This window comes from Clostridium manihotivorum (assembly GCF_004015185.1).
In the GTDB taxonomy this organism is placed as follows: Bacteria; Bacillota; Clostridia; order Clostridiales; family Clostridiaceae; genus Clostridium_AR; species Clostridium_AR manihotivorum.
Genome location: NZ_CP025746.1, coordinates 922,336 through 980,006, shown reverse-complemented (window position 1 = coordinate 980,006; position 57,671 = coordinate 922,336). Strand labels below are relative to the sequence as shown.

Below are 57,671 nucleotides of genomic sequence, written 5' to 3'. Positions count from 1 at the left end.
CAACAAAAATTTAAATGGCTGGGGTGGCAGGATTCGAACCTACGACTGGCGGAGTCAGAGTCCACTGCCTTACCACTTGGCGACACCCCAACAAATACATACTAATATTATCACTTTATAATATATTTGTAAATATATTACTTGATTTACTTATACGTAAAGTTGTGTTTTATAAATTAATAAAAACAAACAGCACGGCATAGCGTGCTTTGGCTGGGATGGCAGGATTTGAACCTACGCATGATGGAGTCAAAGTCCATTGCCTTACCGCTTGGCGACATCCCAAAATATGGTGCGTCTTAAGGGATTCGAACCCCTGGCCCACGCCTTAGAAGGGCGTTGCTCTATCCAGCTGAGCTAAAGACGCATTTCAAACAAAAATTATTATATTATATATTATACCAATTGTCAACATATAATATTCAAATTAAACTATTTCTGTTAAATCTCTAGTTAATATCAATTTAAATTTTTCTGCTTTTTCGTTGTCCTTATGCACTTCATCGCACAACCTAAGCCAACTAGCCTCATCCATACCTATCTTTTTTTCAAAGTCATCTTCACTATCAGTTTGCAGATTAGTATTAATAACAAACTCTCCTAGTTCTGCTGCTGATGCAAACACCTTCATATATAAAAATGTATCTATATCACCTAACCAACTCATATTGAATTCTCTAGCAAATTTTTTTAGTTCCTTCATTATATTAGCGCTAGGTACATCCCACAAACTTCTTACAAACTCTACTTGCTTTTTCATAACATTTGCTTCTTCTTTAGTTAATTTTCCACTGACTAGTCCCTCTGATATAATCTTCATAACATTTAATTGAGAAAATTCAGAAATATTTTTGTATTTTCCTTCTATCCATTTATAAAACGCCTCTGGTAATAAACAATATTGTATATATCCTAACAACATCTTAACTTTAGGTATAGGAGTCCAAACGCTTTGGATTCCAGATTTTCTAGTAAAAATAACATAATGCATATATACAGTTTTCTCTGTTATCGGTTCATCCTCAAATATTCTAGACTTTAGAGTCTTATTACTTCTTATTAACTTATCCCAATAATCTATTGAATTATAAGTTACAATCATTTAATCACTCCCTCTATTTATTTGTAAACCTTTTCTAATTTTATTATATTCCACACTACTTTTTAATGCAATGTTTTAAAAAAATTAGTTAATATTTTTTTAATTTCCACCTATGCTATAGTAAGGCAACCTTTCAACAATTATGTGCTTGATTGTAATTATAGTTCATGATATTTTATAATTATAAAACATATAGGAGGAACTCTATGTATTGCTGTGAAGTATGTGGTAAATCAGCAGATATTCATCATATAGTCTACAAGAGTGAAGGTGGACTTGACATAAATCTAAACTATAAATATTTATGTCATAATCATCATCGAGGAAAAGATGGGCCCCATCGAAATAACATAATTAATCTAAAATATAAAGTCGAAATGCAAGAAAAATTAAGTTCTATTCTATATAAAGATTATTACACCTTTAATGAACTTATTAGGGTGTTAAATATAAATACTAATTGTCTTAAAAAACTTGTTAAGAATATAAAGTTATTTAAAGAAGGCTATAAAACTGACGATATTATCTTTAATATAATGGGTAAAAAAACATATAATTCAGAGATGATAGAAGATTGTTTATTAGAGAAAATGTTATCTAACTATTAAAATAAGTAGGATCATTTATTAAATGATTCTGCTTATTTTAAATTTTGGCGCTATTAGAGTACTGTGTTGAAATTAAGTTGTCAGTCATCCGATACTTAGATGAGCTTGCGCAAAGAATTAATATGATTTTGTCAAAGTACTTTATAGAAATTAATCATAGTTTAAATATCTTATAAAAAACAAAAAAGATAGTTGAATTATCAACTATCTTTTATGGAGCGGAAGACGGGACTCGAACCCGCGACCTTCACCTTGGCAAGGTGACACTCTACCATTGAGTCACTTCCGCAAGATTGGTGCAGATGAAGGGAGTCGAACCCCCACGCCGTAGGCGCTAGATCCTAAGTCTAGTGCGTCTGCCAATTCCGCCACATCTGCATTACTCACAAAACATATTATACACTATATAAAAATAAAGTCAACACCTTTTTTATATTTTGGAGCGGCAAACGGGATTTGAACCCTTATACAAATTGAAGAACTAACAAGGAAAGGAGTTTCAACGCATCAATATTCTTATGGACTCAATAAGGGACTCAAATCACCTAATACTATAAATAGACTACTCGCAACATTAGAAGAATACACTAAATAGTCTCCTACCATAAGTATAATAATTATGAAAGGAATAAATACCTTTTCGTATGCATTTAACATTATTAAACCTCTTGTGTGCATAAGTTTATAATTAAGCATACTATCACCTCCTTTCATAGTTATACATTTTAATCTATATCAATGTCGAGTAGTCAATAAATATTCTAAAAATACCCCTTATTTACTTATAATAAAAGAGTTGTATAGCTTGTATACAACTCTAAATTATTGTATTGAATGTGCTTAGTTTGGATTGGAAAGTGCGTTTCCGTTTAGTCCTGAAGGAACACCCTCATTATCCCACCATATATTACCTACCTTTACTACTTCCCAAGCATGCCCGTTTGCATATCTTACTGATGTTTCAAAGCCAGATGCATCATATACTGCAGACTTAACTTGTGAGTTAGCATCACAGTCTACTAAGCCATTATACAGTACATCATAAGCACTACTAGGTGAACCATCATAAGGATTTTTTGCATTAGCTGATCTTGCTAGTTTATTTGCAGCCATCTGTACCTTCATCCATTTTATTGTAGCATCTTTACCACATTTTAAGTTCATATAGCCTATGCTTCTCTCTGCACCCTTCAAAGCACGATACTTATCAGAATCTTCTGGATAATTTTCTGCTCTGTCTCCATTTAAATATGCCATATAATCCTCATCTATTTGTTGACTACCTACAGTAGATGCAGCTACTCTTACTTTGTTCATTACCTTGTTATATTCATCTTGATTTCTTACCCCATAAGTGTGGTCACCATACTGTGTTTGAATCCCTTGTTGAGTTGGTTTCTGTTCTTGTTGTGCTTGAGGTTGTGGAGTTGGTTTTGATTGTTGAGATTGTGATTGTTGCTGTGGTGCAGAACCATTGTTTGTCTTTATAGTCTGCTGATTACCCTCTCCCCCTACTCTGTTATCCTCAATTACATTTACCTTTGGAGTATCTTCCTCTTTGTTTTGTTGAGGTTGTGGTGTAGCCTGTGCTACTTGCTGAGGTTGTTGCTCCTGTGGTTGAGCTTGTGTTTGTTCCGTCCTTTTTTTATCAATCTTTGTTGCTACTTTTTCATTACTTGCTATATTGTTTTTTATTGTAGTTACAATTAAAGCAATTGCAATAATGCTTATAACGGAGATATATATACTAATTTTTTTCTTATTCTTAAACATTCAATTTCCACCTCATGCTTTTTATAAGCTTTATATATAATAATAACATAGTAAATTTAAATATTGTATTTAATTGTTTATTAGAATAGGCTTAATCCATAAAGTGCTTATGGGCCATATATATATAAATTTTAATAAGTTTTATTTATAAAAGTATTACATTAATAACGATATAATCAGTTATTTTATAAAGAGAATTAAATAGACCTTAGATACATTACACCCAACTTTAACCTTGTAGTGAGATATGTTTTTGAAAAATATCTATAACTATATTAAAACATCTACTCTCATTTATGTTTCTAACATCACAGCCACGCTCCGCAATGTTGATTACCAGTGCCATCACCATATGTATTATAGTCATAATATCCATAATTTTCACCTACATAATCTGCTATTGCATTTGCTATAAGCTCGTTCTTAGAAATCCCAATACCTTTTGCTATAACTTCAATTCTTTCCAACAAAATAGCAGAAAGATTTGGATGAATCTGTTTACTTAACACATCTTCATATTTCCCACTTGGTAATTCAGGTTTGATATTCAGTTCCATTGCAAGCATATTTCTTATAAGCAAGTCTAATTCTATTACATACACTTCTTTTTTTTTAAGGTACTTTCTTACTTCATCTCCTAACTCATTTTTAATTCTTATCAACTTTTCGTACAGTTCTTTTGATAAATATATAGAGAATTCCTCATTAAGACTTTCACTTACTCCATTTTCACTGTCTAAGCCTTCCATTTCCCTTGGTCTTAAATGGCACCAATTGGTTACAAAACTAGTCTTATCATGACAATATTTAATACATTGATTTGACAAAAGATATACTATGCATACTTCTTTTGATACTCCCACACAACTTGCATAAACTTCCGCCTTATTAATTAAAGATTGTGAAAAAACCTTACATTTCTTGTTAATACGAATTTCTTTTTTTATATTTGTTTTTTTGTATTTTTTACTTTCGCTATTCTTCTCCACAAAAAAACCTCCCTACTCAAATCTTTACAATATTATACCATAATATAAAAAAAAATAGTTGCAAAATATGTAAAAAATACGATTAGTATGCTTTTTTAGATGAACTTATACAAAAACAGGTTGAGAATTAACTCAAAAAGTAGGACATAAAAAATATGATGAACTTTGCTCTTTTGTATATAGTTTTTATATAATAGCATCAACCGGTAATTATTCAAAGTTGTAGGCGCGAATATAGCTTTAGAAAGGAGGTAATATTTTGATAAAACTTACAGATTTAAGGATACCACTAGAAATAATTTTCAAAAATGATACCTTTATACTTCTAAATGTAAAAGCCTTAAAGCAGTATTCAGAAGGAAAAATAACAGATAGATTAATAGGATACTCTTATGAAGTTGTAGATTTAGGTAGTTTTGAAAAGTTTCAAGTTAAAGTATTAGGTGAAAAAGAAGTTATAACTCAACAATATATTGATAATTCAGAGAATAGATTAAAAGTAACTTTTGGTAATGCTATAGCTAAGCCTTATCGAAGTTCAAACGGAAACTTTGATTTAAGTATAAGTGCTGACTCTATAAATGTATTGGAAAATTAGATTATTAAAGAGGCTTTAATTAGCCTCTTAAGGAGGAAATTAGAATGTTAGATATAGTAAAAATAGGTATATTACTACCTCTTATTTTCATAGCATCAGTTATAGCTGTAAAATTCAGTAAATGTGGTCGTAGTACTCAAGACGCAACAAAAATTTGTTTAGGCTTTCTAAAGGATGTATTTAAAGAGCTTTCCGCCCATTCACATCCAATAAAGCCCAACTATCCAGTAGCAATAGGGTTTGATGGTCGTGATATTAATTTTGATTTAGTTGACGCTTCGTTTCATGAAATTTCAAAATATTTCGAAGTATTATATTGCTGTAATTTCAGATTTTATTCAAATAGGATAGTTTATTACTTTAAGTTTGCTAATTTAAATACAGACTTAGAGTACCTTGACTTCCTAAAATTGATTGAGAGAATTTCCGAAAAAATACTTATTCAGCATTTACGTAACCAACAAAAATTTATTCCATGTGATAATTTTATTTGTTCAAATATCTATCAAGATACTTTGCAATTATCTATTGCATTGAATGATATAGGAATCAAAGAAACTAAGTATCTTCGTAATTGGGTAAAACATAATTACCATGCTTCTAAAGAAAAACAGGATGTGCAAGACATTGATATTGATTGGGATGATAAAAAAGATGAATAATTCAATGCGCTGGGGATTTCATATGGACTTGTTTACTAATTACAATCTTACCATAGCAATAAAACATGATATAAGCTCACATAATCATTGTCTTATAACTGGCTCTAGTGGTTCTGGAAAATCATATGCTTTACTATATCTACTAGGAATGTTACTGAAATCAGAACCTACTATAAAAGTGTATTTTTGTGATTTTAAAAATTCTAATGACTTCAACTTTCTAAAAGACTACGAACATTATTATAGTGGTAACAAATGTTATAAAGGCATTATGGACTACTATAAGGCCTTTACAGAAGCTCGTGTAAGTGGCAACTCAGATACAAGACACATCTTGATATGTGACGAATATCCTGCTTTTATTAATTATCTTCAAATGAAGGACAAGCAAGATAAAACTAAGTATGCCACTGACATATTAAGCGCTGTTTCAGAAATATTAATGCTAGGTCGTGGAATAGGCTTTGGTATCTGGATAATCACTCAGAGAGCAGATAACAGCCTATTTAATAATGGTGCTAGAGATAACTTTATGATTATAGTGGCATTAGGTAGATTAAGTAGAGAGCAAAAAAGTATGCTTTTCAGTGGTGAAGAATTGCCAGATAAAATTTATAGACAAGGGGAAGGTATACTATTAGCTGATGGATATGAATTAAAAGAAGTTAAGTATCCTAAAATCAATAATGTTAGTGATTGGAAAAGACATATACTATCAGTAATCAAGCAGTAATGGCGGTGCGAAGAACCTAGCCATTACTGCTTGGGATAAATGGTGGAGCGGTTAGTATTACCCGCTCCATATAAAACAAATACAAAACTACTCCTAAACCCTTACAGCATAAGGATTTCAAGCACTATATACTTGTGCAATCATAAATGCACAAAATGCACAATAAGAAAAGGAGGATATATGCAGAAAGATAAACAATCAGATATGTACCAAATAACCATTAACAATCCTATAAATTATGGATTTTCTCATAATGAGATTAAAGAAATTTTAATAAGTAACTTTAAAACCTTAGAATATTTTTGTATGGCCGACGAAGAAGGTTCAACCTTTCACACTCATATTTTTGTTTGTCTTACCTCCAGAGTACGTTTTTCTAAAATTAAAAAATATTTCCCTAAAGCACATATTGAAGCTGTAAAAGGAAATGTTTCTGAAAATATAGCTTATATTAAGAAATCTGGCAAATGGGAAAATGACACAAAGCATGGAACTTCTATAAAAGATAGTTATGAAGAATGGGGTGAAATCCCCTCTAACAATAAAGGCAAGTTAAGAGATATGGAGGAACTCTACCAAATGGTACTTGATGGTTGGAGTAATTCTGAAATAATAGCTAAAAATCAAGATTATATCTTACAGATTGATAAATTAGATAAATTAAGGACTATTATCCTTACAGAAAGATTTAAAGGAACAAGACGCTTAGATTTAGAGGTAACATATTGTTATGGTGTTACTGGCTCTGGTAAAACAAGAAGCGTTTTAGATGAATTTGGAGACTACAATGTATATAGAGTTACTGATTACTCACACCCATTCGATAGTTATAATTGTCAACCCGTAATCGTTTTTGATGAGTTTAGATCCAGTTTAACAATTAAAGATATGCTTAACTATTGTGATATATATCCATTAGAGCTTCCTGCAAGATTTTCAAATAAATATGCATGTTTTACTAAAGTATTCATTATTTCAAATTGGTCATTAGAGATGCAATATAAAGATTTACAGCAAATTGATAAAGAATCTTGGAATGCATTCTTACGAAGGATAAAAAAGGTAAAAGTCTACTACAAGGATAATGTTGTTTCTTATGACTCAATTACCACTTATCTTAATCGTGAAATGGAACTATAACCATTGACTGAGTCTGAACAGTTAAAAATATCTGAGCTTTTTAAAAATTCATAGTTCATTCATCCATTTTTGTTAAATACGTTCTTAAAGTTAATTGGCATAAGCTCATCAAATCTATATATAAAAAAGGAGGTGGTGACTAATATGAGTCATTATGATACTTCATTATTGAACGAAGCATTAAATGATAGTACAATGAACTTAGATGCGTTGAAAATAGTAAATATAATGAAAAAAGCAAAAGTAAATAAAGTACACTCATATGTAGTCACATCACCTAAGGACATATCTAGTAGATGGCAAACATATATAAAGTCAGAAGATGGTAAGCGTAAAAAAATATCAGCAATGAGTGAAGATGCTCTGTATGATAAATTATATGAACATTACTTTTTCACTGTCAAAGCTCTACAGGACTTATATCCTCAATGGCTTGAAAAACGTAGGCATGAGACTATTTCATCTAGAACAATTATAAGAAACCAACAGCACTGGAGAAAATATTATGAAAACACTTCCTTTGTAGCTATACCACTGGCAAAAATTGCACCAAATGATATTGAGAATTTTCTATATTCATGCATTAATAAACATCCTATGTCATATAAAACTCTAAATAACATGCGATTTATAGTTAAAGATATGCTTAAATTCGCATATAGAAAAGGTTTGATAAAGGATAATCCATTTAATGATGCTGAGGTAAAAACTTCTGCCTGTATTCCAGAAGTTCATAAAAATGATTCAAGTCGTGTATACAACAAAATAGAAGTTGATAAGTTATTTAATGCTATTAGTGTGGAATTATCAGTTCTTCCCCAAAATACAGATGCATATGCAATATTAATTCTATTCAAACTTGGTTTAAGAATAGGTGAAGTATCCGCCTTGAAGTTCTCAGATATAGACTATATTAACAAAGAAATACACATACATCGAATGGAAACATTGGATTTAGGAACTGATGGAAAACAACACCCTATAGTAGTCAATCACACTAAAAAACGCAGTCCTTACGGTGATAGGTATCTCCCTATTGGCGAATATGAATTAAAAATATTTGAAAAGGTAAAAGTTATAAATATCCAGCATGGCTATAAAGATGATGATTTTATATTCTGTGATTCTGATGGACGCACTCAAACGAATGAAATTGATAAGCGATTACGCAAATTATGTAGGAAAGCAAAAATAGAAGTAAAATCCGCTCATGATATAAGAAGAACTGTAGCTTCTGAAATGCATAAGAACGGTATACCCCTTGAGATGATACGTCAATATCTTGGACATTCCACCATTGAAACCACTATCGGATATATTTATAACAACAATACTAAAGATGAGAACAGAAGATTAATACAAAATGCTCTTAGTTCTCTAAATAGGACTAGTTAATAAATTAACGGACTCATAGTGGACTCAACTCTATAGAAATAAATAACTAGCTAAATCTATTTATTTATCAAACTTTATATGTCAAAAAGCTTGTCCAGATGACGGGATTTGAACCCGCAGCCTCCACCTTGGGAAGGTGACACTCTGCCGTTGAGTTATTGCCGCATAATATTCAAGTAACATTTTACCATTTATATCGTATTATGTAAATGTATTAGGTTTAATTTATTAATATTCTAAGTAAATAATTAATTTTAGCTATCATAGGTTATTCTTTTCAATTAATAGTAATATTATTGAATTTTACTTAATATAATTCATAAGAAATATAAATCGGAGGAACTTATAAATGAAAAATTTAGACGAAATTTTATTAGAAGAGGTAAAAAAAGCTATATCAGAGCTATACAATGATTATTCCGAAATAACCACCATTGGCATTATAGAGAAAATTACAGGTTCTCCCTACACACCTTCCTACAGCACCAACAATATAGGATTAACTAGCTTTATAAGTAACTACCAAAATGAATTAGGATTAGAATTCTTAAACTACGAAAGTTCTTATGGTAATGAATACAACTCACAAACAGCAGTATGGAGATTTAGATAGTTTATCACTTATCTACTTTGTACCTATTTCGTCTATAAGTTATGAAGGATCATCTTAGACATTAATAGAAATAAAAAAATTGTATTTTGATTTTTAAGCTCTAAAATAGAGATTAAAAGGGAAAATATACGTTAGCAATAACTTTACATAATTGAACTTTATTATGTAAATATAGTTATTTAAATGTAATCTATAATTTATTTTATAAAAACATTATACTACTACTGAACAGATTAGTATAAACGTATCTCCACCCAAATACTAAATTTTTAGCTTGAAATAATAAATATATACTAACTTTATATTTATGATTATTTTATTTTACTGTCATATATTAATTATTAAGCTTGTAACCACTTGACATTAAAATAAAATAAATTTATAATTTATAAAAAATAGTTAGTTTAATTCTATGAAGAGAAGAGTAAGCTTTGGTACATTTGCAGAGAGAAAATACATTTGGTGTAAGTATTTTTAAATGAAATTAGCTGAAAACCACCTCTGAGTGACTTTAATAAAGTTCGTCAAATCGCGTTAAGATTACTAAAGAGACTTGTTTTTTCAAGTAATTTGGGTGGAACCACGGGTATATTATTCTCCCGTCCCTTGCATATAGGGACGGGAGTTTTTTATTTTCATCAATTCTATATTAAAGTACTTTATACATCCTGACTTGTAGTTAAAGTTTGGATAATGCATCATAAATTGTGGCAACTTTAATTTAGATATAAAAAAAACATTTTATTACGAAGGGAGATTCACATATGTTAAAAATTACTCTTAAAGATGGATCAGTAAAAGAATTTGAAGCTGGTTTGTCAGTATATGAAATTGCTAAAGGAATAAGTGAAGGATTGGCAAGAATTGCTTGCTGCGGAATAGTTAACGATAAGGTTGTTGACTTAAGATTCAAAGTAGAGGAAGATTGCAATTTAAGTATTTGTACATTTGACTCTCAAGAAGGAAAAGATGCTTTTAGACACACAACTTCACACATACTAGCATATGCAGTAAAAAGACTTTTCCCTGAAACAAAGCTTGCTATAGGACCATCTATTACTAATGGATTCTATTATGATTTTGATAAGGAAAATTCATTCTCAGCTGCAGACCTTGGAAAACTTGAAGATGAAATGAAAAAAATAATAAAAGAAGAACCTGAGATAGAGAGATTTGAACTTCCAAGACAAGAAGCTCTAAAACTAATGGAAGAAAAGAACGAACCTTATAAGGTTGAACTTATAAACGATCTACCAGAAGACGAAATCATTTCATTCTACAAGCTTGGTGATTTTGTTGATTTATGTGCAGGCCCACATCTTATGTCAGTAAAAGTAATAAAAGCTATTAAGCTACTTAGAAGTGCTGGTGCATATTGGAGAGGCAACGAAAAAAATAAGATGCTTACTAGAATATATGGTACTGCGTTCACAAAAAAATCTGATTTGGAAGAGCATTTAGCTGCATTAGAAGAAGCTAAACAAAGAGATCATAACAAGCTTGGAAGAGAATTAAATCTATTTACTACTAATGAGACTATAGGTCAAGGACTTCCACTACTAATGCCTAAGGGAGCTAAGGTTATTCAAGTGCTTCAAAGATGGATAGAAGATGAAGAAGAGAGAAGAGGTTACCTTCTTACTAAAACTCCTTTTATGGCTAAAAGTGACTTATACAAGGTATCTGGCCACTGGCAACACTATAAGGATGGAATGTTCGTTCTAGGGGATGAAGAGCATGATAGCGAAGTATTTGGTTTAAGACCAATGACATGCCCATTCCAGTTCTCAATATACAATGCAGAACAGCATAGTTATAGAGATTTACCTTTAAGATACGCTGAGACTTCTACATTATTCAGAAACGAAGCTTCTGGTGAAATGCATGGCCTTACAAGAGTTAGACAATTTACTTTGGCAGATGGTCATATTGTTTGTACTCCAGAGCAAGTTGAGCAAGAATTTAAGGATGTAGTAGATTTAATTAAATATGTTATGACTACTTTAGGTATACAAGATGATATATCATACAGATTCTCAAAATGGGATCCTAATGATAAGGAAAAGTATATAGATAATCCTCAGGCTTGGGAAGATACTCAAAACTTAATGAGAGAAATCCTTAACCACCTTAATATAGACTATGTAGAAGCAGACGGAGAAGCAGCTTTCTATGGTCCTAAGCTTGATATACAAGCAAGAAATGTTCATGGTAAGGAAGATACTATAATAACAGTTCAAATAGACTTTGCTCTAGCTGGAAGATTTAACATGACTTATATAGATAAGGATGGAGAAAAGAAGCTTCCATATGTAATTCATAGAAGTTCTATAGGCTGCTATGAAAGAACACTTGCAATGCTTATTGAAAAGTATGCTGGTGCTCTACCAACTTGGTTAGCTCCAGTTCAAGCCAAAGTGCTTCCTATATCCGATAAGTACAATGACTATGCAGAATTAGTAGTTAAGGCATTAAGACTTAAAGGTGTAAGAGTTGAAGGTGATTACAGAGCTGAAAAAATAGGTTACAAGATAAGAGAAGCATCTGTTGATAAAACTCCATATATACTAATCGTTGGTGAAAAAGAAGCTGAAAGCAATTCAGTATCTGTTAGAAGCAGAAAAGCTGGTGACGAAGGTTCCCTAGACTTGACTGTATTAGTAGATAGATTAGCTAACGAAATAGCTACTAAGGAACATTAAAAAAAAGTAGAACTCCCACCGAGTTCTACTTTTTTAATTAGATATAATATTTTAAATTCAGCTTATATTACAGATTCTTGTCATCTACTGAATCTAACCACTGCTCTATTGAAGTTATAATTGATTCAACACATCCATCTTCAAAAGGAGACTTTAAGTTTGCATATTGAACTAGATCTAAGAAAGATTTTGTTCCTCCAACCTTGCATAAGTTAACATAGTCCTTCCAAGCCTCTTCTCTATTTTCATTTGCTCTCTTCCAGAATTGAAGAGCACAAATTTGAGCTAAGGTATAATCAATATAATAGAAAGGTGATTCGAATATATGTCCTTGTTGGAACCACCATCCTCCTCTTTCCAAGAAATCGCATCCTTCATAATTCTTATGAGGTAAATACTTCTTTTCTATATCTCTCCAAGCTTTCTTTCTTTCAGCAGGAGTTACATCAGGATTTTCATATATGAAATGCTGGAATTCATCAACAGTTATACCATAAGGAATAAACTTTATAGCACTTCCCAGATGAATAAACTTGTATTTATCCGTATCGTCTTGGAAAAATAAATTCATCCAAGGCCAAGTGAAGAATTCCATACTCATAGAATGAATTTCACAGCTTTCATAAGTTGGAAAGTTGCATTCCGGGATCTCAATCCATCTAGAAGAATAAACTTGGAATGCATGCCCTGCTTCATGAGTTAATACATCTACATCACCTGAAGTACCATTGAAGTTAGAGAATATAAATGGAGACTTATATTCAGGTATATAGGTGCAGTATCCACCACCTGCTTTCCCCTTCTTTGTAACCAAATCTAAAAGTTCTCCTTCAACCATAAAGTCGAAAAATTCTTTTGTTTCTGGAGACAATTCAGAGTACATCTTTACACCATTCTCTAATATCCATTCTGAAGTTCCTTTTGGAACTGCATTGCCACTAATAAATTCAAATTTTTCATCATAGTAAGTTAAGTCTTTTAAATTTAGCCTTTCAGCTTGTCTATCATATAATTTTGAAGCAGCTGGAACAATATATTCTTTAACCTGTTTTCTGAAGTTAGCAACCATTTCAGGATTATAATCGCTTCTCATCATTCTTATATATCCCAACTCTACAAAGTTGTTAAATCCTAATGTTTTTGCTATCCTAGTTCTTACTTTTACCAAGTCATCATATATTCTATCTATCTCAGCTTCATTCTCAACGAAAAACCTATATTTTGCATCAGATGCTTTCTTTCTTACATCTCTATCCTTACTTTGAATAAAAGGTACCAAACCTGAAAGATTTCTTTCCTGTCCTTCAAACGGAATCTTTGCCGATGCAATAAGTTTTGTATATTCTGAGCTTAATTTATTCTCAAGTTGTAAATCTTCTATTATTTCTGAAGAAAATGCTTTTAAAGAAAACTCTGCAAGAGTAAAAAACTGCTTACCTAGTTTTTCTTCAAGGCTTGGTCTAAACTTTGAATTAACAATTTCTTTATAGAAAATCGAATCCAGCTCATTATATAATGGTGAGTACTCATCCCAGTAATTTTGTTCTTCATCATAATAAGTATCAGTAGTATCAATAGTATGTCTTATTTGCACTAATGTTCCCATTGTTTGGATATGGTTTCTTATCTTATTTATTTCTTTAATACACTGATATTGTTTTTCTGAGTTATTAGCTCCCTTTAACTCAGCTACAATGGAAATAAACAACTCCTTGACCTCATCATAATTTGGTCTTTCATACTTGAAATCATTAAACTTCATTCTTTTGCCCCCTTTTAAATATATTATTAATTACTAATTTAAACCTATATAACAAAAGGTTAAATTTAGTAACTTTACTAATATTATAATATATAAAAATAATTTTTAATAATAAATTTTTTTATTTAAATTATTATTAACTCCTTTTCAGATATTAGAAAATTAATTTTTTCATCATGGACTTCAGTTGGTATAAAATCTAAAATTTGAAAGTCATAAGCAAGGGCAACCTTAACTATATCCTTATTTTCTTTAAAAAACTTATCATAATAACCAGCCCCGTACCCTAATCTATCTCCATTTCTAGAAAAGGCTAATCCTGGAGTTACTGCTAGATCTATTTTATCAACCTGATTTTCAATATGGCTAAATTCAGGTTCCAAGATACCAAATGGAGGAACTTTTATCAGTTCATTGATAGAATTTATTTGAACAGGTATCATAGTCTTTGAAACCCTATCTACTTTAGGAACAAATACCTTTTTACCTAAAGCAAGAGATAGATTTATTATTTCATGAGTATATATTTCGTCCTCCATAGATACATAAATAAACAAGTTCTTTGCTTTTTTATATTCAGTCATATTTAATAGTCTATGTTTAATTGCATTATCTGAGCTTAGTTTAACATCTTTATCCAAAAGTCTTCTTTTATTCTTTATTAAATTTCTACAATCCTTTTTATTCATATTTGTCTCCAATCAATATAGATATTATATAGGGATCCAACTTCAACTATTAATTTATACATGCTATAAAATCCCCAGAAGCCGCGATTTTGTAAAAAGTATAAATTAAGTTTTCATAAAGGTTCCCTATAGGTATCCAACTTTAACTATTAATTTATGCAGGTTCTATAATCCCCAGAAGGGCCGATTATCGAAAATGTGTAAATTAAGTTTTCGTAAATGATACATATATATAAATATATTAAATATATATATTCTATATTGCAATATGATTAAAAACTTTATCCACTATGCTTTTTAGTAACCACAATATCTTTATGCGGAGTATTTATTTCTAAGTAAATCTTATCTTCTTCATCAATGCTATATGTAATATTATGAATACTATCACCATAATATTTCTGTCGATATTTTTTACTGAAAAAATATTTAAAAAGCCCCATTTTTACTCTCTCCATTCTATTAGGAATATTATGGATTTATTTTGCATTAAATTACTAATTTTTATACACTATTTTAAAAATTAGTATTAAGGAGAATTATGGTAGGCTAATAAGATTTCTTTTTTATTGTTTAGTATAAATAGGTTTTCTAAAGCCTTGATATTGATAGCTTTAGATAATACTTATTTATATAATTAGTCTATACAATAAAAAAAAGGTGATAGATTGCTCTATCACACATGAAAGGGAAAAGTAAGGTTTTATATATGTTTTATTATGATTATTAAGAAATAGCACATTTAACTTCTTACAAATCGCTATTATAACTTTAGATAGAGATCTGTAAAATTACTTTTTTAAATACTAAAATCTAATTTATTGATATTTTTTAATCTGTCATAAAGTTTCAAATAATAATTTATTATTGATACTACTTTATGATAAAGAAAAAATAAAGGCACTTTTACTTTGTAGTAAAAGCGCCTTTGCTTTATATCTATATAATAACCACTTTATCAATATTTGTCAATACTTTTTTTCACTTTATTAAGTTTTTCATCTAAATATTAATCACTTGTTATTATAACCTCTCTTATACTACATTAATATCAATTTGCATTTATAATATTAACAACTTCTTTATCATCATTTAAAGTAAAGTCATTCTTAAATGAGTTAATATATTTACTATTCTGTTTTAACAAACTATTAATATCATCTAGAATATCTATTATACACCCATCTAAAGCCTTTAAATATCCAATTATATCAAAATCACTTATTTCATCCATAGCTTCTATAATAGTTCTTTCATTCCTAATGTAGTTATTTATATAGTTATTAAAATAATATGCTTTTTTAGATATCTCTATGTATTTATCATTTACAAGTTTAATAAAATCATTAAGTTGATCATATAATTTCTTATTTCTTACATGATAAAAGCTTTTCCTATTCAACTTAGTCATTTTAAAATCCATAATATTATAATATGTATCTTTATTGTTATTTTTCTTTGCTTCATTTATTTTGCAACAAGCTTTATTTATCTGAAATATTATACTATAAATATCTTTTGATATATTACACTGCAAAATAGTTTCTACTATTATTGAGCTTTTTGAATGATTTTCTATATGATACTCTTTATAACTACTCAAGCAATCATCTAGATTATTTATTTTTTCTATTAACTGCTTAGATGTTTTTTGGACATTATCGCAATAACCATATAGCAAGTCTACTTTTTTAGCTAAAAGCTTATCATAATTTGCGGATTTACTATTTTTATTTATATCTTCTATAATACTTTTTATAAGTTCATTTATTATTTTCATTGCCACCCCCCTCTCTACTTATAGGAATTAAACATACTTTCAAAAGTAGTCTTATTCACAGGAGGGCTAAATAAAAAACCTTGCACGTTATAAGACCCAGCTTTTCTTATGAATTTTAGTTGTTCATAATTCTCCACACCTTCGATTATAACTTTCTTATCAAACTGATTTATAAATTTAAAGAACTTATCTACACTTTTTCGTTTTTCTTCACTATACCCTATAGATTTTATAAAGGACTTGTCTAGCTTTACTATATCAAAAGGGATCTCAATAAAACTTAATACGGAAGAATATCCTATTCCAAAATCATCTAATACAACTGATACACCTAATTCTTTTACTTTATTAACTATATTTATAGCCTTTTCATGAGGCTCCATTAATATCCTTTCAGTTATCTCTATATGCAAATATTTGGTATCTAACTGCGTCTCATCTAGTATGCTGGTTAAATTAAATATAAAATTCTCATCATAAAACTGCTTCTGAGAAATATTTACGGATAGAGCAATTGGCTTATGACCGCTTTCTTGCCATAATTTATTCTGCTTACAAGCTTCTCTTAATATCCAGTAGTCAAACTCATTACTTAAATTACTATTCTCTAAAACATGTATAAACTGGTTAGGCATAAGTAATCCATTAGTTTCATGCTCCCATCTTACTAATACTTCCGCAGAATCAATACTGTCATTTCTTATATTTACTTGAGGTTGAAAATATAATTTAAACTTGTTCATGTAAAAAGCCTTCCTTAAATCAATCTCTAAGGATTTTCTTAAAAGCATTTCATCATATTGCTTTTTATTAAAAACACAATAACAATTTCCACCTCTAAGCTTAGCCTCTTCTAAAGCACTTTCACAATATCTCAATATTTGATTGTTATCTATAAGTTTATCCGCATTTGGCACAGCTCCTATACTAACTGTAATGTAGGTTTGTTTACTATCTATAAATAGTGGCTCCCTAAGCTTATTAATTAATCTTGTTAATACAAAGCTAAACTCATCTTCAGATGAATTCTCGCAGCTTATATATATAAATCTATCTCCACAAAATCTAAAAATCATATCATAACTGGAAGCTATATTTTTTATTATGCTCATAACTCTATTTAATAGTAAATCACCAAAATCATATCCATAAACCATATTTATAGATTTAAAATCATCGATATTAATAATTGCAACCCCTACATTTCTATAATTTCTAATATAATCTTCCAGTATCATATTTATTTCTTTAAAAGAGTAACTTAAATTATAAAAGTTAAGCTTAAAAATCTCTTTTTCTTTACTAATATTCAACTATTTCACTCCTTAATTGACTTCTAGTCAATAATAATTTATGTTACTATTACAAAATATTTATTTTGTATAACTTATTTCATAAGGAGGGTTCTAGTGAGAAACCAAAGCTCGAAAATCAAGTATTTTACTCAAAATGAAATGAAACGTATTTTTCTTGCAATTGAAAATTCACATAGTAAACATTCGTTAAGGGATCTTGTAATATTTAGAGTTGCATATCGTTGTGGATTAAGGGCATCTGAAATAGGCCTCATAAAAAAAGAGGATTATAATTCTGATAAAGGTGAAATATACTGCCAAAGGTTAAAGGGAAGTAAGAATAATACTATTAGGCTTGATGTAATATCTAAAGAAATATTGGACAAGTATATTGATCAGGAACATATACTTCTAGACTCAGAATTTATATTTAGAAGTCAAGAAATGAAACCAATTTCTAGACAAACCTTAGATTACTTAATAAAGAAATATTGTGCTATAGCTAACATAGAAGATAAGAGCAAACATCATTTTCATTCACTAAAGCATACTACTGCAGTTCATCTTGCAGAATCAGACATGGATATAAAAGAGCTTCAGTGGTGGTTAGGGCACAAGGTTGTATCAAATACAGAGATTTACTTTCAATTTACAACAAGACAACAAGAAAGAATGTATAGTAAGTTAAACGAAAAAAGTGAAATGGTATAAAAATAAAACTCTCACTAGCTTGTGAGAGTTTTGTTTTCTTAATTTTTAAATAAAATCTAAATTATTAAAAACATAATCAATATCCTTACATATGTTTTTATCTATAAGACCATTCTTACACATATCATTCAATATGGCCATAGCCTCTGAATGAGCCAGCGGTTCTCTATATGGCCTTTTTTCAGTAAGAGCCTGATATATGTCAAGACATCCCATTAATCTAGAATTGAAATCTAATTGTTCACTTTTCTTACCAAATGGATATCCACTTCCATCAAGTTTTTCATGATGATTAGATGCCCACTCTGTGATATCATTAAAGCCACTTATTTGCTCTAAAGCAACTCGTGTATAATATGTATGCTCTTTTATCAATGCAAATTCTTCTTCATTAAGTTTACCTGGATTATCTAGTATATTATTAGAAATGGCTAATTTGCCTAAGTCATGTAAATCAGCTGCTATCATTAGTTTAAATTTTTCTTCTTCGGTATAGTTGTAGTATTTAGCCATAACCTCAACTTTTTCTGATAATTCTTTAGAATGCCTTTGAGTATACTCTGACTTGGAATCTATTATCTTGGACAGTACTTGAGTAATAGTTCTTATTTCTTTAAAAGAAAGCTCCTTTGAGCATTTAGGTTCTATGTTTTTTAGAGCTGCCGATATAAAATTATCTTTAACATCAATCCAAAAACTAGTATGCATAGCTACTCTTTCAAACCCTCTAACTAATTCTGGTGAAAAAATTATTTTCTCATTATTTTTTACAAACTCATATATTTTTTTTCTCATGAGAAAATCATTATTTACTAAATCGAAATTAATTTCAATTTGATCTGCCATAGAAATTATCTGTGCCATTATTGGTATTTCATCACCCTTAAGATTAAAATAGCCTGTCCCATCATATTTCTCATGATGATATTTTATTATATTAGTTACATCCGTAATAAATGGATAAATCCTTATATTTCTTTCTCCAATAGTACAGTGAGCTATTGTACTTTCAGCAATTTTAATACTATAATTGTTTTCCTTGTCTAATTCATAAACTAGTTCTTTTGCTACAGCCCCATTATCGTGCAGAATACCAAGTGCTACTATATCGTGAAGCTCTTCAAATGTAAGCCCCATGGCCTCACCAATTCTCAATGATATGTATGCAGTTCTTTTTCCATGATTTGAACTGACACCAGAAATATCCATCTCAATAAAGTCTAATGCAAATGAAACAGCTTCTAAAAATTCATTCATATAAAATAGCATTTATATTTACCCCTCTATGTGAATAATTATACATCAGGTATATTAATATTATTTTATCACTTGTATCTTTTTTTGCACTGTATATATTTCCCTCATACTCCAACTCTATCATGCTACTCTGCAAAAATTTGCTGAGGCTACTTTCTTTAGTGAATTCAAAACAGCTACTAACCTTATTTTATTTAGTAGCTGCTTTATCTTGATAAAAATCTTTATTCAATTTAATATCTTCTATTAATCCTTAAGTTAAGCTCATTAAAGCATCTAATTATTAACCTGTTAATTTCAACAAGACGTTTAAGCAGTGGTTAATGCTTTAATTATTTTTTTATAGTATCAATTCCATCTTCACTTGCTACTATAACCTTAGTAACCTTGTCAACAAATAAAGAAGTTCCAATTACACCAAAGATAGAATTAAGCTTTTTATCTAGTTGTGCTATATCCTCCACATTTTCGAAGAAAGCATCTATTATAATATTCCCATCATCACTTATTAAAAAACCATCTTTATTACCAGATACTCTCACAATAGGATTTGCCTTGATCTCTTTTAAAACTCTCTCCACATACCCCAATGCTTCTAGTAGAACCTCAATTGCCACCGGATGCTTGAATTCAAGCTTCTCAACTACCTTATCTTTGTCTACAAGAAGAATATACTCTTTCGCCATAGATGCTATAAGCTTCTCCCTAGTATGTATAGCCCCACCACTCTTAAGAGCATTCAAACCTCTATCTACCTGATCACATCCATCAAAAGCCACATCTACTCTATCAATTGAATAAGTTGGTAGAACCTCAAGCCCATGCTTTATGCATAGAAGCTTAGTTTTTATTGATGGGGTTACTATTTTCACCTTAAGCTCAGGTTTTTCACTTAGCATTTCTATTAAGTAGGCTATACTCCTACCGCCTCCAAGACCTACTATATTTCCACACGAAATTAACTTTAAAGCTTCTTGTGCAGAAAGCTTTTTTAAATCTTCTGTATTCATAAAATTTTCCTCACTTTAATTAAGTATTTATTGTAGTTATTCTATACTATGATAGTTTTTATATTATTTTTTTCTAAAATAATAGTTTTGCTCTCATCTATACCATTATTAGTTATAACAATGCTTACTTTTGATAAATCTACTACAGAAGTCATGCCCACATTATTGAATTTTGATGCTTCTGCCAAAATTATAATATTTTCAGCTCTAAAGCACATTTCCTTAGCTACTTCAGCCCTCAAGAAATCTCCACAGGTAAATCCTAACTTTTCTGAAAATCCATCCATTCCAATAAAAGCCTTATTTACGGCCAACATACTTAAGCATAACTTGGTTAAAGGCCCCACCATAGTTTCGGCTTCTTCTTGTAATTCTCCTCCTAATAAAGTAACCTTTACGTTTCTATTACTTTTCAGAGTATTAGCAATATAAAGTGAGTTTGTTATAATGTGAACTCTATCTTTATTTGATAGTTCTTTAGCTAGTAAAGCATTAGTAGATCCAGCTTCAATAAGTACCGTTTCTCCTTCCTTTACTAGCTTAGCAGCTTGCTTGGCTATCTTAAGCTTCTCTTCATATTTAAACATAATCCTTTTCTCTATAGAATCAGATGACATTTGCACTGCACCGCCATGAGTTCTTTTAAGCAAGCCTTCATTTTCTAGAGAAGATAAATCTTTTCTTATGGTTACCTCAGAAACATTTAATTGTACAGAAAGTTCTTTTACACTAACTGCAGGACTTTTAGAAAGGATTTCGAATATCTTCATCTGCCTTTCATTCAAAATAAAATCACCTTCTATCTTAAAAGTAATATTGCACTATATTTTCAATATATCATCACTTTTGAATGAAATCAATTAAGTTTCATTTGAAATATCATTGAATCATATTAATAATAACCTCATAAAATAGCTATTGCTAGAATAATATACATTTAGACTCTGTTAAAGTACTTTGTTGAACATAGCCTAAATTTAAAATTCCACTTTCTTAAATATATCAAATCTCTTATATGAAAATAAAATAACTATCAAAGACTTAAAAAAGGAAGCAGTTATAACAAACTACTGCTTCCATTGTTAAAAATTATCTTACCCTAACTAAATAGAGCTACAAACACTAATGTTATTGTACTTATAAGCTTAATTAATACATGTAAAGATGGTCCTGCTGTATCCTTAAATGGATCTCCAACAGTATCTCCTACAACACCAGCTTTGTGAGCCTCTGAATTCTTTCCTCCTAAGTTGCCAAGTTCTATGAACTTCTTAGCATTGTCCCAAGCTCCACCACTATTATTCAAGAATAGTGCCATTACTACTCCTGCAATGGTACTTATCATCAAGAACCCTGCAGCAGCTTCTTTACCTAAAAGAACTCCAACTAGTATAGGTGTTATAATTACTATAAGCCCTGGTACTATCATTTCTTTCAAAGCACCCTTAGTTACTATATCAACACAGCTAGCATAGTCAGGCTTTGCCTTTCCCTCCATTATGCCAGGTATTTCTTTAAATTGTCTTCTTACTTCTATTATTATATACTGAGCTGCTCTTCCGACAGCTCTTATAGCTGTTGAGCTAAATAGATAAACCAACATAATCCCTACAAAACCAGCGATAAACACTTCAGGTTTTCCAATATCTACACTAAACCAAGAGTCTAGAGGTTTGCCTAATATTTTCTTTACTTCATCTAGATAAGCAGAGAACAATAGGAAAGAAGCAAGAGCTGCTGATCCAACTGCATATCCCTTTGTAAGAGCCTTTGTAGTGTTTCCACAAGCATCAAGTCTATCAGTTATAGTTCTAACCTTTTCAGGTGCACCAGACATTTCTGCTATTCCACCAGCATTATCAGTTATTGGTCCAAAGGTATCCATAGCTAGTACAAAAGCACAAGTAGAAAGCATTCCCATTGTAGCTATTGCAGTACCATAAAGACCTGAATTAGCTATTCCACCAAGGGCAGATTCACCTAGTTTATAGGATATAAATATAGCTAGAGAGATAAGTATTACTGGTAAAGCTGTAGATTCCATACCTATAGAAACTCCAGTAATTATATTAGTAGCTGGTCCAGTTTCACAAGATTTTGCTATTTCTTTTACAGGTCTATGATCGCAGGAAGTATAGTAATTAGTTATTATTACGAAAGCAAATCCTAGTACTATTCCTGTTACTGCACATCCGTAAAGTAACCAGTAATTTATATCATTGCCATTTGGAAGTTTTCCTCCTAGCATGTACTTAACATTAAACAATAGAAGTATTAATGCTATAATTGTGGTGATTCCATAGCCTTTATTTAGCTCATTCATTGGGTCTTTACTTTCATCCTTAACGTTTACAAAGAAAACACCTATAATTGATGCTATAATTCCTAAAGCTCTAGCAACCAGTGGAAATAATATTCCCTTTACTCCAAATACAGGGTACAATGCTACTCCAAGTATCATAGCACCTATATTTTCAGCAGCTGTTGATTCAAATAAATCAGCACCTCTTCCTGCACAGTCTCCAACGTTATCTCCAACTAAATCAGCTATTACTGCAGGGTTTCTTGGGTCATCTTCTGGAATACCAGCTTCCACTTTACCAACTAAGTCTGCTCCAACATCAGCTGCTTTTGTATAAATTCCGCCACCTAACTGTGCAAAGAGCGCAACTAGAGAGGCACCAAATCCAAAACCTACTATAAGTGATGGTGCTTCTTTTATTAGAGAATCATTTCCTGAGGCTCCTCCAAATATTAAAAATAATGTTGATACTCCTAAAAGTGATAAAGATGTGACTGCAAGACCTGTTATAGTACCACCTCTAAATGCTATTTGAAGAGCTTTATTTAAGCCTTTTCTAGCGCCTTCAGCAGTTCTTACATTACAATTTACTGTCATATACATTCCAATATATCCAGATATGGCTGAACAAAATGCTCCAGTTATAAATGCTACTCCAGTATGCCAAGCTATACTAACCGCATCTACACCTTCTTTAGATCTGTTAGCAAAATAATCTGCTCCAGTAATTATCACAAGTACAACTACAGCTATAATAGTTATAGTCTTATACTGTCTTTTTAAGAAAGCCATAGCTCCTTCTTTTATAGCCCCTGAGATTTCTTGCATCTTTTTATTTCCTTTATCCTGCTTAAATATGTATTTTGCAAGATAAAATATTACCAAAGCTGAAATCAAAACAACCCCATAAATTATGCAAAAATATGCTGTCACAAATAACATCTCCCTCTTAATTGTATTATTTAACCTATGATAGCGTAAAATATCATTACACTCATCAAAGTAAGTGTAACTTATCATATGTTCATAATAATAAACATAATTTCATATGTTCATATAATAAATACATTGATTTAAGAGATTTTTATTGAACTTATGTGACCTTTAATACATATATAATGTGGTTAATAGTTAAAAATATCAATAAAAACGTTTAAATGATATTCTTATGTTATCAGCCTCCTTGATAAAAAATTATTACTTTATCCTTTACTAATGAAAGTGGATAAACTTTAATCTACTTTCACATTATAAATCTTCTTACTTATTTTGGCAATTTTCAAAAAATTCTAATTTCATTTGATTTAGTCAAAAAAAGTCCTTCTAGACCTCTATACACAATAAAATATGCTTTTATTGTGTATATGGTTCATTTTTGTTTAGTTTTTAATTTGCTTTTATATGAAATAAAGATGTACCACTTCAATGCCAAATCTATTTTCAAATCTCCTCTGATTCCTGAGAAAATATTTGAAAATATAAAATTTATTATGAAGTGGTACATCTTTTATAGGTTTCCTAACTCAACTATTAATTTATACGTGCCCGAAAATCCCCAGAAGCCGCGATTTTATAATAAGTATAAATTTAGTTTTCATAAAGTTTCCTATAAACAGACTTATGCTAATTCTTTTAATCTTAGGATTCCCTTTGAATACTAAGTTGATATCTTATATCTTTATCATCAAATTCTCCATAGCTATCTGTAGGCTTATCACTTGATACTTTAAAGCCTAAGCTCTGGTGTAATTTTATAGATTCTGAATTTAAATTATATATATTCGAAATTACAATGCAATCATCTCTAAAATTATGCTTTATATAACTAATACCTTCTTTTATAACTTTCTTGCTTATGCCTAGCCTTCTAAAGCTTGGATGAGTCTCTACTGCTTCTACAAGCCACTGCCATTCCGTGAATTTATTTTTTATAAACCTAGCAGCACTTAGCTTCTTATCATCACTCATAGCTACAACAGCGAATTTTTCTTCATGATCATTTTTTATAAAAAACTCTGACCAAAAATTATTGTAGCCTTGCCTAGACTTCTCTAGCTGCTCATTATATTCTTCCTTAGTGTAATTATGTTTTCCTTTTTGCTTAAGCTCATACTTAGCTATTCCATCGAGACTTTCTTCGTATATAGATGTAAATTCACTTAGCTCTTCTTTAGTAAGTAAATTATAATCCTCGCAGGTATAAACCTTTATTTTCAACCTATTTATAATATCATTTTTACCTATCATAAAATCCAACCTACCATGCTGTAACGCTGATTTTTCCAATAAATTCTTAACTTCTTATATTCTTTTATTCTTAAATTCTTAACTTTTTATATTGTTAAGTTGTTTTCTTTTTGGTTATGTTCAATACTATTTTTAAGTCCAATATCATGCATAAGATACTATATGTGACAGATATTATAATCAAAATATAAGATCATTAACCACCTAATTGCATTATGTTACTGCACCATAATGCTATCTTATAATTATTTTCGCTTACTTTCTAAATGCCGCCATAACTATCTCATCATAATATTTTCCATCTTTAAACAGCTCTTTTTTAAGAACTCCTTCTACTACAAAACCACACTTTTCATAACTTTTTTTAGCTCTTGTATTAAAAGAAAAGACGCTTAGTTTTACCTTGTTTATATTCATATTGTTAAATATGAAATCCAAAAGCACCTTCATAGCATCAGTTCCATAACCCTTTCCCCAATAATTTTTATCTCCAATCATTATACCAACAGTAGCTGTACGAGCTAACCAATTGACCTTCTGAATACCACAGCCACCTATATACTTTTTAGTTTCAATATCTTCTATGGCAAAATTATACTCTCCAGTACTTGTAGCTTTTTGCGACTTTATCCATTCCTCTTCCTCCCATGGAGTAGAAGGGAATGGTATATCTGTAACTAGAAGCTTCTTTAACTCTCTATCGTTTATCATCTCTACAGCTACAGGTATATCTTCTTGCTTATAAGCTCTTAAACATATTTTTTCCCCATAATACATAATATATCTCCCCTTATCATATAGACTCTGTTAAAGTAAACTGTTGAAATTAAGCGTTCAGTCATTCGATGCTTAGATGAGCTCCCGCAAATAATTAACATAATTTTCCGCTACAATTCTTCACAAATAATTAAATGCCTTTATGCCCATAAATCATTCTATTTTATAGAGTATTAGCAATCATTTTCTTCTATAAGTATCTTAAGCATTTTCTCCGGATTCGTTAAAAAGGCTTTAGTTATGCTATAATGTTCGGTTTCTTTGTAATTTACCGACTTAATTCCGTCTTTTATTTCATAGATCAATGAATTAGGATAAGCCATTAAGATAGGTGAATGAGTAGCTATTATAAACTGTGAGTTTTGTTCTAATAGTTGATGCATTCTAGCTATCATAGAAAGCTGCCTTGCTGGAGAAAGTGCAGCTTCAGGCTCGTCTAATATATAAATTCCATTTCCTCCAAAGCGATTCATAAATACGGAAAAGAAAGATTCCCCATGTGATTGCTTGTGTAAGGACTTACCTCCGTAAGAATTAAAAAGTCCTGGTACTTCCCTGTTCAGTTCCTCAATATTGGTAGCAAGATTGTAAAAGCTCTCTGCTCTTAGAAAGAAGCCATCTTTGGGTTTCTTTATTCCTTTTACAAGTTTGATATTCTCATATAGCTCTGAGTGAGTATCATTTGTGGAAAAATTAAAGTTTATTGTACCACCTTCTGGATTAAAACCATAGGCTGTAGCAATAGCCTCTAATATAGTAGACTTACCTGAACCATTTTCTCCAACAAAGAATGTAACTTTGGGATGAAAACTTAATCTCCCCATACCTTTTATCGCTTCTAAGCAATATGGATATTCATAAAAGCTTTCAATTCTATCTCGTTTTAGCTCAATGCTTCGCAAATATTGATTAAGCTCAGACGTATTCATGATTTTTCTCCAGTGAGTATATAGACTATTTAAAAGCTTACATCTAAATGCCAAATTTATTTTATAAGAGGTATAAATCAAATTACGACATATTAACGTTTTATAGGGCTCCAACTTTAACTATTAAGCTAAACATGGCTAATTATCCCCAGAAGCCGAGATAATCTAATCGCCAGAAGCCTGTATCATCAACCGTGTATAAATTAAGTTTTAGTAAATGATACCTATACTTACTCACTAGAAACCTCCTCTCTATAGGATAGTAATTAAACTAAGGCTTTATTATTTCTATAAGCCAAGTGAAATTAACAAGATGCTTATAATTAAAGCTGCAACCTAGAAGCTCACTATAACTTTTCAGTTTATCAATGTTTGTGTAATACTCATCTTCAATAATCTCCCATAGGTCCACTCTTCCATCACTTAAGAAACCATCTTTTTTCTTCAGCCTTTCTTCTTGACTTTCAAACATAAGATCACCTATTAATATTTTCCCATTTGGCTTCAAGTATTTCAACATATAATTTACAGCAGTTTCCTTCTCCAAATCATTAAGATGGTGAAATGCATAGGTTGATACTATGATATCATACTGATTTTCTAAAAAGGGTTTATCTAAAAAACTTCCTAATCTTAGAGAGATATCTCCGTACTTTCTTTTGGCAACTAAAATCATTTCTATACTTTGATCAACACCTGTAAACTCTACATTCTTACCTAACTTCTCATATATATTACAAGTACCACAGCCCATATCAAGAATCTTTCTCCCATTACTTTCTTCTACCTTTTCTACTATACTCTCTAACACATAGTCATATCCTTCAAATAGTCTTAAGTCATCATTGATATTTTTCTTTACTGAAGTGTCATAGCTTTTTGACCAGCTATCGAAGTTCCATCTGTCTACCCATTTTCTTCTGTTTTCTAAGTTCTGATCCAGGCATTTACTTATGTTCTCAAAATAAATGTTGGAATTGTCCTCTGAGGTAAAAAGTGCATCATTAACACTTTGTACCAGGGTGTTTCTTATACTTTCTAACTCTGATAGTCTATTATCCACAGCCTTAAGCTGTATGGTAAGTTCTCTTATCACCTTGTTATCTTCAAAAGATTTTTCAAATATTCCTTTAATATTCTTAAGAGGTATGCCTAACTCTCTAAGAAGTTTCACTTGTCTTAATCTTTTAATATCCTCTTCACTATAATTTCGATAGTTGTTAGAATCTCTATTTACTTTGATTATTCCATACTGCTCATATAATCTTAAAGTTTTTAATGATATGTCTAAAATTTCCGATACAGTCCTAGTGTTCATAAGTTATCTCCTCCATCAGATTCGCTTCTATTTTAAGATTTGTTAAAATATCCTATTGAAATTAAGCATTTGTACGATGCTTTAATAAGCTTACTAAATTTCTTACAATAAAAATATAAACCCTGCCCAAGGGGCAGGGTCAATACCTGTTATTAATATTTTAATAATTATTCTTTTTCTTAAAGAACTTTTTAAATATATAAATTGTAATTATACAGCTTAAAGTACCTAGGATTATTCCCCCTAAAACATCTGAAGGATAATGCATGTACAGATAGAGCCTTGAAAAAGCTATAAGTCCAGCAAGAAGATAAAATACAGGTGTATACCTTCTAAAATAGTACGCTAGTATTCCTGCAGCTGCAAAGGACGAAGTTGTATGTCCTGACGGAAATGAGTAGGACTTTGGTCTTTTAGCCAACAACTCAATACCTGGAACATGAGTAAACAGTCTTTCCCTTTTAAATATGTGCTTTAATATTCCTTCCCCCATTAAATAACCTATTACTAATGCAACTAGCATCATTAAGCCAACTTTTCTATATTTTTTACTTATAATAAGACCTAGAGCTATAACTAACCAAACTGCACCTGATTCGCCTATGTTAGTAAAAAATATCATCAATTTATCTAAAATAGGTGTGTGAAGATTATTACGAATAAATTCTAAAATTGAAGTATCTATATTACACATTGCTGTAATCATGCTCTTACCTCCTTTGTTCTTTTGTGATTACTTGTAACTATTTGATTTGCTTCTAATTTCATAGTCAGTTAATTTTGATACATATAAATAGCATATCAATAGTTTCAGTGATAAAATTCATTTTACCATATATATCTACTTTATAATTTAAACTTTTTATAAATTTATTCTTTACTATATATGTATCACTTCATAATAAAACTTATATCTTAAAACTCTCCTATAAGAAACCAAAGGAGTTTTATAAACAATAAAAAATAAAAGCTATCTAGTTAAATACACCTAGATAGCCTCAGAAACATTATATTTATTTAAACTCTTCTACTAATTTCTCAAAAGCCTCGATTGATCTTTCAATCATGTCAAACTTAACACAGTAAGACATTCTAAAGTACCCAGGACATCCGAATCCGCTTCCTGGTACCAAAAGAAGGTTGTACTTCATAGCTCTTTTCACAAACTCAACATCATCTTCGATTAAGGCCTTAGGGAATAAGTAAAAGGCACCTTGTGGCTTTACACACTCAAAGCCCAAAGAAGTTATTTTCTCATATAGGAAGTCCCTTCTCTTTTCATATTCACTTATATCTACCTTGGCTTTCAAGGAGTCTGCTATAACCTTTTGGAATAATGCCGGAGCATTTACAAAACCAAGAACTCTATTACAATAACTTAATGCATTCATAAGTAAATCAACTTGTTCTATCTTACTGCTGGCAGCTATATAACCAATTCTTTCACCAGCGAGTCCTAGGGATTTACTAAAAGAATTAACTATTATTGCATTTCTAAATATAGCTAGTAAGCTAGGAACCTTTGTATTTTCATACACGATTTCTTTATAAGGTTCATCTGAAATAACATATACTGTTGTTCCATACTCTTTTTCTTTCTTATCCAATATCTCATCTATTTTTCTTAGAGTTTCCTCACTATATACTACACCTGTTGGATTATTAGGATTATTTATAATAATAGCTTTAGTTTTCTCAGTTATACTTTTATCAAATTCCTCAAGATTAGGTTCAAAGGTCTTAGTATCTGGCGGTACTACAACAGTTTTTCCACCATTGTTATCAGCATAAGCGCTATACTCAACAAAATATGGAGCAAATACTATGACTTCTTCTCCTGGATTTAGCAATGACTTTAATACAACATTTAATCCACCAGCAGCACCTACCGTCATAACTATATTGTTAAATGAAAGCTCAACTCCACTTTCCTCTTGTAAAGCTTCAGCAACCTTTTGTCTTACATCAGTATATCCTGCATTACTCATGTATCTATGAATTCCCTTTTCCTCACCTAAAATATGTTTCTTAAGTGAATCAGTAACTTCCTTAGGAGGTTCCGCATAAGGATTTCCTATACTATAATCATATACATTATCTGCCCCGTATATCTTAGATAGTCTTTCGCCCTCTTCAAACATCAATCTTATCCAAGATGAATTACTTAAATTAGTTATAATTTTTTCTGAAAACACATAAAAGCCCCCTTTTGTAGAATAAAATAGTTCTTAGCATCTATTATACTACGCTATTAATGGATTTTATAGGCAAACTATTTTGTAATTTAAATAGCTGGCTTAGATTTTCATATAATAAAATAAGCTACTGTCAACGTGTGATACTCCTATCTCAAACTATTTTGAACTCTAACGGCTTCTAGAGAAGAATTGTAAAATATAGTCTCTGTTACTAAGTGATACATCTAAATATGCTACAATATACTTAGATAAACCATAAGTATTTCTAACTAGATGATAGTCTTAATATAAGATTTTACTTATAAATCTAATAAATATGGAGGATAAACCTATGAACCATGGAAGAAAACTATATTTATACATTGCAACAAGTTTGGATGGTTATATTGCTACTTTAGATGATTCTTTGGAATGGCTATTTAAAGTAGAAGGTGAAGGAGATAACGGATACTCTGAGTTTTTTAATACTATAGATACTGTATTGATGGGTCGTAAAACTTATGACTGGATTATCAAAAATGATGTAGGTGAATTTCCCTATAAAAATAAGCCATGTTATGTATTTTCAAAAACACTAACAGGCAAAAATGACCATGTTGAATTTATAAATGAAGATATTACTTCCTTCACCAAAAGACTAAAAAGCACAACAGGGGGCAACATTTGGATTGTAGGCGGCGGAGAGCTTCTTCACCACTTTATAAAAAACTATTTGGTTGATGAATTTATTATAACAATTGCCCCAACAATAATTGGCAAAGGAATTCCTTTATTTAATGAACTAGATACTGAAGTAAAATTAAAGTTAAGAAACATAAGACGCTTCAATCAATTTGTTGAGCTTCATTATGAGTTAATATAACTAAAAAAACAGTTGCTTTTCTTAAATCTAATAGATTCAGCACTATCTCTAATTCTAAATCTATTTTTACTATAAAGGAAAATACTTTTTTTTGTTAACTAAACTAAATAATTTTCACATTTTGATATGTACCCCTTCGCTATATATATAAGTAAACTTATTTGCTTACCATATTTTCCTTATATTCATTTTGAAAGGCATATGCGCTAAAAAAGTCACTGAAGATTGCTTCAGCGACTCTTTATTAGATATTTGTTTGATATCACTAGTCCATTTCCACTATATTCTTTTATTTTTCTATGTCTATTATTTCTCTATTTTCCCTCTTAACTCATAATTGAAAGTATCTAATTATTTATTAAATATTGTTTCTTACAGCAAATATCCCAATTTATTTTTTCAATTTTAGGATACTACTGGGACAGAAGCTCCGTCCCCCTGTCCCTTGTCCCTTAGAAAACTGGAATTGATGAGCCTTTTGTTGTTTCGTCTATTACCTTTTTGGTTTCATCACTCTGGTAAACCTCAACTAGCTTCTTAAGAACAGCCTTGTCCTTATCCTTTGTCCTAACAGCTATTATATTAAAGTAATTTTTTGCACTTTCCTTTTTTGTATCTTCAATGTATATAGAGTCCTTAAGTGGTGCATAGCCTGCATCCACTGCCACTCCATTGTTTATAACTGCTATATCAACATCTTCTATTGATCTTGGAATCTGCGTAGCCACAAGTTCTGCTATATTAAGTTTTTTGGTATTTTCAATGATATCCTTAACGGTAGGTTTAATACCTACACCATCTTTAAGCTTAATTAAGCCTGCATCTTGTAGCAGCAAAAGTGCCCTTCCTTCATTTGTGGCATCATTAGGAATGGCTACTTTAGCTCCATCCTTTAAGGTTTTTATATCTTTTATCTTCTTTGAATATATCCCCATTGGAGCTAAAACTGTATTTCCTATAGAAGTAAGATCTAAATTATGATCTTTTTTAAATTGCTCAAAATATGCTACGGTTTGAAAGGCATTTGCGTCAATATCACCGTCACTTAAAGCTTGATTTGGTCGTACATAATCACTAAAGGTAACTATTTTAAGCTCTATATTCTGCTTTGCCAATCTTTCTTTAACATTGTCCCAAACTCTATGATCATCTCCAGTTATACCAAGCTTTATTACTTCTTTTTTATTATCTGCACCAGAAGATTTTGCCCCACATCCAACTAATGCTGTTGCCCCAATTGTTAAAGCTAATGTAACTGCTAATATTCTTTTTATATTCATTTGAACGCCCCCACTTTATTTATATATTTAATTTTTCCCCAATTATAAATAGTCATTTTTCATTTTATTTATATCAATATATCTAATGCTTTAATTTTGTTAATAAAAGCTCCCCCAAGCTTTGTATCCCATTTACTAAAACAAGCAAAATTATTATAGTAGCAACCATTATATCTGTTTTAAAATACTGGTAGCCATATCTTATTGCAAAGTCACCAAGCCCTCCCCCTCCAACAGTTCCTGCCACTGCTGAAAAACTTATTAGACTCACAGTAGTTATTGTAAGTGCATAAATTATGCCTGGAAGCCCTTCCTTTAGAAATACCCTGTAAATTATCTCAAAAGAACTAGATCCCATAGCTTGAGCCGCTTCAATCACTCCTTTATCAATATCTAGTAGCGCTGATTCTATCTGTCTTGCTACAAAGGGTACAGAACCTAATACCAAAGGAACTATTGCCCCCCTAAGTCCTATGGTAGTTCCAACTATAAGGCGAGTAAATGGTATGATAGCTGCTAACAGTATTACAAAAGGTATTGATCTAAATATATTTATTATTTTCCCCAAAAAGCTATATATAGCCTTATTTTCTAATATATTTCCTGGTCTTGTAACAACTAAGGTAACGCCTATAGGAAGACCTATAATAGTTGATATGCTCCCTGCTATAAGTACCATTAGCAAGGTTTCTCCTAAAGCCTTCATCATATCAGGAAATAAATCTATCACGTTAGGCATAAGATTCTGAAAGAATTGAAGCATCTCTTATCACCTCCACCTGTACATTTTTATCCTCTAAATACTTAAAGGCTTCTATGATACTATCCCTTCCACCATTAAACTTTACTATTAGATTGCCCACCGGAACTTCCTGAATAATCTCTATATTGCCAAATAGTATACTTGCATCCACCTTAAACTTTCTTGATAATTTAGAAATAAAAGCTTGCCCCGTGTTCTGTCCTACAAAAGAAATCTTTGCTATTATCTCCTCTTCTGTAAGCTTTCCAATAAATGAATTATTATCTAGAAGCTCATAGATCTTGTCATATTTAAAGATTGTAGATACAAAGTTTTTTGTCATTTTAGCCTTTGGCTTTGAGAATATCTGAACTATATTTCCTTGTTCCACTATCTCCCCTTTATCCATTACTGCTACTTCATGGCATATCTCTTTAACTACTTCCATCTGATGGGTTATTATAACTATGGTAAGGCCTAGCTTTTCATTTATTTCTTTTAGCAAAGCTAAAATTGATTGTGTTGTTTCTGGATCAAGAGCAGAAGTAGCTTCATCACATAAAAGAACTTGTGGATCATTGGCAAGTGCTCTGGCTATTGCCACTCTCTGCTTTTGGCCTCCACTTAGCTGAGATGGATAAGCCTTTAGCTTATCGCTTAAGCCCACCAAATCTAATAAACCTTCAACCTTAATCTTTATTTCTTGCTTACTTAAGCCATTACCTTTAAGAGGATAAGCAACATTTTGAAATACATTCCTGCTCCTCATTAAATTAAAATGTTGAAATATCATCCCAATTTTCTCTCTACTCTTTCTAAGTTCTTTTGCTGACAACTTAGTTAATTCTTTGCCATTAACAATAACCTCTCCAGTGGTAGGTCTTTCAAGCAGGTTTATACATCTAATCAAAGTACTTTTTCCAGCACCGCTATACCCTATTATGCCAACTATCTTTCCTGCTTCGATGTGCAGATTTACCCCTTTTACTGCTTCTAACTCATGCTCTTTTGTATGATAGGTCTTCCCAACATTTTTTAAATAAATAATCTTAATCGCCCCCTTTAAACAGTAAGATTTGAAATAAAAATCAAAAAGTCCTCTTTCCAATAAGGAAAGAGGACTCGATAAAAACCCATAAACGGGTAAATTACAAGTATCGTCTTTCCTCATCTTCCAGACCTTAGTCTGCAGGAATTAGCACCTTGCGAGCAAATGAACACACGCCGGTTGCTGAAACTTCATCGGGCCAGTCCCTCAGTTTCTCTAGATAAGGATCGTTATTATTTTTTACAACTTCTGCTTGAAATTCATTATAGTTACTGTTTTTTTATTTGTCAACAGTGATTTTTCATTTTTATTTGGTGACATTATTTTTATAAACATCACTATCTATATAGACATCCAGGTTCTATAGCTTTAAAAAATACTAGAAATCATTTTAAATATTACTGGTATCTTTATAGACTTATACATTTAAATATGAACTGGTATATATGGAACCAACTTCAACTATTAATTTATAAATGCCACAAAATCCCCAGAATCCTGGATTTTATAACAACTATAAATTAAGTTTTCATAAAGGTTCCCTATATAGGGTTCCAACTTCAACTATTAAGTTATGCATGCCGCAAAAATCCCCAGAACCCGCGATTTTCGAACATGCATAACTTAAGTTTTCGTAATGGAACCCTATAGATGCATCATTTCATATTTGAATTTATATTTTCAAATTCTCCTCTAAGAATTCACAGGAGTTTTGAAAATATATTTCGGCTCGAAATGGTATATCTTTATAAGCATTTATATGCAAATAAATTAAAGTAAATGCCAAAAAGTATATTTTTCATAGCAATCAAATATGTTTAATTAAATATATTGACATATAAAATAATTATGTTTATAATTCTATTTAATCAAGGTTATCATGATAAATTTGGAATCACAGTAAAAGATTTTACACTAATCTAGACAGTAAAAATAGATTTTAATGTTCGTTATTAAAGATCCTTATCAAGAGAGGCGGAGGGAATGGCCCTAAGATGCCTCAGCAACCAACATGTTTCATTTGCATGCACGGTGCTAATTCCAACAGAAGTTAAACTTCTGATAGATGAGGGAAGATAATGTTTTGAAATATAAGCTTTTATTGAGCTGCATTTTAAATCTTCTTCCATTCACGGAAGGAGATTTTTTTATTTCTTAGGTAGCTTGTACGAAATCTAAGGTTCTTACAAAGTATACTGAAAAAGCTTGTCTTTTTAGTAGGAAATTATATTCTATATAGATCCTATGTATAAGTATGTGTAGGCAGCTGAAATATGAGTATAGTATAAAGAATAAATAAGAGAAATTATGTAGCCTGCCAGAATTTCTTCACATCCCTTCAGAAAAGGCAGATGCACAAAGAATAAAGTTGTAATACTTAAAAACTTGAAAATGAGGTGTAAAAATGAGTGTTGAAAGTGTACGAAATTATTTTTTAGAAAAAGGCTTAGAGGATCCTGTATTTGAACTAAAAGCTAGTGGAGCTACTGTAGAGCTTGCATCACAAACTCTAGGTATAGCACCTCAGTATATAGCTAAAACTTTAGCCTTTAAACTTAAGGACAGGGAAATCCTTGTGGTTACAAGAGGAGATGCCAAGATAGACAATAAAAAATATAAAGAGCATTTCAAGCTAAAGGCTAAAATGCTAAGTCATGATGAAGTGCTAGATATAACAGGACATCCAGTCGGGGGTGTATGTCCTTTTGGATTAAAGAATAACTTGGAAGTATACTTAGACGTTTCAATAAAGAATTTTGAACATGTATACCCTGCTGCTGGTTCTCAAATTACTGCATTGAAAATCACTCCAAATGATATAGAGAACCTTACTAAGGCTCAATGGGTTGACATATGTCAGTTATAAAACCTATCGAAGATATAACCATTAAATCTGAGTTCTTTTAAACCATTATGCTTCTTAAGAGAAGAATTGAAAAGAGATTTTTGATTATAAAGCAGCATGTTCATATATATAAATATAAAGAATGTAAGACATATATATAAAGGGGGCCAATTAATTGAGTAATACATTGAATTATTTAGAATTAAAAGTTATAGAGGAAATAGATAAAAGTAAAGACAGATATATAGAAATAAGTCATAGCATCCATAGTAAACCAGAACTAGGAAACAAGGAATTCTTTGCATCAGCCTTACTTTCGGATACCTTGGCTAAAGAAGGCTTTGAAGTAGAAAATGGAGTTGCAGGACATGAAACTGCCTTTATAGCAAGAAAGAAAGGAACAAAAAGTGGTCCAACAATTGCATTTTTGGCAGAGTATGATGCTCTTCCTGGCCTGGGTCATGCCTGCGGTCACAACATAATAGGTACTCTAAGTACAGCTTCTGCCATAGCACTATCAAAAGTTTTAGATGAAATAGGTGGAGAAATTAGAGTTCTTGGAACTCCTGCTGAGGAAGGTGGAGAAAATGGAAGTGCTAAGGGCAGCTTTGTAAAGCATAATTTACTTGAGGATGTAGATGCTAGTTTAATAATACATCCAGGTAATAATAACTTTGCTACAGGTCCTTCTCTTGCAGTGGATCCATTAGACTTCGAATTTATAGGAAAACCTGCTCATGCTGCTGCGTCTCCTCATGAAGGAATAAATGCTCTAGATGCGGTAATAGCTCTCTTCAATGGAATAAACGCATTAAGACAACATGTTACTCCAGATGTTCGTATCCATGGAATAATAACGCACGGCGGGGATGCCCCTAACATTATCCCTGAATATGCTAAGGCTAGATTCTTTATAAGAGCAGAAACAAGAAAGACCTGCGATGAAATCAGCGAAAAGATTAAAAATATAGCCCAAGGAGCTGCTTTATCCACCGGTGCTAAGGTTAACATAATTGCCTTCCAAAATAAAGTTGACAATATATTGTTAAATAAAACCTTTGATAATTTATTTATTGAAAAATCTTCTTTACTAGGACTTGAAATATCACCTGAACAACCTAAAGGCTTTGGTTCCACTGATGTAGGCAACATAAGTCAGGTAGTTCCAACCATCCATCCTCATGTAAAAATCGGACCAGAAAGTCTAGTAGGACATACTACAGATTTTAGAGTAGCCGCTGCTTCGAAAGCTGGAGATGATGCTCTTATAATAGGTTCAAAGGCTTTAGCTATCACTGCCCTTGCCTTATTTACAGATAAAGATAGCTTAAAGGCAATAAAAGAGGATTTCCAGAGAAATAAAGAAGTTTAATGCTAAATAAAGATGAATTGACTAAAGCCATTGAGTAATTTTAAAAACAGAGCTGACCCCTCGATTTCTTAAAACTCATTAATTTAGTCATTCATCTTTTATAATTTTCACACTATCAATTTTAAGTTATAGCGTTTATCTTTTAGCTACAATAAGTGTTCTTGAATATTAGATTTTAGGATTATTCTTTCCTTTCCTCTTATTCTCCAAAAATGGATACCAGTATCTCCAGTATTAACTATCACGTTACTGCTTATAGGAAGATTTAAAAAGCTATTAAACAGCATATTTATTATTCCTCCATGAGCTACTATAAGAACTCTTTTATCCTCTTGTGTTTCTGATAAAGCATCTATTAATCTAGCTAAAAACTCTTCTGCTCTTGCTCTAAGCTCTATAGCTGACTCTCCAGCTTCTATTCTATCATAGTACTTTCTTCCGCCCTTAGGCAGAGGATATAATCTTTCAGCATCTTCTCTATCTAATCCAGCCAAAACTCCATTGTTATATTCCATAAGCAAATCATCATAAAGAACTTTTATATTAAATCTCTGGGCAATTATTTCAGCAGTTACTGAAGCTCTTTTTAGTGGACTACTAAATATGTAATCAAAAGTAATTTTATCTTTCAACCATTTTGCAGCCTTCTCTGCTTGCTGTACTCCTAAGGTTGTTAACTGAAAATCTGCTCTTCCCTCATGTTTGTTCTCTAAATCAGCCCCAGATTGCCCATGCCTTACTACAACTAAATCTATCATAACCCTCACACCTACCATAATTGTTTTTTATATTATCAGTATTACCTATTATACAAATATAATCTTTATTACGAAGTGATTGTACTTACCCTATTAAACTATAATTTAAAGTGAAAAATTATCTACCTTATGAATCTTGTGGATTATATAAGTTATTTAGCTTTCCAAAATTTATGACTACTACTGGGCCAAAAGCTCGCTGGGACAAAAGCTCCGTCCCCGTGTCCCTCGTCCACTACAATTTTTCAGCCATCACTGTGAAGGTTTTAGGAATACCCTTGTCAAAAACCTCTGAGGATAAGTTAGGTTCTTCATCTAGGCTCTTTATAACCAGTCCTGAATTTGCAACACTGGTAACTACCTCTCCTAGAGTCCATTTTCTTAGAAATACCTTCTTAGGTACATCATCTTCTGAATACTTAAAGTATGAAACATCTTTTTCTTCAAGAGAAGTATCAAAATAATCTCCTGTTACCTTATGCTTTCTCACTTTTGCAGTTGAACCTCTAGAGCTTATAAGTTTGGTTGAAACAGGGTGAAAATCTCTTAATAAAGCAATACCTTTGTTAGAAAGAAGTTCATACATAAGCTTCATGAAGGGAGCTAAGTCTGTGAAGTAATGTATTATACCCATCTCAGCAAATACTATATCATAGTCTCCCCTTACTTTCTCCTTCGGCAGCTTCAATACATCTGATACTATGTAATCAATTTTAACATCAGCTGCTTTTGCAAGCTCCAAGGCATAGTTCTTATTTCCTTCTGAAAAATCAACTACTGTCACTTCTGCTCCAAGCAATGCCAACGCTACAGCTTTGTTACCATTAGAACCCATAAGATTCATTATTCTCTTGCCTTTTACATCTCCGAGCTTACTATATAATATTGAAAGAACTGCTTCTGGATTCTTCTTTATCCTAGCTGCAGCTTCTTCTGGTGTACCAAATCTATTTACCCAAGCATCATAGGTTTCTTTGTTCCATATCTCTTCGTTACTATCTATAACTACCTTTTTTTCTTCATCTATTGTATTAAAATTCTCTTCCAATTTGAAATCCTCCAAATATCTTAAGGCTTAATTTTCACATCAGATTATATCATTAGTTAGTAAAAGAATAAATATGATACAATAATAAAGATGTACCACTTGGATTCTAAATCTATTTTGAAAACTACTCTGAATTCTGAGATGAGAACTTGCAAATATAAATTTTATTATAGAGTTCCAACTTCAACTATCAAGTTATACATGCCGCAAAAATCCTCAAAAGCCATGATTTTCGAACATTCATAACTTAAGTTTTCGTAATAGAACCCTATACAAAGTGGTATATCTATGGTATTTAATAAATTATAGGGAGTGTTTATATGAATAGATGTCCTTGGTGTGGAAACTATGAACTATATGTAAAATATCATGATGAAGAGTGGGGGGTTCCAGTTCATGATGATAGAAAACATTTCGAATTCTTAGTGCTTGAATCCGCTCAGGCAGGTTTAAGTTGGATTACTATACTTAGAAAAAGAGAAAATTACAGAGAAGCTTACGACAACTTTGATCCAATTAAAATTTCTCAATATGATGAAGAAAAAATAAAAGCTTTATTAGCTAACCCTGGAATAGTGAGAAATAGAAGAAAAATCGATGCTTCTATAGGAAACGCTAAAGAATTCTTAAAACTTCAAGATGAGTACGGAAGTTTTGATAACTACATATGGAGCTTTGTTGACAATAAGCAGATAATAAATAACTGGAAAGACCTATCAGAAGCACCTGCCAGCACTGAGCTTTCTGATAAGATAAGTAAAGACCTAAAAAAGAGAGGCTTTAAATTCTTAGGCACAACAATAGTGTATTCCTACCTACAAGCTGTAGGAATAATTGATGACCACATAGATAGCTGTTTTAAAAGAACAAACTCTGTATAAAATCGGTTCTGTTAAAGTACTGTTTTGAAATTAAGTGGTCAGTCATCCAATGCTTTGATGAGCTTGCGCAAAGAATTAATATGATTTTGTCATATAGCATCTCCTTCATGACCACTTAATTTCAACAATATCATTAAGCATAGTCTAAAATTAAAGAGGCTACTGCATTAAGTAGTTAATGCAGCAGCCTCTTTTTTGCATAGCTTCCTTTTTTAAAGGTATGTGAAGATTTCCTAGTAAGGGGTATCTGCTATAAAAATATAGTGGTTTGAATTTAATATTATTTTGCCTTGCTTAATGCATTCTGAACTGCTTCAATAATTCCTCTACTACTGAAGGTTGCTCCTGAAACTGTATCAACATTTGTTGCTTGTGCTAAAACTATTTCACTTGTTATAGTACTTTCTGCATAATTGTAGTAGTTAGGTGTATCTTGAGAAGATACAGTTTCTACTTTAGCTATCTTTCCATCTTTTATAGTAACAGACATTTCAGTTGTCCCTCTTCTAAACCCTGTTCCAGTTCCTGTATAAGTACCATCTTTATATTTAACTGAAGTTGTACTTGATGAAGCACTTCCATTATTAGATTTACTTGAATTGTTACTTGAACTATTAGTTGTGCCATTATTTGTTTGACTATTTTGTGTAGCTTGAGAGTTTTCATCTTCAGCAGTGTTGTTTTTTGAATCACTGTTTTGTGAGTCTTCCTTTGTACCAGCAGCACTTTGATTGTTAGAATTAGAATTGCTATCCGATAAAGCAGATGTACCGTTTGAGTCCTGGTTAACCGAATTTTCATCACTGCTGCTCTGGCTGTCTTCATTTGAAGAACTTGAAGTTCCCTGTGCTTTATTTAAAGCATCTTGAACAGCACTTATTATACCATTGCTTGAGAAGGTTGCCCCTGAAACAGTATCAACACTAGTTGACTGAGAAGATATTATGTTGTTTATAACAGTACCTGAAGCTCTATTATAGAAATTTGGAGTATCTTCTGAGGAAACAGTTTCTATATTAGTTATCTGTCCATTTTTTATTGTTACGGAAACTGTTGTAGTGCCTCCTCTAAAGCCTGTACCACTACCAGTATAAGTTCCATCCTTATACTTTGTAGAATTTGCATTTGTTCCACTAGTTATACTGCTAGCAGATGATATGCCAGCCTTAGTTAAAACTGCACTTGTAAGATTGGTTATACCATAAACTCCTGCAAAGGTAGCTATTGCTACAGAACTAGCTAAAGCTGGATTTAAGTCTTCGCCTGCTATGTTTACTGTTGTATTCTTTCTTGGACATATTTCTATACATTTTAAGCATTCTATACACTCTCCGCCTTTAACACTTTCCTTCTTATATAGAGGTATTCCCATAGAACATACGCTAGTGCAAGCTCTGCATTTTCCACATTTCTCAGTAGGCTTGTTTATCTTTAAAATGCTTATTTTTGAAACTATAGAGAATACTGCTCCTAAAGGACATAGATATCTACAGAAAAATCTTTCTACAAATAATGCTCCTATTGTTATCAACACTAGCAAAATAAGCCCAATGGTCAAAGTAGTCATAACAGTTTTGAAATCAGTTATCTGTGCAAAAGCATCCCAAGGACTTGTTCCTTCTAGTATATTGCTTCCTAGTGTACATGTGACTATTAACAGCATTAGTAAGATAACATACTTTACATACTTTAGTACCGAATCTACTCTTTCATTGACCTTAAACTTTATCTTAAAAACATGTTTTGATATTAAATGAATCCAATCGTTGTAGGTTCCGAAGGCACAAAACCAACCGCAAAAGAATCTTCCCATAAGAACTGTAAGAAGCATTACTATAATAAATTCACTTAGAGCAGGAATAGCTCTAATAAAATGAAAGTTTCCACTGGCTATCATCTTATATACATTTTTAACCTCACTGAAAGTCAAGGTATAAAGACCAGGTAAAAGTATAAACATTATCAATTGTACTATATGTCTTGCGATTTGAATTTTCTTAATCTTTTTAGCCATATTTGTGACTCCTCCTAAGTTAGCAAAATTTATTAATTATTTGGGATACTTAATTAAAGCAGCTTGTGACTAACACTTAACTTCATCCCCCTATGAACGCTCCACCTTTAACACTTTCCTTGCGCTTCAATAGTTCTTTACTTTTATAAATCTAGTCTCTGGGCAAAACTTAGATTTCTTCATATGCAAACTCTTGATCTGTTAAAACTAAAGACTTTTTTATACCAGAAGTAACATATACTTTTTTGTCCCTGGTTATAAGCACTCCATCAATTCCATCCACAGCTTCTAAAATTTCTAATGACTTTTCCACACCTAAAATATAAATACCTGTTGATAAGCCATCTCCATCTATTGAATCATCTGAAATTATTGTTGCACTTACAATTTCGCTTTCAGATGGAAAACCAGTTTTAGCATCTAATATATGATGATATCTCTTACCTTCAGAAATAAAGTATTTCTCGTAGTTACCAGAGGTAACTATAGATTTATTTGATAGGCTTAGTACTCCAACATACTGGCCTCGTTCCTTGAAGGGATTCTGTATTCCTATATTCCACTTCTCTCCACTTTCTTTATTTCCTAAGACGTAGATGTTTCCACCCAAATCAATTAAAGCACTTTTAACCTTATACTTTTTTAGTACATCTCTAACCCTATCTGCTGCATAGCCTTTTGCTATACCTCCAAGGTCTAACTTTTGATTATTATTTTTAAGCTTAACTGACAATTTTTCTTTATCAAGTATTATGTCCTTATAATTTATAAGCTTTAATTTTTCTTCTATGTCTTCCTTGCTAGGTATATGGCCTTGCTTTCCACCTAAATTCCATAGTTCAACTAAAGGTCTTATAGTTGGATCAAAGGTACCTTCAGTCAGTTTGCTGTATTCTTTAGCCTTCTCTAAAACATAAAATGTTTCTTTACTTACAATCTCAGCTTCCAATCCTGCCTTAAAGTTTATCCTGCATATATCACTAGACTCTTTAAAAGCCGACATCTTATTATCTATTTCATTTATTAGCTTGATTGCCTCATCTATCGCTATCTCATTTTTCCCTCCGTAAGCCCTTAGGTGTATGAGTGTACCTAATCCAAAACTATTCCTTATCATAGGTGTTTTATGCTTTTCGCCTGTTACAAATATAACTATTAAGGTTCCGAACACCACTAATATAGTAAGTCCCCCTAATAAATTTATAAGTTCACCCATTATAACCACCTCACCTTTTATCTAAAGTATTGATTCTTAATATTAATTTCAAATATTATCAATGTAATGCGCAATCTAAATGTACTATCTTAGTGGTTTATTAACTTATATTAAAATTATACTGAGTAAAACTGAGCAGAACATTAATATAAACTGAGAATTTGCTGAGAAATTGGTTAACTAATTTAAAATTTAACAATTTACTTTTAAAATATGAAGTTCATTAAAAATGGCATATATGTTTGAAGTAATATATGTATCAAAGCTTAAAGCAAAATTTATAGCAAAAAACTCTAATGAACATGCCATTAGAGTCTTTTTGCAACAAATCCATATAAAGTTTTATATTCGAAAGAAAATATTGATAGTTATTCTTTAACTTCAAAATTATCTCTAAACCAATTTCAGATACACACTAAAGGTTGATCCAACACCAACTTCACTTTCTACCTCTATCTTGCCGTTGTGAGAATCTATTATACCTCTAACTATAGAAAGTCCTAGACCGTATCCACCTTGTTCTCTAGATCTATGAGTATCACTTCTAAAGAATCTATCGTAAATTTTACTTAGGTGCTCCTTTTCTATTCCTGTTCCATTGTCAGCAATCTTTAAAACAGCAAAGTCTTCACCATTGACTTTTTCTATATATGAGGATATTGATATCTTACCATTTTGCTTGTCTGTGTGGAGTACTGCATTTTGAGTCAAATTATATATAACCTGCTTAATCTGATTTCTATTTATACTCACTGTTAAATCTTTAGCCAGATTCAAGTTTAAACTTCTATCTCCGCTCAAAACCTGAAGCTGAGGATATATTTCTTCTACAACAATCTTTAGATCTTCATTGTTCATCTCAACCTTAATATTTTGATCGAGCTTACTTAACATCAACAAATCATTGACCAGTTTGGTAAGCCTATCGCTTTCAAGCAATATACTATTTAAAGCTAAATTAAGCTGTTGTTCATTTTTTGCAGCTCCCCTTAAGAGAATCTCTACAAATCCATGAATAGAGGTTAAAGGTGTTCTTAATTCATGGGACGCATCTGAAACAAATTGTCTCATCTTCTCTTTTATATACTGCTCCTGCTCAAAGGAGATTTCGATTCTTTCAAGCATATTATTAAAAGAATGTGATAACCTATCTATCTCCCTCATTCCATTATCTTCAGGAATCCTTGTGTGAAGTTCTTTTACATCTATCTGCTCAACAGTATTGGTCATATTATGAAGAGGCACTAAGGTTTGTTTAAAGATAGTACTTCCAAGTATTCCACCGAGGATTAATATACAGAAAGCTCCTCCTATATATATAGAAAGCTGCCTCTCTAGTATTTCTCCCACATCATTTATTGGAGTACATAATTGGATAAGTCCAGAAGGCTGCTTCATATCACCTATCTTTCTCCACACTACAAGCAATAAAGTACCATCGTCAGTTTTCATCAGTCTATAATCTTTTTCTAAATTTCCTGACTCTCTTAGTAAAGCTTTATATTCATTTGTTGATAGATTAGGATTACCAAAAGTAAATTTACGCTTTTCTTTCTCCTTTATAATCTTTAGTTCAGACTCATCGGAAGCTAGTGGTTCCTCCTCCTTCTTCTCAACCTTGTAAACCACATCGCCAGACTTATCTATGACAATTGCATTGGTAGCTCTGTCTACCAAATTGTTAGTTATATTTTCAAGTACATCATTACTTTTATCCACTTTTTCCATCTGACTTAATACCTTGAAGTCTATATTATGGAACTTATCCTGTAATCCCTGTCCCTTACTTCTGCATAAGTATTCTCGCATACTAAAATACTGTGATAGCCCCATTATAAATAGCAGTACTATTAATAAAATAAAGAACCTAGAAAATATCTGCCACTGAAGCCCTCTTGTCTTTTTAGCTTTCTTAAAAACCTTCATCTAGACTACCACCTTATATCCTACTCCGCGTACAGTTTTTATTATATTATGTTCTTTGTCTTCAATCTTATCTCTAAGATATCTTATATATACCTCAACAATATTTTCATCACCACTAAAGTCATACCCCCAAACTTTTTCTAATATTTGAGATTTACTCAATACTAATCCGTTATTTACAAGTAAAAATCTTAGTAAGTTGTATTGAGTTGGTGGTAAATCCAGTAGCTTATCCTTATAAGTTATCTCATGAGCTCCATCATCTACTTTAAAGTCACCTATATTAATAACCTCACTTAATTCAGGAAAACTATTTCTCACTCTAGCATTGATTCTCGCCAATAGTTCCTTAAAGCTAAAAGGCTTTGACATATAGTCATCTGCACCTATGTCTAACCCCTTAACCAAATCATCAACTTCATCCTTGGCGGTTAACATAATGATAGAGGTTTTTATCAACTTTTTTATTCTAGTGCATACCTCATAGCCATCCATTCCTGGAAGCATAACATCCAGTATTACTATATGTGGATTTATCTTCTGAGCTAGATCTATAGCTTCGTTACCATCATAAGCCTCATATACCTTATAGCCTTCTGCTTCCAATCCCATCTTTATGAAATTTATAATACTTACTTCATCGTCTACAACAAGAATATTTATCTGTTCCTTAGTAATTGGGCACATTTAGCTTCTCTTCCTTTCAAATAGGATAAATGCGCTTAAGACATGTCTTAAGCGCAATTTATTTTTATTATTAGCTATTATTATACATAACCTAACTATGCTAAACAATACAAATCAAAAGTATATCTAATTTTACTGTTTATTTTATTTCCCACTTTAGATTAAATTCGCCCTCTGTCTTATCTCCTACTACTTTAATAATATAACGTCCATCTTTCTCTGCCTTATATTTAAACAAACCACTTGAGTCATCCAATAGATTAGCTATAGTATTTCCATCAGCATCTTGTAAAAGTATCTTCAGAGAACCTTCTTTCACTGCAGAAGAATATTCTATATTTAGTATTTGGTCCTTTTTTAATTTAACCTTATTGCTCTTAGTTCCATTAAGATAGCTATAACTTTCATTCCACTTACTGCCTGTATTGTACTCAATAGCTGCCCTTTCACTAAAGGTATCAATACTTCCAGACTTACCTATAATAAATCTCACTAGGACAGTTGCTCCCAAAGCTACAAGCATAGCTATTATGATAAAAATAATCCAAACCTTTTTATACTTTCTAAAAACCTCCATAATACTTCTTCCCCTTTCAAGTAAAATTTATTTTAGTACTTAGCTTTACATTTAGGACAATAGTTCCAATCATCCTCCATAAAGCCTCCACAACCGTTACAGTGTTTCCCTAAAGTTTTTCCACAGTTAGTGCAAATTTCCGTTCCTTTTTCCACAACTGCTCCACATGATTTACATCTTATTTCAGTGCTTCGAGTAACTATTATATATACTATAAGGGTTATAGGCATACTGCACATGGCAAGTAGCGCCCAAAGGATTGCAAACCTATCTCTTCTCATTCTTGCGTCAAGATATATCCATAAAGATTGGCCTCCCCATATAATTATAGATATAAATACCCCAAGCATTATAAGAATATCTATAGAACTCATACTCTTACCCCCCTTCTATTCTTTTTATATAATATCAATAAAGCCAGTAATGCTACAGGCGCCGATAATATGCTGTTAAGAATTATTACATTTAATACACCAAACTTAATTCCAGTAAGTATTTGCATAATAGCTATAGAAGGAACCATAATAGTATATAAAACATCTTGCCACCAGTTTCTAAACTGCTTTTTACGCCTTGTATTTGTTATCAAACTCAAAGTATCTATTTCTTTTATAAGCCCTACGTCCTCCAAATAGTCATCTTCTAAAATTTTAAGTTTTTTAAGATTGTTATCTTCTGAAGCTTTATCTATATTACTCATACCTAATCACTCCTTCTCGCCTAATAAACTCTTTAGAGTTTTTATTGTGTTATGAATTCTAGACTTTACCGTTCCTTCTGCACAATTCATAATATTGCTTATCTCTTCTAAGCTATATCCGTAATAATGCTTTAATATAAATGAAACTCTCTTTTCATAACTCAGCTTTTGAAGCTCTTTAAGTGCATTTTCAACTTGTATTTTTTCATATACCCGCTCATCTATTTCCTTTACATCTGATACAATTGAGTAGTTTTCAATAGAACTAAACTCTATAATTTTTTGTCTCTTCAAGTAATTTTTATATAGGTTTAATGCAATCCTTATAAGCCAGCTTAAAAACTTACATTCTCCTCTGTAGTCTTTTATGTTGGTCATTGCCTTCATAAGAGTCTCTTGAAGTAAATCTTCTGATAAATAAACATCTCCAGTTAGCTTTATCAAAAATCCATAGAGCTTCTTATAATTTTGCTGAAATAAAAAGTTTAAGGCGCTGTCATCGCCAGCCTTAGCCCTTTTGATAAGTTCTAACTCATCCAAATCTACTTCCCCCCTAACCCCTATACTAATAAGACAATTGAGATAAAAATAAGTTCATTATTTTTTTATTTTTCATGTTAACCGCGTAATCTTCTATAAGTTTCATTTATTTCAACTAATTGACATTTATAAAAAAAGTAGTAAACTATTCTTAAGAAATATATAATCGTACCTCTTACATTGTTGAATTTAAATCTTTAACTTTTCCTTTGACCCCCATAGGAACTTTAAGAAATAACTTCGAAATTAAGAGGTACAATTATAAAATTCCTATAGGGAGCCAATTTCAACTATTAATTTATATATGTCCAAAAATACTCAAAAAAGTTGATTGGCGAACAAATATAAATTAAGTTTCCATACAGAAACTCTAAAAAAAGTACTTTTATTAAAATTCATAAAAATAAAAATATAACATTAATTAAAATTAATTTGTAGGAAGTGATAAAATGTCAAAAGTACTATTTTTAAATGTTCGTGGTCATGGCCACGTAAATCCTACCTTAGGACTGGTGTCAGAATTAATAAAGAATGGAGAAGAGGTCATCTATTATTCCTATGATGAATTCAAGGAAAGAATAGAGAAAACCGGTGCTACTTATAAAGAGTTAAAAGCTGATGTGTTTAAACGCCCCAATCCTGGTGTCACTAATAAGCACAAGAGCATAGAACAAATGCTTAACCTTATAAACACTACTCTCCAATCCAGCGAAAGCTTTATAAAGGATTTTTTAGAAGAAATATCTGATACTCATTTTGACTACATGGTGTATGGTGCGTCTTTCCCTTATGGAAAAATTATAGCACAAATTCTAGGGATCCCTTCAGTATCATCCTTCGCCATATTTGCTACTCCTAAAGAGCTTATACCTGACAATAAATTTGATAAAGGCTTACTAAAAGATCACCCTGTAATGGATACTTACAATAAGTTTGCAACTAATCTAAAGAACACCTATGGTATAACAATTCCGTCATTAATAGAACTATTCTTTAATAAGGGTGACCTAAATATAGCCTATACCTCTGAGTACTTTGTAGCTCATCCTGAGTATTATGACGATACTTTTAGATTCATTGGACCTCCTATATATGATAGAAAAGAAGATCTGGATTTTCCTTTTGATAAGTTGGAAGGTAAAAAGGTTATCTATATATCTTTAGGTACAGTTTTTAGTGCTGCTGATCTAAAGGTATATGATTTATTCTTCGAAGCTTTTGGCAATATTGATGCAGTGGTAGTTATGACTGCTTACAATGTTGACACCTCAAACTTTTCCATTCCAGACAACTTCATAGTTAAGAACTATGTACCTCAATCAGCAATACTTAAGTATACTAATGTTGCCATAACCCATGCTGGAATGAATAGCACCAGTGATTTAATATATAATAATGTTCCTTTTGTTGCGATTCCCTTTGGTGCTGATCAGCCTTACATGGCATCAAGAGCCGCTGAACTAGGTGCAGCAATTAAGCTGGATGTAGACAAGCTATCAGTGGAAGATTTAAAGAAGGCCGTTAATAAGGTATTGATTGATCCAAGTTATTATGAAAATATAAAGAAGATAAGCCAATCCTTTGAACATTCAGGTGGCTATAGAAAAGCTGCTGAAGAAATATTTAAATTTAAGCAAAAACTAGCAGTATAACTTAGACTTCGTACTTTATGTGAATCCAGTATCTCATACAAAGTACGAAGTTAAATATTAATTTTGATTAATTACAAATCCCTCGGATATGAATTAATGAACTTATATCCTTGGGTTTTTACTGTTCACCCTAAATAGCTGTTCTAAAACCTTTATATTACTAGTTTTAGATAACAAAAAGTTTTATACTTTCATTAACAGTAAAAATAAGCTTACATCCCACTAATAGATTGCTTAGCTCTATGATAGTATTCCATGAATATATCTATATTTAAAATGCATTCAAGTACGGCATTTACTCCAAAATTTATATCAATAAGCTCCACCATATGGTAACCAGCCGAATATCCCTTAAGGCCTTCTCCAAAAAGAGACTCTAATTGTTCATCTAATGGTAGCTTTCCTGCTACTACTTTATCTATTATTAACCCTATCTCAGATAATATTGACATTATATTTTCATCATTACTCTGCCATTGGATACTCTTGAAAGTGGAAAACTCTTGTGGATTATTCAAGTAATACATTGCGCTTCCTTCTGAAAGAAGCTCACATAATAACCTACATCTGTCTTTTTCTCTGTCTGAATTTATATTATCTATCACTGCTTTAAAATGTTTATCTGTACCTACATGATGTACCTCATGAGCAATTATTCTAGTCAAATACTCCGAATTAATTTTATCTTTATCCCACAAAACTTCATCACATAAATCAATAGCTATTTTGTCATTAAGCATTATAGATGTTCCTCTTATTCCATACAAAAAATAAATACTAATATTGGAATCATCATCAATAGGTTTTGGCAAAAACTTATTAGCCATTTTAATAGAGTTATCTGCTATTTGATTAAGATTCAATGTTGTAAGCGTTTCTTTAGCATAGCTAAATCTAAAAAGCCCTTGCTTAATGGTCTTCAATATTATATTATCGGAGCTTTCTAATTTTGGATTTTTTATTGCTGAAGCAAAAAACTTTATCAGTGCAGCATTATTAAGCTTACTTCCACCATAATGACAAATATGCTTATTTAAAAACTTAATTCCTTCTTCTTCTAAATAGCTATTAAATTCATCCTCTGTTATTACTATGTTTTTTTCTATTTTTTCAAATATCTTAAGAGAGCTGTTTAATGCTGAATAGTCAAATTTTATATTCACATATGTGCCTCCAATCCATAGTTATCCTTTATGAAAACTCAATTTATACATGCTCTATGATACCGAGTTCTGAGGATCATCAGGCATTCGTAAATTAATAGTTGTAACTTTATACCTGTAATGACCTGCTTAAGTTAGCTAATGATATAAATTCAACGTTAGTTAAGTAACTCCTTCTCATATTTTAAGAGGTTATTTATCCATAAGCACTGTCCAATACATAAATTGCAACTTCCCAAAAAGCAAAAATTCATACATGGCTATAACATGCATGAATTTTTATCTTTAATATAGATTTGTATATATCAACAAATACTTTAAACAGCAAACTTACCAACTAGCTCTTTAAACTCTGTTTCATGACTTTCAAGCCAATCTATAAACTCAACTTTCTCAGTTTTTATAGTTCTTGCTAATTCAAGTAAGAACTGAGGTACCTGATCTTGAAGAATATCTCCGTAAGAGGCTCCAAGTCTTGTAACGTCTTTACCTAATTTCCCTTTTACATGTAGCTCAAAAACATTGCTTGATACATTATTTACCCTCTTAAGCTTTCCAAAGAAGCCTATAGCTCCAACTTCATGCACTCCACAAGAATTAGCACAGCCTGATATATGAACTCTTGGCAGTATATCTTCTATTATATTTTCTTCTTTGAACTTGCTTATTATCTCTTGAAGTGTCTTTTGGCCGTTTAGCACGCCTATTTGGCAAGTAGGTACGCCTATACAAGCTACTGACTGTTCTAATCTAGTTTCTCCACCTAGAGTTTTTGTAAGCTTTATTAATCTTTCAGCTTCTTCCCCGTTAAGGTTGGTTATGTATAAGCCTTCATTCATTGTAAGTCTTACTTCAGCTTCTTCAATGGAACTTATTTCTTCTAAAAGCATCTTTAATACAGATAGCTTTAATTGACCTCCTATAGGATGGAAATATACACTGTAAAGCCCTTCAACCTTTTGTTCAAAAAGCCTATTGCTAACTAAATTAGTTTTGATGCCTTGTTTCACAACTTTTTTATCAGCTATCTCTAAACTTAAGTTTTGCTCTATCTTAACCTTCTCTAAATGCTTCTTATAGCATTCAATAAAAGCTTCTGCTCCCATTCTCTCAACTATATATCTAATACGAGCCTTACCATGATTCTCATAATCACCTTCAGCAATAAATAAGCTTGTCATTGCTTCTACATGATATAATACATCCTTTGGCTCTACTAATTCATCATATTCTATGCCAACCTTTGGGTTTCTTCCAAGTCCACCACCTAAGTAAAGTTTAAAATATTCTTTTTCATTTTCCTTTACTGCTAAGAATCCTAAATCTGTAACAGTAGCATGAGCCTCATCTTCATTGCTACTAGCAAAAGCCACCTTTAACTTTCTAGGCAGTTTGTAGCTTGTTATCTTACTTAAGAAATGTTCATTAACCCTTATAGCATATGGGGTTACATCAAAGGCTTCCTTAGGATTAACTCCTGAAAGTGGCGAAAGCGCTACATTTCTTGGAAAATTGCCACCTGCGCCTCTAGTATGTATTCCTTCTTCTAAAGCAGCTTTCATAATCTCATATATTTCATCTATTCCTAATCCATGAAGTTGTATATCTTGTCTAGTTGTAAGATGTACTCCTTCAAGATTGTATTGTTCTGCTAAACCATAAATAAATTTTAATCTATCCTTTGATAGAACTCCTGAAAAGGTTCTTAATCTTACCATGAATTCTGTTCCACTTCTATGAGAATATACACCCATTCCACCTGAAGTCTTCTTAAATTCAGCTCTATTTATCTCACCATTTAAAAACTTATGACCTATAATTCTAAAATTCTCAATGTCTTTAATTAGTTGCTCTTTTAAATCATTCATTACAATCACCCCAATAATTAAGTAGTATTTTTTGCTAATTTCATACTCTTATACAAAAGTATACTACTATATTTATGCCAAGTAAAACTGTGATTTTAATCACAAAGTCATTTATTCCCTTAGAAGTTCTCAATGCTTCTTCGCACATTATCTAGGATAATTGTTTAATCTTAGTATACTTATTGTAATTGTAAACTTTGAATCATTTTACACTATGCTAAAATAATAATAATTTATAATTTTATTTTTACCGTTTCCCATAAATAACTGTTCTAAGCCCTTTAAAACACTAGGTTTATATACGTAAAAGCTCTATACCTTCCTCCAAAAAGTAAAAAAGAAGGCCGATGATTACATTAACCTTCTTTTCTTGATTACTACCTATTCAACTATTTTTTATGATAAATCTTCACCATTTGAAGCAATAACCTTCTTATACCAATGGAAACTCTTCTTTGGTCTTCTGCTAAGGTCTCCATTGCCTTCATTGTCTTTGTTGACATATATGAATCCATAGCGCTTCTTCATCTCTCCAGTAGAAGCACTTACTAGGTCTATACATCCCCACATTGTGTAGCCCATAAGCTCTACACCATCTTTAACAGCCTCTTCCATTTCTAGAATATGATCTCTTAGATACTCTATTCTATAGTCATCATTTATTGATCCATCTTCTTCAACAACATCTACTGCACCTAGACCATTCTCTACTACCATTACTGGTATCTGATATCTATCATAAATATGATTTAAGGTCCATCTTAATCCCTTAGGATCAATCTGCCATCCCCAATCTGAAGCTTTTAAGTAAGGATTCTTAAGTCCTCCAAGTAAATTTCCTTTTGCTTCTTCCTGCTTTTCTGGATCAGCACTAACTGCATTTGACATGTAGTAGCTAAAGGAATAAAAGTCAACAGTACCTTCTCTTAAGACTTCAACATCACCTTGCTCCATCTTTATGCTTATGCCCTTTTCTTCAAAGTATCTTGTTGAGAATGCTGGATAGTATCCTCTTACTTGAACATCTCCGCAAAGCATATTTCTAAGCTGATCTTCTTTTTGAGCTAACAATATATCATCTGGATTACATGTAAGTGGATAAAGGGTCATATATGCTATCATACATCCAATCTTAAAGTTTGGATTAATCTCATGTCCTAACTTAACAGCCTTTGCACTAGCTACGAATTGATGGTGTAGCGCTTGATATCTAGTTTGGTCTGAATTCTCATCTTCCTTAGTCAATATTCCTCCCCCCATAAATGCTCCAAAAGGAATTGTAAGAACATTGATTTCATTGAAAGTAAGCCAGTACTTTACTTTATCCTTGTATCTCTTAAAGATAGTATCGCAATATCTCAAATAGCAATCTATAACTTCTCTTCCTGCCCATCCATTATACTTTTGTGTAAGTCCAAATGGAGTTTCATAATGAGATATTGTTACTAATGGTTCGATTCCATTTTTCTTAAGTTCATCGAATACGTTATCATAGAACTTTAGGCCTTCTTCATTTGGCTCTAAATCATCTCCATTTGGAAATATTCTGCTCCAGTTTATTGACATACGGAATACCTTAAATCCCATTTCTCCAAACATCTTTATATCTTCTTTATAATGTCCATAAAAATCAATAGCTTCGTGACTTGGATAATATGTTCCTTCTTCCAGAACAGGAGTAATTCTTCTTGGGGTAGTATGAGTACCTCCTGTCATCATATCTGCAGTGCTTGGCCCCTTGCCATCCTTATTCCATGCACCTTCAAATTGGTTAGCAGCAGTTGCTCCTCCCCATAAAAATCCTTCTTTCATTTTCATAAATATACCTCCTAATTATTGATATGTGTAAAGTTTTTCTAAAGTAACTTTCTTAATAGAATATCTTGCCTCTGGTCTTTCCAAATGTATATAAGGAAACTATGTCAGAACAATAAGTTTTCTTTTTTTATTCTTTGTCTTATATAGGCAATTAATCTATCCAAGCATGTTTATCCACAGCTTTATCTGAAGTGTAATCTCCTCTAAAGAATAAAAAATATTATATTAATGATTATTATTGATTGCTTTAATTAATCTTATGCCCTTATTATAACCTTTTCATCAGTATAATTTTTTTCTAATTCTGAAAATTAAATATATGCTACACTAAACTATTTAAGAAACCTTTTCGTATACAATATATAATCAGCATTGGAGGATAAAAAATTGAAGCATGCCAAAGCAATCTTACTAACTATTCTAATAATAGTGGTTATAATATTAGGAGTTCTAAACTATACAAATAAGAATATCCCCCTAAAAGAGCCAGAGCTTCTTGTAAGATATAATGAAACAAAAATTTCTACTGTTCATGGAGAACATTCTTGGATGGACAGTAACCTTGATGGAAGCAGTTTTATTACTGAAGAGCCTATAAAACTAACTAAGAATATAAATGCTACAATAGTAAAAACGGATGAAAAGATTCAGTTTAAGCTTAAAACAAGAGTTGCCCCAAAGCTCATACTGATTTATCAATGTACTTCTGGATACTCTAAAAATATATACAAAGAATACAGCAATGTGACTAGTGGAGAACTTACAGTCCCTTCTAAGAAAGGTGAATATATCTTTGAGGTTGGAGTAGGATATGATGAAGGTCACTGGACAAGTGATATTTTTAAGATTAAAGTGAAATAAGTACGTAGGAAAAATTAATTCGGGATATAAAACACCTATATAAAGTGATTTTATATCCCGATATTTTATATAAAGAAATCGCAAATGCGATTTTCATTAACATAATTTATATTATTTAAATACTTTAACTCTCTCTTCTAATGGTTGAAATTGCTTTTCAGCTGGTTCTGCTGTTGGTTTTCCAAAAGGCATCTGAGCTATAAGCTTCCAGTTGGCAGGAACATTCCATTCACTCTTTACATCTTGCTCGATTAGCTCATTATAGTGCTGTAAAGAAACTCCAAAACCTTCTATTTCTAATCCTGTCCAAACAACAAATTGATGCATACCGCTTGCTTGTTGAGACCATATTGGGAAGTTATCTTTATATAAAGCAAATTGACTTTGTAAAGATTCAATAACACTACTATCTTCAAAGAATAATACTGTTCCATAGCCATTTTTAAAAGAATTTATCTTGTCCTCTGTAGAACTGAACTGATCTTCTGGTACTACTTTTCTTAATGCATCCTTTGTAATATCCCATAACCTATCATGTTGAGCTCCTAGCAACAAGATTACTCTAGCACTTTGAGAATTAAATGCAGATGGTACATACTTCACTGCCTTCTCAATAACCTCTCTTATCTTTTCATCGGAAACTACTGCTTCCTTACTAATTCCGTAAAAGGATCTTCTGCTTTCTATAGCATCGAAAAAGTTTTTTTCCATTTTAATTACCTCCGTAAGATTTATACTTATTTTTTATATTAGAATTCATATGTTATTTTATACTTAATATTAGTTACTAACTTATTGTAACTAACTATATATAAATTATATGATACCAATTCTCAACAGTCAAGTGTTTTTATAAAACTTTTATGTTTTTTTAATATAATCTTTTTTTAATTACTGTTTAGAACCTTTAATCATGATTTTTATAAATTTTAGATTTAAATAATATGCTATATTTAAGAATGTTGTTTAAATTAAGTGGTTAAGAAGGAGATGCTATATGAGAGCAATTAATTTAACCGCGGTGCTTTAACCTAGCCAGAAAATAAAAAACATAAAAGACTGCTAAAATCTTTTATGTTTCTATCTTACTCTGTATTGATTTATATATTCATAAACTCTAATTATACAACTTAGCCCTCTATAATTTTTATATATACCTTTCTATCTCTCGGTCCATCGAACTCACAAAAGTAAACCCCTTGCCAAGTACCTAACTTAAGTTGTCCATCCTCTATTATTAGATTCACAGAAGATCCCATTAAGGATGCCTTTATATGAGCGTGTGAATTGCCCTCAAAATGTTTAAATTCTTTACTTTCTGGAAATACCTTTCTAAAAGCAAAAAGTATATCAGAAACAACGTCTGGATCTGCATTCTCATTGATAGTAATTCCTGCAGTAGTATGTGGCACAAAAACTACTGCTATCCCATTTCTAACACCACTATCTTTTAATTCCTGTCTTATTATAGAAGTAATATCTATAAATTCATCCTTTGCTCTAGTCTTTACCCTATGCTCCATTAGAACACCTCTTTCTTAATTAGAATTGCTACGTTTAGCTAACAAAAAATCTTATACTTTATCTAAAATATAAATTCATAAAGAATAAAAAATATAGATGCATACTTAGTAACAAAACCTATATCTTAAAATTTCCTTTAGTGTACTAGGAAAAATATAAGTTTTATTAATAAGTAATACATCTATGGATAAATCATTTCACAATTAAATTTTATCATAGCAGATAATTGTAGCAATATAATTTTTAGATTATATTATCAAATAAGGTTATAAACTCTCCGTAACCTTCTTGTACCAACTTATCTTTCGGTATAAATCTTAATGAGGCTGAATTAATACAATATCTTAATCCGCCTTCTTCTTCTGGTCCATCTGTAAATACATGCCCTAAGTGAGAATCTGCGTCTGCACTTCTTACCTCTACTCTATGCATATTATGACTTAAATCAGCTTTTTCCTTTATGAAGTCATTATTTATAGGTTTTGTAAAGGCTGGCCATCCACATCCTGAATTATATTTATCACTAGATGCAAATAATGGCTCTCCTGAAACTATATCCACGTAAATTCCTTCTTCAAAGTTTGTATCATACTCGTTTGTAAAAGGTCTTTCTGTACCATTTTTTTGCGTTACTTCATATTGAAGCGGAGTTAATCTTTCCTTTAGCTTTTCATCACTCTCTTTGGTATATTTATTTA

At 31.4% G+C, this 57,671-nt stretch carries 53 protein-coding genes, 6 tRNA genes, 2 riboswitches and 1 other annotated feature (1 of these 62 running past the window's edge); of the genes, 15 read left to right on the top strand and 44 right to left on the bottom strand.

Annotated elements, in window-relative coordinates:
* Window positions 1-15: 15 nt before the first annotated feature.
* The 4 genes from C1I91_RS04385 to C1I91_RS04370 form a co-directional block, all read right to left on the bottom strand.
* Window positions 16-90 (bottom strand) — tRNA-Gln (locus C1I91_RS04385).
* A gap of 120 nt (window positions 91-210) precedes the next feature.
* Window positions 211-285 (bottom strand) — tRNA-Gln (locus tag C1I91_RS04380).
* A gap of 5 nt (window positions 286-290) precedes the next feature.
* Window positions 291-367, bottom strand: a tRNA-Arg gene (locus C1I91_RS04375).
* A gap of 60 nt (window positions 368-427) precedes the next feature.
* Window positions 428-1,102: a hypothetical protein gene (locus C1I91_RS04370; RefSeq protein WP_128211476.1), complete on the bottom strand. Its 675-nt coding sequence runs from the start codon at window positions 1,100-1,102 to the stop codon at window positions 428-430.
* A gap of 206 nt (window positions 1,103-1,308) precedes the next feature.
* On the opposite strand from C1I91_RS04370, the gene C1I91_RS04365 reads away from it, so the two are divergent.
* Window positions 1,309-1,710, top strand: a complete 402-nt coding sequence (locus C1I91_RS04365) for an HNH endonuclease (RefSeq protein WP_128211474.1) — start codon at window positions 1,309-1,311, stop codon at window positions 1,708-1,710.
* A gap of 214 nt (window positions 1,711-1,924) precedes the next feature.
* Here C1I91_RS04365 and C1I91_RS04360 read toward each other — a convergent pair.
* The 5 genes from C1I91_RS04360 to C1I91_RS04340 all read right to left on the bottom strand — a co-directional run bounded on the left by C1I91_RS04360 (window position 1,925) and on the right by C1I91_RS04340 (window position 4,472).
* Window positions 1,925-1,999: transfer RNA gene (locus C1I91_RS04360), tRNA-Gly, on the bottom strand.
* 5 nt (window positions 2,000-2,004) lie between these two features.
* Window positions 2,005-2,088: transfer RNA gene (locus C1I91_RS04355), tRNA-Leu, on the bottom strand.
* A gap of 138 nt (window positions 2,089-2,226) precedes the next feature.
* On the bottom strand, window positions 2,227-2,406 hold the full coding sequence (locus tag C1I91_RS04350) for a hypothetical protein (protein ID WP_128211472.1): 180 nt from the start codon (window positions 2,404-2,406) through the stop codon (window positions 2,227-2,229).
* A 144-nt stretch (window positions 2,407-2,550) separates the two neighbouring features.
* Window positions 2,551-3,483, bottom strand: coding sequence for a hypothetical protein (locus tag C1I91_RS04345; RefSeq protein ID WP_128211470.1), 933 nt, complete (start codon window positions 3,481-3,483; stop codon window positions 2,551-2,553).
* Between the two features lie 308 nt (window positions 3,484-3,791).
* A complete protein-coding gene (locus C1I91_RS04340) occupies window positions 3,792-4,472 on the bottom strand; it encodes a hypothetical protein (RefSeq protein ID WP_128211468.1) in 681 nt (226 codons plus the stop codon).
* 259 nt (window positions 4,473-4,731) lie between these two features.
* Between C1I91_RS04340 and C1I91_RS04335 the strand changes: the two genes are divergently transcribed.
* The 5 genes from C1I91_RS04335 to C1I91_RS04315 all read left to right on the top strand — a co-directional run bounded on the left by C1I91_RS04335 (window position 4,732) and on the right by C1I91_RS04315 (window position 9,000).
* Entirely contained in the window at window positions 4,732-5,070 is a 339-nt protein-coding gene (locus C1I91_RS04335; protein WP_128211466.1) for a hypothetical protein, read from the top strand.
* Between the two features lie 44 nt (window positions 5,071-5,114).
* A complete protein-coding gene (locus tag C1I91_RS04330) occupies window positions 5,115-5,732 on the top strand; it encodes a hypothetical protein (RefSeq protein WP_128211464.1) in 618 nt (205 codons plus the stop codon).
* Window positions 5,725-6,465 (top strand): FtsK/SpoIIIE domain-containing protein, encoded by a 741-nt coding sequence (locus C1I91_RS04325; protein WP_164880434.1) that lies wholly within the window; start codon window positions 5,725-5,727, stop codon window positions 6,463-6,465. The genes C1I91_RS04330 and C1I91_RS04325 overlap by 8 nt, the downstream gene beginning before the upstream one ends.
* A 180-nt stretch (window positions 6,466-6,645) precedes the next feature.
* A complete protein-coding gene (locus C1I91_RS04320; protein ID WP_164880433.1) occupies window positions 6,646-7,605 on the top strand; it encodes a replication protein in 960 nt (319 codons plus the stop codon).
* Between the two features lie 144 nt (window positions 7,606-7,749).
* Window positions 7,750-9,000, top strand: a complete 1,251-nt coding sequence (locus C1I91_RS04315) for a tyrosine-type recombinase/integrase (RefSeq protein ID WP_128211458.1) — start codon at window positions 7,750-7,752, stop codon at window positions 8,998-9,000.
* Window positions 9,001-9,096: 96 nt separating this feature from the next.
* Here the strand turns inward: C1I91_RS04315 and C1I91_RS28005 are convergent.
* A tRNA-Gly gene (locus C1I91_RS28005) sits at window positions 9,097-9,157 on the bottom strand.
* Between the two features lie 192 nt (window positions 9,158-9,349).
* On the opposite strand from C1I91_RS28005, the gene C1I91_RS04310 reads away from it, so the two are divergent.
* On the top strand, window positions 9,350-9,613 hold the full coding sequence (locus C1I91_RS04310) for a hypothetical protein (RefSeq protein WP_128211456.1): 264 nt from the start codon (window positions 9,350-9,352) through the stop codon (window positions 9,611-9,613).
* Window positions 9,614-10,016: 403 nt separating this feature from the next.
* Window positions 10,017-10,223: a binding site (T-box leader), on the top strand.
* Between the two features lie 154 nt (window positions 10,224-10,377).
* Window positions 10,378-12,315: a threonine--tRNA ligase gene (gene thrS / locus C1I91_RS04305; protein ID WP_128211454.1), complete on the top strand. Its 1,938-nt coding sequence runs from the start codon at window positions 10,378-10,380 to the stop codon at window positions 12,313-12,315.
* Between the two features lie 67 nt (window positions 12,316-12,382).
* Here thrS and C1I91_RS04300 read toward each other — a convergent pair whose 3' ends face one another.
* The 5 genes from C1I91_RS04300 to C1I91_RS04285 form a co-directional block, all read right to left on the bottom strand.
* Window positions 12,383-14,077, bottom strand: a complete 1,695-nt coding sequence (locus tag C1I91_RS04300) for a M3 family oligoendopeptidase (RefSeq protein WP_128211452.1) — start codon at window positions 14,075-14,077, stop codon at window positions 12,383-12,385.
* A 125-nt stretch (window positions 14,078-14,202) separates the two neighbouring features.
* Window positions 14,203-14,766 carry a 5-formyltetrahydrofolate cyclo-ligase gene (locus C1I91_RS04295; RefSeq protein WP_128211450.1) on the bottom strand — a complete coding sequence of 188 codons (564 nt, stop codon included), beginning with the start codon at window positions 14,764-14,766 and terminating at the stop codon, window positions 14,203-14,205.
* 281 nt (window positions 14,767-15,047) lie between these two features.
* Window positions 15,048-15,209, bottom strand: a complete 162-nt coding sequence (locus C1I91_RS28000; RefSeq protein WP_164880432.1) for a hypothetical protein — start codon at window positions 15,207-15,209, stop codon at window positions 15,048-15,050.
* A gap of 608 nt (window positions 15,210-15,817) precedes the next feature.
* Window positions 15,818-16,546: a hypothetical protein gene (locus tag C1I91_RS04290; protein WP_128211449.1), complete on the bottom strand. Its 729-nt coding sequence runs from the start codon at window positions 16,544-16,546 to the stop codon at window positions 15,818-15,820.
* Window positions 16,547-16,560: 14 nt separating this feature from the next.
* Entirely contained in the window at window positions 16,561-17,859 is a 1,299-nt protein-coding gene (locus C1I91_RS04285; RefSeq protein ID WP_128211447.1) for a putative bifunctional diguanylate cyclase/phosphodiesterase, read from the bottom strand.
* Window positions 17,860-18,000: 141 nt separating this feature from the next.
* Here C1I91_RS04285 and C1I91_RS04280 point away from each other — a divergent pair, with 141 nt between their 5' ends.
* Complete coding sequence (locus C1I91_RS04280) at window positions 18,001-18,552, top strand: tyrosine-type recombinase/integrase (RefSeq protein ID WP_238476022.1); 552 nt, start codon at window positions 18,001-18,003, stop codon at window positions 18,550-18,552.
* Window positions 18,553-18,597: 45 nt separating this feature from the next.
* Here the strand turns inward: C1I91_RS04280 and C1I91_RS04275 are convergent, their stop codons facing one another.
* The 10 genes from C1I91_RS04275 to C1I91_RS04230 form a co-directional block, all read right to left on the bottom strand.
* Window positions 18,598-19,821 carry an HD-GYP domain-containing protein gene (locus tag C1I91_RS04275; RefSeq protein ID WP_128211443.1) on the bottom strand — a complete coding sequence of 408 codons (1,224 nt, stop codon included), beginning with the start codon at window positions 19,819-19,821 and terminating at the stop codon, window positions 18,598-18,600.
* 320 nt (window positions 19,822-20,141) lie between these two features.
* Window positions 20,142-20,819, bottom strand: coding sequence for a ribose 5-phosphate isomerase A (gene rpiA / locus C1I91_RS04270; protein WP_128211441.1), 678 nt, complete (start codon window positions 20,817-20,819; stop codon window positions 20,142-20,144).
* Between the two features lie 41 nt (window positions 20,820-20,860).
* Window positions 20,861-21,604: a DeoR/GlpR family DNA-binding transcription regulator gene (locus tag C1I91_RS04265; RefSeq protein WP_128211438.1), complete on the bottom strand. Its 744-nt coding sequence runs from the start codon at window positions 21,602-21,604 to the stop codon at window positions 20,861-20,863.
* Window positions 21,605-21,918: 314 nt separating this feature from the next.
* A complete protein-coding gene (locus C1I91_RS04260; protein ID WP_420808448.1) occupies window positions 21,919-24,063 on the bottom strand; it encodes a sodium-translocating pyrophosphatase in 2,145 nt (714 codons plus the stop codon).
* Window positions 24,064-24,759: 696 nt separating this feature from the next.
* Window positions 24,760-25,368, bottom strand: a complete 609-nt coding sequence (locus C1I91_RS04255) for a GNAT family N-acetyltransferase (protein WP_128211434.1) — start codon at window positions 25,366-25,368, stop codon at window positions 24,760-24,762.
* A gap of 255 nt (window positions 25,369-25,623) precedes the next feature.
* On the bottom strand, window positions 25,624-26,145 hold the full coding sequence (locus C1I91_RS04250; protein ID WP_128211432.1) for a GNAT family N-acetyltransferase: 522 nt from the start codon (window positions 26,143-26,145) through the stop codon (window positions 25,624-25,626).
* Between the two features lie 173 nt (window positions 26,146-26,318).
* The gene (locus tag C1I91_RS04245; RefSeq protein ID WP_128211430.1) at window positions 26,319-27,074 is read right to left on the bottom strand and encodes an AAA family ATPase; all 756 of its coding nucleotides are present in this window, start codon (window positions 27,072-27,074) and stop codon (window positions 26,319-26,321) included.
* A gap of 271 nt (window positions 27,075-27,345) precedes the next feature.
* The gene (locus C1I91_RS04240; RefSeq protein ID WP_128211428.1) at window positions 27,346-28,392 is read right to left on the bottom strand and encodes a MerR family transcriptional regulator; all 1,047 of its coding nucleotides are present in this window, start codon (window positions 28,390-28,392) and stop codon (window positions 27,346-27,348) included.
* Window positions 28,393-28,552: 160 nt separating this feature from the next.
* The gene (locus C1I91_RS04235) at window positions 28,553-29,098 is read right to left on the bottom strand and encodes a phosphatase PAP2 family protein (protein WP_128211426.1); all 546 of its coding nucleotides are present in this window, start codon (window positions 29,096-29,098) and stop codon (window positions 28,553-28,555) included.
* Window positions 29,099-29,405: 307 nt separating this feature from the next.
* The gene (locus tag C1I91_RS04230; protein WP_128211424.1) at window positions 29,406-30,587 is read right to left on the bottom strand and encodes a pyridoxal phosphate-dependent aminotransferase; all 1,182 of its coding nucleotides are present in this window, start codon (window positions 30,585-30,587) and stop codon (window positions 29,406-29,408) included.
* A gap of 334 nt (window positions 30,588-30,921) precedes the next feature.
* Here C1I91_RS04230 and C1I91_RS04225 point away from each other — a divergent pair, with 334 nt between their 5' ends.
* Window positions 30,922-31,452 carry a dihydrofolate reductase family protein gene (locus C1I91_RS04225; RefSeq protein ID WP_128211422.1) on the top strand — a complete coding sequence of 177 codons (531 nt, stop codon included), beginning with the start codon at window positions 30,922-30,924 and terminating at the stop codon, window positions 31,450-31,452.
* A gap of 452 nt (window positions 31,453-31,904) precedes the next feature.
* On the opposite strand, the gene C1I91_RS04220 is transcribed toward C1I91_RS04225, so the two are convergent.
* From C1I91_RS04220 to C1I91_RS04210, 3 genes are all read right to left on the bottom strand, one after another.
* Entirely contained in the window at window positions 31,905-32,732 is an 828-nt protein-coding gene (locus C1I91_RS04220; protein WP_205694279.1) for a MetQ/NlpA family ABC transporter substrate-binding protein, read from the bottom strand.
* Window positions 32,733-32,814: 82 nt separating this feature from the next.
* A complete protein-coding gene (locus C1I91_RS04215; protein ID WP_128211420.1) occupies window positions 32,815-33,495 on the bottom strand; it encodes a methionine ABC transporter permease in 681 nt (226 codons plus the stop codon).
* Window positions 33,464-34,522: a methionine ABC transporter ATP-binding protein gene (locus tag C1I91_RS04210; protein ID WP_128215912.1), complete on the bottom strand. Its 1,059-nt coding sequence runs from the start codon at window positions 34,520-34,522 to the stop codon at window positions 33,464-33,466. The genes C1I91_RS04215 and C1I91_RS04210 overlap by 32 nt, the downstream gene beginning before the upstream one ends.
* A 116-nt stretch (window positions 34,523-34,638) precedes the next feature.
* A riboswitch (SAM riboswitch) is annotated at window positions 34,639-34,749 on the bottom strand.
* Between the two features lie 733 nt (window positions 34,750-35,482).
* Window positions 35,483-35,595: riboswitch (SAM riboswitch) on the top strand.
* Window positions 35,596-35,927: 332 nt separating this feature from the next.
* On the opposite strand from C1I91_RS04210, the gene C1I91_RS04205 reads away from it, so the two are divergent.
* A complete protein-coding gene (locus C1I91_RS04205) occupies window positions 35,928-36,389 on the top strand; it encodes a YbaK/EbsC family protein (RefSeq protein ID WP_128211419.1) in 462 nt (153 codons plus the stop codon).
* Between the two features lie 154 nt (window positions 36,390-36,543).
* On the top strand, window positions 36,544-37,740 hold the full coding sequence (locus tag C1I91_RS04200) for a M20 family metallopeptidase (RefSeq protein WP_128211417.1): 1,197 nt from the start codon (window positions 36,544-36,546) through the stop codon (window positions 37,738-37,740).
* Window positions 37,741-37,886: 146 nt separating this feature from the next.
* On the opposite strand, the gene C1I91_RS04195 is transcribed toward C1I91_RS04200, so the two are convergent.
* Both C1I91_RS04195 and C1I91_RS04190 read right to left on the bottom strand, forming a co-directional pair.
* Window positions 37,887-38,498, bottom strand: coding sequence for a histidine phosphatase family protein (locus C1I91_RS04195; RefSeq protein WP_128211415.1), 612 nt, complete (start codon window positions 38,496-38,498; stop codon window positions 37,887-37,889).
* A 235-nt stretch (window positions 38,499-38,733) separates the two neighbouring features.
* Window positions 38,734-39,546 (bottom strand): class I SAM-dependent methyltransferase, encoded by an 813-nt coding sequence (locus C1I91_RS04190; protein WP_128211413.1) that lies wholly within the window; start codon window positions 39,544-39,546, stop codon window positions 38,734-38,736.
* 320 nt (window positions 39,547-39,866) lie between these two features.
* Between C1I91_RS04190 and C1I91_RS04185 the strand changes: the two genes are divergently transcribed.
* On the top strand, window positions 39,867-40,427 hold the full coding sequence (locus C1I91_RS04185) for a DNA-3-methyladenine glycosylase I (RefSeq protein ID WP_128211411.1): 561 nt from the start codon (window positions 39,867-39,869) through the stop codon (window positions 40,425-40,427).
* Window positions 40,428-40,707: 280 nt separating this feature from the next.
* Here C1I91_RS04185 and C1I91_RS04180 read toward each other — a convergent pair whose 3' ends face one another.
* The 8 genes from C1I91_RS04180 to C1I91_RS04145 form a co-directional block, all read right to left on the bottom strand.
* Window positions 40,708-42,441 carry an FMN-binding protein gene (locus C1I91_RS04180; RefSeq protein ID WP_128211409.1) on the bottom strand — a complete coding sequence of 578 codons (1,734 nt, stop codon included), beginning with the start codon at window positions 42,439-42,441 and terminating at the stop codon, window positions 40,708-40,710.
* Between the two features lie 169 nt (window positions 42,442-42,610).
* Window positions 42,611-43,657: an FAD:protein FMN transferase gene (locus tag C1I91_RS04175; RefSeq protein ID WP_128211407.1), complete on the bottom strand. Its 1,047-nt coding sequence runs from the start codon at window positions 43,655-43,657 to the stop codon at window positions 42,611-42,613.
* 393 nt (window positions 43,658-44,050) lie between these two features.
* Window positions 44,051-45,583, bottom strand: a complete 1,533-nt coding sequence (locus C1I91_RS04170) for a sensor histidine kinase (protein ID WP_128211405.1) — start codon at window positions 45,581-45,583, stop codon at window positions 44,051-44,053.
* A complete protein-coding gene (locus tag C1I91_RS04165) occupies window positions 45,584-46,270 on the bottom strand; it encodes a response regulator transcription factor (protein ID WP_128211403.1) in 687 nt (228 codons plus the stop codon).
* A 139-nt stretch (window positions 46,271-46,409) separates the two neighbouring features.
* The gene (locus tag C1I91_RS04160) at window positions 46,410-46,847 is read right to left on the bottom strand and encodes a hypothetical protein (RefSeq protein WP_128211401.1); all 438 of its coding nucleotides are present in this window, start codon (window positions 46,845-46,847) and stop codon (window positions 46,410-46,412) included.
* Window positions 46,848-46,879: 32 nt separating this feature from the next.
* Window positions 46,880-47,221 (bottom strand): zinc ribbon domain-containing protein, encoded by a 342-nt coding sequence (locus tag C1I91_RS04155; RefSeq protein WP_128211399.1) that lies wholly within the window; start codon window positions 47,219-47,221, stop codon window positions 46,880-46,882.
* Window positions 47,218-47,547, bottom strand: coding sequence for a hypothetical protein (locus tag C1I91_RS04150; RefSeq protein WP_128211397.1), 330 nt, complete (start codon window positions 47,545-47,547; stop codon window positions 47,218-47,220). The genes C1I91_RS04155 and C1I91_RS04150 overlap by 4 nt, the downstream gene beginning before the upstream one ends.
* Before the next feature lie 6 nt (window positions 47,548-47,553).
* Window positions 47,554-48,087: a sigma-70 family RNA polymerase sigma factor gene (locus C1I91_RS04145; RefSeq protein ID WP_128211396.1), complete on the bottom strand. Its 534-nt coding sequence runs from the start codon at window positions 48,085-48,087 to the stop codon at window positions 47,554-47,556.
* A 449-nt stretch (window positions 48,088-48,536) separates the two neighbouring features.
* On the opposite strand from C1I91_RS04145, the gene C1I91_RS04140 reads away from it, so the two are divergent.
* Window positions 48,537-49,739, top strand: coding sequence for a macrolide family glycosyltransferase (locus C1I91_RS04140; protein ID WP_128211394.1), 1,203 nt, complete (start codon window positions 48,537-48,539; stop codon window positions 49,737-49,739).
* A 212-nt stretch (window positions 49,740-49,951) separates the two neighbouring features.
* On the opposite strand, the gene C1I91_RS04135 is transcribed toward C1I91_RS04140, so the two are convergent.
* From C1I91_RS04135 to C1I91_RS04125, 3 genes are all read right to left on the bottom strand, one after another.
* Complete coding sequence (locus C1I91_RS04135) at window positions 49,952-50,902, bottom strand: DUF5700 domain-containing putative Zn-dependent protease (RefSeq protein ID WP_128211392.1); 951 nt, start codon at window positions 50,900-50,902, stop codon at window positions 49,952-49,954.
* 317 nt (window positions 50,903-51,219) lie between these two features.
* Window positions 51,220-52,770, bottom strand: coding sequence for a nitrite/sulfite reductase (locus tag C1I91_RS04130; protein ID WP_128211390.1), 1,551 nt, complete (start codon window positions 52,768-52,770; stop codon window positions 51,220-51,222).
* A gap of 396 nt (window positions 52,771-53,166) precedes the next feature.
* Entirely contained in the window at window positions 53,167-54,588 is a 1,422-nt protein-coding gene (locus C1I91_RS04125; protein WP_128211388.1) for a glycoside hydrolase family 1 protein, read from the bottom strand.
* A gap of 387 nt (window positions 54,589-54,975) precedes the next feature.
* Here C1I91_RS04125 and C1I91_RS04120 point away from each other — a divergent pair, with 387 nt between their 5' ends.
* Entirely contained in the window at window positions 54,976-55,449 is a 474-nt protein-coding gene (locus C1I91_RS04120) for a hypothetical protein (protein WP_128211386.1), read from the top strand.
* A 111-nt stretch (window positions 55,450-55,560) separates the two neighbouring features.
* Here the strand turns inward: C1I91_RS04120 and C1I91_RS04115 are convergent, their stop codons facing one another.
* The 3 genes from C1I91_RS04115 to msrB form a co-directional block, all read right to left on the bottom strand.
* Complete coding sequence (locus C1I91_RS04115; RefSeq protein ID WP_128211384.1) at window positions 55,561-56,160, bottom strand: nitroreductase family protein; 600 nt, start codon at window positions 56,158-56,160, stop codon at window positions 55,561-55,563.
* A gap of 419 nt (window positions 56,161-56,579) precedes the next feature.
* Window positions 56,580-56,972 carry a secondary thiamine-phosphate synthase enzyme YjbQ gene (locus tag C1I91_RS04110; protein WP_128211382.1) on the bottom strand — a complete coding sequence of 131 codons (393 nt, stop codon included), beginning with the start codon at window positions 56,970-56,972 and terminating at the stop codon, window positions 56,580-56,582.
* A gap of 244 nt (window positions 56,973-57,216) precedes the next feature.
* On the bottom strand, window positions 57,217-57,671 hold the 3' portion of the coding sequence (gene msrB / locus C1I91_RS04105) for a peptide-methionine (R)-S-oxide reductase MsrB (protein WP_128215911.1). Its footprint extends 1 nt past the window's final position; the window shows 455 of its 456 coding nt (coding positions 2-456); the start codon is cut by the window's right edge — 2 of its three bases fall inside, at window positions 57,670-57,671; the stop codon is at window positions 57,217-57,219.

What these genes read in the sequence shown, in the direction of transcription:
- C1I91_RS04370 (WP_128211476.1), bottom strand. Translation starts at nt 1,102, where the DNA reads ATGATTGTAACTTATAATTCAATAGATTATTGGGATAAGTTAATAAGA.
- C1I91_RS04365 (WP_128211474.1), top strand. Translation starts at nt 1,309, where the DNA reads ATGTATTGCTGTGAAGTATGTGGTAAATCAGCAGATATTCATCATATA.
- C1I91_RS04350 (WP_128211472.1), bottom strand. Translation starts at nt 2,406, where the DNA reads ATGCTTAATTATAAACTTATGCACACAAGAGGTTTAATAATGTTAAAT.
- C1I91_RS04345 (WP_128211470.1), bottom strand. Translation starts at nt 3,483, where the DNA reads ATGTTTAAGAATAAGAAAAAAATTAGTATATATATCTCCGTTATAAGC.
- C1I91_RS04330 (WP_128211464.1), top strand. Translation starts at nt 5,115, where the DNA reads ATGTTAGATATAGTAAAAATAGGTATATTACTACCTCTTATTTTCATA.
- C1I91_RS04325 (WP_164880434.1), top strand. Translation starts at nt 5,725, where the DNA reads ATGAATAATTCAATGCGCTGGGGATTTCATATGGACTTGTTTACTAAT.
- C1I91_RS04320 (WP_164880433.1), top strand. Translation starts at nt 6,646, where the DNA reads ATGCAGAAAGATAAACAATCAGATATGTACCAAATAACCATTAACAAT.
- C1I91_RS04315 (WP_128211458.1), top strand. Translation starts at nt 7,750, where the DNA reads ATGAGTCATTATGATACTTCATTATTGAACGAAGCATTAAATGATAGT.
- C1I91_RS04310 (WP_128211456.1), top strand. Translation starts at nt 9,350, where the DNA reads ATGAAAAATTTAGACGAAATTTTATTAGAAGAGGTAAAAAAAGCTATA.
- thrS (WP_128211454.1), top strand. Translation starts at nt 10,378, where the DNA reads ATGTTAAAAATTACTCTTAAAGATGGATCAGTAAAAGAATTTGAAGCT.
- C1I91_RS04300 (WP_128211452.1), bottom strand. Translation starts at nt 14,077, where the DNA reads ATGAAGTTTAATGATTTCAAGTATGAAAGACCAAATTATGATGAGGTC.
- C1I91_RS04295 (WP_128211450.1), bottom strand. Translation starts at nt 14,766, where the DNA reads ATGAATAAAAAGGATTGTAGAAATTTAATAAAGAATAAAAGAAGACTT.
- C1I91_RS28000 (WP_164880432.1), bottom strand. Translation starts at nt 15,209, where the DNA reads ATGGGGCTTTTTAAATATTTTTTCAGTAAAAAATATCGACAGAAATAT.
- C1I91_RS04290 (WP_128211449.1), bottom strand. Translation starts at nt 16,546, where the DNA reads ATGAAAATAATAAATGAACTTATAAAAAGTATTATAGAAGATATAAAT.
- C1I91_RS04280 (WP_238476022.1), top strand. Translation starts at nt 18,001, where the DNA reads ATGAAACGTATTTTTCTTGCAATTGAAAATTCACATAGTAAACATTCG.
- C1I91_RS04275 (WP_128211443.1), bottom strand. Translation starts at nt 19,821, where the DNA reads ATGCTATTTTATATGAATGAATTTTTAGAAGCTGTTTCATTTGCATTA.
- rpiA (WP_128211441.1), bottom strand. Translation starts at nt 20,819, where the DNA reads ATGAATACAGAAGATTTAAAAAAGCTTTCTGCACAAGAAGCTTTAAAG.
- C1I91_RS04260 (WP_420808448.1), bottom strand. Translation starts at nt 24,063, where the DNA reads ATGTTATTTGTGACAGCATATTTTTGCATAATTTATGGGGTTGTTTTG.
- C1I91_RS04255 (WP_128211434.1), bottom strand. Translation starts at nt 25,368, where the DNA reads ATGATAGGTAAAAATGATATTATAAATAGGTTGAAAATAAAGGTTTAT.
- C1I91_RS04250 (WP_128211432.1), bottom strand. Translation starts at nt 26,145, where the DNA reads ATGTATTATGGGGAAAAAATATGTTTAAGAGCTTATAAGCAAGAAGAT.
- C1I91_RS04245 (WP_128211430.1), bottom strand. Translation starts at nt 27,074, where the DNA reads ATGAATACGTCTGAGCTTAATCAATATTTGCGAAGCATTGAGCTAAAA.
- C1I91_RS04240 (WP_128211428.1), bottom strand. Translation starts at nt 28,392, where the DNA reads ATGAACACTAGGACTGTATCGGAAATTTTAGACATATCATTAAAAACT.
- C1I91_RS04235 (WP_128211426.1), bottom strand. Translation starts at nt 29,098, where the DNA reads ATGATTACAGCAATGTGTAATATAGATACTTCAATTTTAGAATTTATT.
- C1I91_RS04225 (WP_128211422.1), top strand. Translation starts at nt 30,922, where the DNA reads ATGAACCATGGAAGAAAACTATATTTATACATTGCAACAAGTTTGGAT.
- C1I91_RS04220 (WP_205694279.1), bottom strand. Translation starts at nt 32,732, where the DNA reads ATGAATATAAAAAGAATATTAGCAGTTACATTAGCTTTAACAATTGGG.
- C1I91_RS04215 (WP_128211420.1), bottom strand. Translation starts at nt 33,495, where the DNA reads ATGCTTCAATTCTTTCAGAATCTTATGCCTAACGTGATAGATTTATTT.
- C1I91_RS04205 (WP_128211419.1), top strand. Translation starts at nt 35,928, where the DNA reads ATGAGTGTTGAAAGTGTACGAAATTATTTTTTAGAAAAAGGCTTAGAG.
- C1I91_RS04195 (WP_128211415.1), bottom strand. Translation starts at nt 38,498, where the DNA reads ATGATAGATTTAGTTGTAGTAAGGCATGGGCAATCTGGGGCTGATTTA.
- C1I91_RS04185 (WP_128211411.1), top strand. Translation starts at nt 39,867, where the DNA reads ATGAATAGATGTCCTTGGTGTGGAAACTATGAACTATATGTAAAATAT.
- C1I91_RS04180 (WP_128211409.1), bottom strand. Translation starts at nt 42,441, where the DNA reads ATGGCTAAAAAGATTAAGAAAATTCAAATCGCAAGACATATAGTACAA.
- C1I91_RS04175 (WP_128211407.1), bottom strand. Translation starts at nt 43,657, where the DNA reads ATGGGTGAACTTATAAATTTATTAGGGGGACTTACTATATTAGTGGTG.
- C1I91_RS04170 (WP_128211405.1), bottom strand. Translation starts at nt 45,583, where the DNA reads ATGAAGGTTTTTAAGAAAGCTAAAAAGACAAGAGGGCTTCAGTGGCAG.
- C1I91_RS04165 (WP_128211403.1), bottom strand. Translation starts at nt 46,270, where the DNA reads ATGTGCCCAATTACTAAGGAACAGATAAATATTCTTGTTGTAGACGAT.
- C1I91_RS04160 (WP_128211401.1), bottom strand. Translation starts at nt 46,847, where the DNA reads ATGGAGGTTTTTAGAAAGTATAAAAAGGTTTGGATTATTTTTATCATA.
- C1I91_RS04155 (WP_128211399.1), bottom strand. Translation starts at nt 47,221, where the DNA reads ATGAGTTCTATAGATATTCTTATAATGCTTGGGGTATTTATATCTATA.
- C1I91_RS04150 (WP_128211397.1), bottom strand. Translation starts at nt 47,547, where the DNA reads ATGAGTAATATAGATAAAGCTTCAGAAGATAACAATCTTAAAAAACTT.
- C1I91_RS04140 (WP_128211394.1), top strand. Translation starts at nt 48,537, where the DNA reads ATGTCAAAAGTACTATTTTTAAATGTTCGTGGTCATGGCCACGTAAAT.
- C1I91_RS04130 (WP_128211390.1), bottom strand. Translation starts at nt 52,770, where the DNA reads ATGAATGATTTAAAAGAGCAACTAATTAAAGACATTGAGAATTTTAGA.
- C1I91_RS04125 (WP_128211388.1), bottom strand. Translation starts at nt 54,588, where the DNA reads ATGAAAATGAAAGAAGGATTTTTATGGGGAGGAGCAACTGCTGCTAAC.
- C1I91_RS04115 (WP_128211384.1), bottom strand. Translation starts at nt 56,160, where the DNA reads ATGGAAAAAAACTTTTTCGATGCTATAGAAAGCAGAAGATCCTTTTAC.
- C1I91_RS04110 (WP_128211382.1), bottom strand. Translation starts at nt 56,972, where the DNA reads ATGGAGCATAGGGTAAAGACTAGAGCAAAGGATGAATTTATAGATATT.